The organism is Janthinobacterium sp. 78, from assembly GCF_003096775.1.
Classification (GTDB): domain Bacteria; phylum Pseudomonadota; class Gammaproteobacteria; order Burkholderiales; family Burkholderiaceae_D; genus Janthinobacterium; species Janthinobacterium tructae.
In genome coordinates this window covers 5,269,000-5,325,810 of the sequence record NZ_QENT01000001.1, presented here as the reverse complement: position 1 = coordinate 5,325,810, position 56,811 = coordinate 5,269,000, and the positions used below count along the sequence as shown (strand labels likewise).

49 protein-coding genes and 1 other RNA gene (2 of these 50 cut by a window edge) are annotated in these 56,811 nt (G+C 63.3%); 24 read left to right on the top strand and 26 right to left on the bottom strand.

Annotated elements, in window-relative coordinates:
• The 11 genes from C8C92_RS23480 to C8C92_RS23430 all read right to left on the bottom strand — a co-directional run.
• Positions 1-1,884, bottom strand: the 5' portion of a protein-coding gene (locus tag C8C92_RS23480) for a TonB-dependent receptor (protein WP_116745378.1). Its footprint begins 567 nt before the window's first position; only the first 1,884 of its 2,451 coding nucleotides appear in the window; it begins with the start codon at positions 1,882-1,884; the stop codon falls past the left edge of the window.
• A 79-nt stretch (positions 1,885-1,963) separates the two neighbouring features.
• Positions 1,964-2,947, bottom strand: coding sequence for a FecR domain-containing protein (locus C8C92_RS23475; protein WP_116745377.1), 984 nt, complete (start codon positions 2,945-2,947; stop codon positions 1,964-1,966).
• The gene (locus C8C92_RS23470; RefSeq protein WP_347708478.1) at positions 2,914-3,441 is read right to left on the bottom strand and encodes a sigma-70 family RNA polymerase sigma factor; all 528 of its coding nucleotides are present in this window, start codon (positions 3,439-3,441) and stop codon (positions 2,914-2,916) included. Before C8C92_RS23470 ends, C8C92_RS23475 begins: the two co-directional genes overlap by 34 nt.
• Before the next feature lie 5 nt (positions 3,442-3,446).
• Positions 3,447-3,800 carry a DUF3325 domain-containing protein gene (locus C8C92_RS23465; RefSeq protein ID WP_099762376.1) on the bottom strand — a complete coding sequence of 118 codons (354 nt, stop codon included), beginning with the start codon at positions 3,798-3,800 and terminating at the stop codon, positions 3,447-3,449.
• Complete coding sequence (locus C8C92_RS23460) at positions 3,800-5,422, bottom strand: PepSY-associated TM helix domain-containing protein (RefSeq protein ID WP_116745376.1); 1,623 nt, start codon at positions 5,420-5,422, stop codon at positions 3,800-3,802. The genes C8C92_RS23465 and C8C92_RS23460 overlap by 1 nt, the downstream gene beginning before the upstream one ends.
• Positions 5,419-5,754, bottom strand: a complete 336-nt coding sequence (locus C8C92_RS23455; RefSeq protein ID WP_116745375.1) for a DUF3649 domain-containing protein — start codon at positions 5,752-5,754, stop codon at positions 5,419-5,421. Before C8C92_RS23455 ends, C8C92_RS23460 begins: the two co-directional genes overlap by 4 nt.
• Positions 5,755-5,756: 2 nt before the next feature.
• The gene (locus C8C92_RS23450) at positions 5,757-6,503 is read right to left on the bottom strand and encodes a DUF4198 domain-containing protein (protein ID WP_243420335.1); all 747 of its coding nucleotides are present in this window, start codon (positions 6,501-6,503) and stop codon (positions 5,757-5,759) included.
• Between the two features lie 72 nt (positions 6,504-6,575).
• Positions 6,576-8,837, bottom strand: coding sequence for a TonB-dependent siderophore receptor (locus C8C92_RS23445; protein ID WP_116745374.1), 2,262 nt, complete (start codon positions 8,835-8,837; stop codon positions 6,576-6,578).
• A gap of 272 nt (positions 8,838-9,109) precedes the next feature.
• Complete coding sequence (locus tag C8C92_RS23440; protein WP_116745373.1) at positions 9,110-11,506, bottom strand: TonB-dependent receptor; 2,397 nt, start codon at positions 11,504-11,506, stop codon at positions 9,110-9,112.
• A 91-nt stretch (positions 11,507-11,597) separates the two neighbouring features.
• Positions 11,598-12,677 carry a FecR domain-containing protein gene (locus tag C8C92_RS23435; protein ID WP_243420334.1) on the bottom strand — a complete coding sequence of 360 codons (1,080 nt, stop codon included), beginning with the start codon at positions 12,675-12,677 and terminating at the stop codon, positions 11,598-11,600.
• Positions 12,678-12,685: 8 nt separating this feature from the next.
• Positions 12,686-13,171 (bottom strand): sigma-70 family RNA polymerase sigma factor, encoded by a 486-nt coding sequence (locus C8C92_RS23430; protein ID WP_207781038.1) that lies wholly within the window; start codon positions 13,169-13,171, stop codon positions 12,686-12,688.
• Positions 13,172-13,339: 168 nt separating this feature from the next.
• Between C8C92_RS23430 and C8C92_RS23425 the strand changes: the two genes are divergently transcribed.
• Positions 13,340-14,971 carry an alpha-D-glucose phosphate-specific phosphoglucomutase gene (locus tag C8C92_RS23425; protein WP_116745371.1) on the top strand — a complete coding sequence of 544 codons (1,632 nt, stop codon included), beginning with the start codon at positions 13,340-13,342 and terminating at the stop codon, positions 14,969-14,971.
• Positions 14,972-15,022: 51 nt separating this feature from the next.
• Here C8C92_RS23425 and C8C92_RS23420 read toward each other — a convergent pair whose 3' ends face one another.
• Complete coding sequence (locus C8C92_RS23420) at positions 15,023-16,561, bottom strand: oligopeptide:H+ symporter (protein WP_165829528.1); 1,539 nt, start codon at positions 16,559-16,561, stop codon at positions 15,023-15,025.
• A gap of 118 nt (positions 16,562-16,679) precedes the next feature.
• Complete coding sequence (locus C8C92_RS23415; RefSeq protein ID WP_116745370.1) at positions 16,680-17,261, bottom strand: GNAT family N-acetyltransferase; 582 nt, start codon at positions 17,259-17,261, stop codon at positions 16,680-16,682.
• A 74-nt stretch (positions 17,262-17,335) separates the two neighbouring features.
• Here C8C92_RS23415 and C8C92_RS23410 point away from each other — a divergent pair, with 74 nt between their 5' ends.
• Positions 17,336-18,586: an MFS transporter gene (locus C8C92_RS23410; RefSeq protein WP_243420333.1), complete on the top strand. Its 1,251-nt coding sequence runs from the start codon at positions 17,336-17,338 to the stop codon at positions 18,584-18,586.
• A gap of 4 nt (positions 18,587-18,590) precedes the next feature.
• Here C8C92_RS23410 and C8C92_RS23405 read toward each other — a convergent pair whose 3' ends face one another.
• The 3 genes from C8C92_RS23405 to groES all read right to left on the bottom strand — a co-directional run bounded on the left by C8C92_RS23405 (position 18,591) and on the right by groES (position 21,315).
• Positions 18,591-19,100, bottom strand: coding sequence for a hypothetical protein (locus tag C8C92_RS23405; RefSeq protein WP_116745368.1), 510 nt, complete (start codon positions 19,098-19,100; stop codon positions 18,591-18,593).
• Between the two features lie 224 nt (positions 19,101-19,324).
• A complete protein-coding gene (gene groL / locus C8C92_RS23400; protein WP_010400981.1) occupies positions 19,325-20,974 on the bottom strand; it encodes a chaperonin GroEL in 1,650 nt (549 codons plus the stop codon).
• A 50-nt stretch (positions 20,975-21,024) separates the two neighbouring features.
• Positions 21,025-21,315, bottom strand: a complete 291-nt coding sequence (gene groES / locus C8C92_RS23395) for a co-chaperone GroES (RefSeq protein WP_010400979.1) — start codon at positions 21,313-21,315, stop codon at positions 21,025-21,027.
• A 526-nt stretch (positions 21,316-21,841) separates the two neighbouring features.
• On the opposite strand from groES, the gene C8C92_RS23390 reads away from it, so the two are divergent.
• The 5 genes from C8C92_RS23390 (at position 21,842) to C8C92_RS23370 (ending at position 24,241) form a co-directional block, all read left to right on the top strand.
• Positions 21,842-22,588 carry a hypothetical protein gene (locus tag C8C92_RS23390; protein ID WP_116745367.1) on the top strand — a complete coding sequence of 249 codons (747 nt, stop codon included), beginning with the start codon at positions 21,842-21,844 and terminating at the stop codon, positions 22,586-22,588.
• Between the two features lie 129 nt (positions 22,589-22,717).
• The gene (locus C8C92_RS23385) at positions 22,718-23,008 is read left to right on the top strand and encodes a DUF904 domain-containing protein (RefSeq protein WP_306594795.1); all 291 of its coding nucleotides are present in this window, start codon (positions 22,718-22,720) and stop codon (positions 23,006-23,008) included.
• Positions 23,008-23,319: a cell division protein ZapA gene (locus C8C92_RS23380; RefSeq protein ID WP_034747344.1), complete on the top strand. Its 312-nt coding sequence runs from the start codon at positions 23,008-23,010 to the stop codon at positions 23,317-23,319. The genes C8C92_RS23385 and C8C92_RS23380 overlap by 1 nt, the downstream gene beginning before the upstream one ends.
• A 189-nt stretch (positions 23,320-23,508) precedes the next feature.
• A non-coding RNA gene (gene ssrS, locus C8C92_RS23375) (6S RNA) lies at positions 23,509-23,686 on the top strand.
• A gap of 90 nt (positions 23,687-23,776) precedes the next feature.
• Positions 23,777-24,241: an EVE domain-containing protein gene (locus C8C92_RS23370; RefSeq protein ID WP_116745366.1), complete on the top strand. Its 465-nt coding sequence runs from the start codon at positions 23,777-23,779 to the stop codon at positions 24,239-24,241.
• Positions 24,242-24,250: 9 nt separating this feature from the next.
• On the opposite strand, the gene lgt is transcribed toward C8C92_RS23370, so the two are convergent.
• Together lgt and C8C92_RS23360 are read right to left on the bottom strand one after the other, a co-directional pair.
• Complete coding sequence (lgt, locus tag C8C92_RS23365) at positions 24,251-25,081, bottom strand: prolipoprotein diacylglyceryl transferase (RefSeq protein WP_116745365.1); 831 nt, start codon at positions 25,079-25,081, stop codon at positions 24,251-24,253.
• Between the two features lie 79 nt (positions 25,082-25,160).
• Positions 25,161-26,072: a LysR family transcriptional regulator gene (locus C8C92_RS23360; protein ID WP_116745364.1), complete on the bottom strand. Its 912-nt coding sequence runs from the start codon at positions 26,070-26,072 to the stop codon at positions 25,161-25,163.
• 173 nt (positions 26,073-26,245) lie between these two features.
• Between C8C92_RS23360 and ilvD the strand changes: the two genes are divergently transcribed.
• Both ilvD and C8C92_RS23350 read left to right on the top strand, forming a co-directional pair.
• A complete protein-coding gene (gene ilvD / locus C8C92_RS23355) occupies positions 26,246-28,117 on the top strand; it encodes a dihydroxy-acid dehydratase (protein WP_116745363.1) in 1,872 nt (623 codons plus the stop codon).
• 224 nt (positions 28,118-28,341) lie between these two features.
• Complete coding sequence (locus C8C92_RS23350) at positions 28,342-28,653, top strand: c-type cytochrome (protein ID WP_099762392.1); 312 nt, start codon at positions 28,342-28,344, stop codon at positions 28,651-28,653.
• A gap of 21 nt (positions 28,654-28,674) precedes the next feature.
• Here C8C92_RS23350 and C8C92_RS23345 read toward each other — a convergent pair whose 3' ends face one another.
• Positions 28,675-29,676, bottom strand: a complete 1,002-nt coding sequence (locus C8C92_RS23345) for an NAD(P)H-binding protein (RefSeq protein WP_116745362.1) — start codon at positions 29,674-29,676, stop codon at positions 28,675-28,677.
• Between the two features lie 91 nt (positions 29,677-29,767).
• On the opposite strand from C8C92_RS23345, the gene C8C92_RS23340 reads away from it, so the two are divergent.
• Complete coding sequence (locus C8C92_RS23340; protein ID WP_116745361.1) at positions 29,768-30,670, top strand: LysR family transcriptional regulator; 903 nt, start codon at positions 29,768-29,770, stop codon at positions 30,668-30,670.
• Here the strand turns inward: C8C92_RS23340 and C8C92_RS23335 are convergent.
• The 5 genes from C8C92_RS23335 to folD form a co-directional block, all read right to left on the bottom strand.
• Positions 30,663-31,805 (bottom strand): branched-chain amino acid ABC transporter substrate-binding protein, encoded by a 1,143-nt coding sequence (locus C8C92_RS23335; RefSeq protein WP_116745360.1) that lies wholly within the window; start codon positions 31,803-31,805, stop codon positions 30,663-30,665. The genes C8C92_RS23340 and C8C92_RS23335 overlap by 8 nt on opposite strands.
• Before the next feature lie 330 nt (positions 31,806-32,135).
• Positions 32,136-32,522 (bottom strand): hypothetical protein, encoded by a 387-nt coding sequence (locus C8C92_RS23330; protein WP_116745359.1) that lies wholly within the window; start codon positions 32,520-32,522, stop codon positions 32,136-32,138.
• Positions 32,519-32,956, bottom strand: a complete 438-nt coding sequence (locus C8C92_RS23325) for a DNA polymerase III subunit chi (protein WP_116746099.1) — start codon at positions 32,954-32,956, stop codon at positions 32,519-32,521. The genes C8C92_RS23330 and C8C92_RS23325 overlap by 4 nt, the downstream gene beginning before the upstream one ends.
• Before the next feature lie 20 nt (positions 32,957-32,976).
• Positions 32,977-35,046 carry a M3 family metallopeptidase gene (locus C8C92_RS23320; RefSeq protein ID WP_116745358.1) on the bottom strand — a complete coding sequence of 690 codons (2,070 nt, stop codon included), beginning with the start codon at positions 35,044-35,046 and terminating at the stop codon, positions 32,977-32,979.
• Positions 35,047-35,093: 47 nt separating this feature from the next.
• Positions 35,094-35,939, bottom strand: a complete 846-nt coding sequence (gene folD, locus C8C92_RS23315) for a bifunctional methylenetetrahydrofolate dehydrogenase/methenyltetrahydrofolate cyclohydrolase FolD (RefSeq protein WP_116745357.1) — start codon at positions 35,937-35,939, stop codon at positions 35,094-35,096.
• A gap of 573 nt (positions 35,940-36,512) precedes the next feature.
• Here folD and aceE point away from each other — a divergent pair.
• The 5 genes from aceE to C8C92_RS23290 all read left to right on the top strand — a co-directional run bounded on the left by aceE (position 36,513) and on the right by C8C92_RS23290 (position 44,481).
• Entirely contained in the window at positions 36,513-39,209 is a 2,697-nt protein-coding gene (gene aceE / locus C8C92_RS23310; protein ID WP_071075750.1) for a pyruvate dehydrogenase (acetyl-transferring), homodimeric type, read from the top strand.
• A 94-nt stretch (positions 39,210-39,303) separates the two neighbouring features.
• Positions 39,304-40,980 (top strand): dihydrolipoyllysine-residue acetyltransferase, encoded by a 1,677-nt coding sequence (gene aceF / locus C8C92_RS23305; protein ID WP_116745356.1) that lies wholly within the window; start codon positions 39,304-39,306, stop codon positions 40,978-40,980.
• 10 nt (positions 40,981-40,990) lie between these two features.
• Complete coding sequence (lpdA, locus tag C8C92_RS23300; RefSeq protein ID WP_116745355.1) at positions 40,991-42,769, top strand: dihydrolipoyl dehydrogenase; 1,779 nt, start codon at positions 40,991-40,993, stop codon at positions 42,767-42,769.
• 158 nt (positions 42,770-42,927) lie between these two features.
• Positions 42,928-43,056: a hypothetical protein gene (locus C8C92_RS28010; RefSeq protein WP_261980892.1), complete on the top strand. Its 129-nt coding sequence runs from the start codon at positions 42,928-42,930 to the stop codon at positions 43,054-43,056.
• A gap of 318 nt (positions 43,057-43,374) precedes the next feature.
• Positions 43,375-44,481 carry a hypothetical protein gene (locus tag C8C92_RS23290; RefSeq protein ID WP_133250818.1) on the top strand — a complete coding sequence of 369 codons (1,107 nt, stop codon included), beginning with the start codon at positions 43,375-43,377 and terminating at the stop codon, positions 44,479-44,481.
• A 23-nt stretch (positions 44,482-44,504) separates the two neighbouring features.
• On the opposite strand, the gene C8C92_RS23285 is transcribed toward C8C92_RS23290, so the two are convergent.
• Complete coding sequence (locus C8C92_RS23285) at positions 44,505-45,221, bottom strand: TetR/AcrR family transcriptional regulator (protein WP_099762403.1); 717 nt, start codon at positions 45,219-45,221, stop codon at positions 44,505-44,507.
• A gap of 144 nt (positions 45,222-45,365) precedes the next feature.
• Between C8C92_RS23285 and C8C92_RS23280 the strand changes: the two genes are divergently transcribed.
• Genes C8C92_RS23280 through C8C92_RS23270 form a run of 3 tightly spaced genes read left to right on the top strand, consistent with a single transcriptional unit; the run spans position 45,366 to position 49,704 of the window.
• Entirely contained in the window at positions 45,366-46,568 is a 1,203-nt protein-coding gene (locus C8C92_RS23280) for an HlyD family secretion protein (RefSeq protein WP_099762404.1), read from the top strand.
• A gap of 6 nt (positions 46,569-46,574) precedes the next feature.
• A complete protein-coding gene (locus C8C92_RS23275) occupies positions 46,575-48,173 on the top strand; it encodes a DHA2 family efflux MFS transporter permease subunit (protein ID WP_116745353.1) in 1,599 nt (532 codons plus the stop codon).
• A gap of 52 nt (positions 48,174-48,225) precedes the next feature.
• A complete protein-coding gene (locus C8C92_RS23270; RefSeq protein ID WP_243420332.1) occupies positions 48,226-49,704 on the top strand; it encodes an efflux transporter outer membrane subunit in 1,479 nt (492 codons plus the stop codon).
• 10 nt (positions 49,705-49,714) lie between these two features.
• Here the strand turns inward: C8C92_RS23270 and C8C92_RS23265 are convergent, their stop codons facing one another.
• Positions 49,715-50,632 carry a LysR family transcriptional regulator gene (locus C8C92_RS23265; protein ID WP_116745352.1) on the bottom strand — a complete coding sequence of 306 codons (918 nt, stop codon included), beginning with the start codon at positions 50,630-50,632 and terminating at the stop codon, positions 49,715-49,717.
• 111 nt (positions 50,633-50,743) lie between these two features.
• On the opposite strand from C8C92_RS23265, the gene C8C92_RS23260 reads away from it, so the two are divergent.
• The 6 genes from C8C92_RS23260 to C8C92_RS23235 form a co-directional block, all read left to right on the top strand.
• Positions 50,744-51,343, top strand: a complete 600-nt coding sequence (locus tag C8C92_RS23260; RefSeq protein ID WP_116745351.1) for a short chain dehydrogenase — start codon at positions 50,744-50,746, stop codon at positions 51,341-51,343.
• Between the two features lie 132 nt (positions 51,344-51,475).
• A complete protein-coding gene (locus C8C92_RS23255; RefSeq protein WP_306594799.1) occupies positions 51,476-53,164 on the top strand; it encodes a methyl-accepting chemotaxis protein in 1,689 nt (562 codons plus the stop codon).
• Between the two features lie 48 nt (positions 53,165-53,212).
• The gene (locus C8C92_RS23250; protein WP_116745350.1) at positions 53,213-54,949 is read left to right on the top strand and encodes a hypothetical protein; all 1,737 of its coding nucleotides are present in this window, start codon (positions 53,213-53,215) and stop codon (positions 54,947-54,949) included.
• A gap of 152 nt (positions 54,950-55,101) precedes the next feature.
• Entirely contained in the window at positions 55,102-55,794 is a 693-nt protein-coding gene (locus tag C8C92_RS23245; protein WP_116745349.1) for a hypothetical protein, read from the top strand.
• A gap of 104 nt (positions 55,795-55,898) precedes the next feature.
• Positions 55,899-56,630 carry a BON domain-containing protein gene (locus C8C92_RS23240; RefSeq protein WP_116745348.1) on the top strand — a complete coding sequence of 244 codons (732 nt, stop codon included), beginning with the start codon at positions 55,899-55,901 and terminating at the stop codon, positions 56,628-56,630.
• Positions 56,631-56,785: 155 nt separating this feature from the next.
• Positions 56,786-56,811 carry the beginning of an MFS transporter gene (locus C8C92_RS23235; protein WP_116745347.1) on the top strand. The gene runs 1,267 nt beyond the window's last position, so the window shows 26 of its 1,293 coding nt (coding positions 1-26); its start codon is at positions 56,786-56,788; its stop codon lies off the right edge, out of view.

Sequence of the window (56,811 nt, the reverse complement as noted above, 5' to 3'; positions counted from 1 at the left end):
GCCCTTGGCGCCCACTTCATAGTTCTTGCCTTCGAGCGGCGCCAGGAAGCGGCTGTTGACGTCGCGCTGGCTTTGCGGCGTGAAGATGCTGGTGTAGCTGGCGTAGGCCGACCAGTGCCGGCCCAGGTCGTAGACGAGGCCCGCATACGGCGTGATCTTGCCGTTTTCTCGCATCGCGTCGTACAGGTCCGCGTCATTGACATAGTCGCTGCGGATGTCGCGCTTCCAGTACGACAGGCGCGCGCCAATAATCACCGACAGCGCATCCGTCGGGCGCAGGCGCAGGGTCGAATACAGGCCGCTTTCCCGTTCCTTGTCGTATGAACTGCCCAGGCGCGTGCCGCTGTAGTCGGGCACCGGCATAGCGCCATTCCAGGCGTGGATATTTGGTACCGTGTAGTCATAGCCATCGAGGCGCCAGCTCGGATAGATGGGGCTGTTCGTCTTGAGTTCCGAGGCGCTCACGCCCAGCACCAGTTCATGCTGGCGGCCAAAGGCCTGGAACGGGCCGCTGACATAGGCGTCGAGCGAGGTCTGTTGCGGCTTGCTGTGCCAGTTGGCCAGCCACAGCCGCATGCCGCCGCCCGTCACGCGGTCAGGGTAGCCATTGCCGGAAAAGCCCTGCAAGGCGTCGTACTGGTTGCTGCTGCGGCTGACGGCCAGCTTGGCGATCCAGTCGTTGTCGAAATAGTGGTCGAGCGTGGCGAACAGCATGCTCTGTTCGCGCTCGTACGTGCTCCACGCGGCCGTGCCGTTCATCGAGCGGGGGAAGCGCGTCTGCGAGCCGTCGGCATAAAACATGGGGAAGTCGCGTCCTGCACCCTTGAGCTTTTCCTTCTGGTAGTTGATGCCGGCGCTGAGCACCGTCGATGGCGTCAGGTCCGCTTCGACGATGGCGTACAGCACGTCCTTTTTTTGCTGGTAGCGGTCGATGAACGAGCGCTGGTCTTCATGCGCGGCGACGACGCGCGCGCGCACCTTGCCGTCCGCCGTCAAGGGCGTCGAGACGTCGCCTTCGATGCGGTAGCGGTCCCATGATCCCAGTTGCGCGCCGGCCGTGGCGGCAAAGCTGCGACCCGGGCGCTTGCGCACCAGGTTGACGGCCGCCGACGGGCTGCCCGTGCCGCTGATCAGACCCGTCGCGCCGCGGATGATTTCGACCCTGTCATAGATGGCCATGTCGTAGGTGCGCGCTTCCAGGTTCTTGCTGGTCGGGATGCCGTCGAACATGTACGACGTCACTTCAAATCCCCGTGAAAACACCTGGTCGTATTCGCGCGTGCTCGACGAATGGTCGACCGTGATGCCGGGCGCCTGGACCAGCACGTCTTGCAAGGTACGCAAACCCTGGTCGTCGATCTGCTGGCGCGTGATGACGCTGACCGCCTGCGGCGTTTCCCGCAGCGACAGGTTCAAACGCGTGGCGCTGGTCAGGCCTGCGTAGCCGCGCTTGCCCTCCGTGGTGCCGTCGCGCAGGGCGCTGGAGCTGACGGCGACTTCACCCAGCGTGGCGGCGATCGGCGCGCCGGGCGATGCAGTGCCAGCCTTGCGCAGCACGTAGCTGCGCTCTCCGCTGGGCTGCGCTTCCAGGCCCGTGCCGGCCAGCAGGCGGGCCAGTGCTTGCTGCACCGTGTAGTTGCCGCTCAAGCCTGGCGTGCGCACGCCTTGCAGCAGTTCGGCAGCCGCGCCCACGCTCACTTTTGCTTCGATGGCAAAGCTGGCGATGGCGGCCGATAGCTCGCCCGGCGGCACGCTGAAACTGATTTGCGTGCTGGCTGGGGCGGTGGCGGAAGCTGCCGCCAGGGCCGGCGCTTGCGCCAGCGACAGCAGGATCACGGCGCTGCCGATGGCGCGCGCGAGGGGAGTCAAACGGGGTGGGTGCATGGTGTGGCCTTTCTGGTGGAGTGTCGTTGTCGTACTTACAGGACAGGCCATGCCGAAAAAAAGGGCCAACTTTTATAAACTATTTTTTGCGGGCCACGAGAGTGACCCAGTATTGGGTGCGGTACAGCACGTCGACGGGCAGCATGCGCGCCAGGCTGTCCAGCACGGCGTCCGTGTCGTCGAGCTGGAAGGCGCCTGACAGGCGCAAGCCCGCCACCTGCGGTTCCACGCGCAGCAGGCCGGGGCGGTAGCGTGACAGCTCCAAGGCGAAGGCGTCGAGGCGCATGTCCTGCGCCACCAGCATGCCGCGCGCCCAGGCATCGGCTTGCAGCGGCGCCGGCGCGGGCAGGCCAGCGTGGCTGGCGTCGAAGCGGCTTTGTTGTCCCGCCATGAGCGTGCGCACGGTGGCCGAGGGCGCGCGCGGCGTGATTTCCACCGCGTGTTCGAGCACTGTCACGCGGCTGCTATCGTCGTCGACGCGCACGCTGAAGCGCGTGCCCAGCGCGCGGATGCGGCCATGGCCGGTGGCGACGATGAAGGGGCGGCTGCCTGCGTGGTCGGGGTGCGTCTGTATCAGTACCTCGCCGCGGCGCAGCGTCAGCAAACGTTCATCGGCGCCATACGCCAGGTCGACGGCGCTGTCCGTGTTGAGCACCAGGGTGCCGCCATCGGGCAAGGACACCTCGCGCCGTTCGCCCACGCCGCTGCGGTAGTCGGCCAGCAGTTCATGGCGCACCAGCAGCCAGGCGGCGGGCGCCGCCATCAGCGCCAGCAGTACCTGCACTGCCACGCGGCGCTGCGGCCGGCGCAGCACGGGCGCGGCCAGCTCCGGCGGCAGCCGGCTGGCCGTTTGGCCAACCTGCTGCACCCTGCTCCAGGCGCGTGCATGTTCCGGGTCGCGCGCGCGCCATTGCGCCGACGCCGCCAAATCATCCTGTGTGGCCTGGCCCGATTGCTCCAGCAAATACCATTCGACGGCCTGGCGCGCCACCTTGCGTGACAGCGGAGGATATGGCGAAGCGGCCGCGCTCATGCCGGCAAGTCCGGCGCCAGCAGCACGCATTCGGTCAGCGCCTCGGCCATGTAGCGTTTCACGGAGCGTTCGCCGATGCCCAGCTGCGCGGCGATTTCCGCATACGTATAGCCTTCGATCTGCGCCAGGATGAAGACGGCGCGCACCTTCGGTTTCAAGCCATCAAGCATGGCATCGACCGCTTGCAGCGCCTGCAGGATTTGCGCGCGCTGCTCGACGGAGGGCTGGTACTGCTCTGGCTGCGCGGCCAGCGCATCGGCCCACGCGCGTTCCAGCGACTGGCGGCGTAAATGATTGATCAGCAAATGCTTGGCGACGGTGGCCAGGTAAGCCTTCGGCGCGCGCAGGGCCGGCGTTTGCGGCTGTGCGGGGACACTGACCAGCAGGCGGATGAAAGTGTCCTGCATCAGGTCGGCGGCATCAAAAGCATTGCCCAGGCGCCGCTGCAGCCAGTGCACCAGCCAGCCGTGGTGCGCGCGGTAGTGGCTTTCCAGCTGCGTGTGCAGCAGGGGTGGCATGGCCATGATCGTTACAGCACTGCCAGCGCGACGGCGGCCAGCATGGCCGCGCCGCCGATGACGCGCGCCAGGCGCATGGCCTGGTGCGGTGCATAGGGCAGCAGCCAGATCAGCAGCAAGCCGCAGCCCGTCAGGCTGCCGACCCAGTAGACGAGGCCATAGCCGCCGCCGGCGATGTGCATGGCCCAGGCCAGTCCGGCTGCCAGCGCCAGCCAGCCGGCCCACTGCAAACGACGGCGCAGCGGCGCCGGCGGTTCGGCGCCACGTCCGTGCAGGTCGGCGTAGTGGCGGTCCATGGCCAGGCACAGCGAAGACAGGCCCGCATAGCACAGGGCGAAGACGAGGAAATTGGCCAGCAGCTCCATTACGCGGCCTCCATCGTCGTTGCCGGCTTGGCGGCGGGTGTGGTTTTGGCCGCCTTCACGGGCAGCGGTTTTAACTTGTACGCCGCATACGCGAGGCTCAGGCCCAGCACCAGCACCACCAGGTCGAAGGCGGCCACCGCCACGGGGCCGCGGCCCAGGAACAGGGTCACGCCCAGGTGCGAATTGGTGGTGAAGACGTTCAGCACGGGCAATGACGCCAGCAGGAAGGCGCCCACGGCCAGCTGCATGCGCCACATGGCGCGCGAGGGGCGCAGCTGGGCGATGATGGCGGCCAGGGCCCAGGCGCCGAAGAAGCAGGCGATTTCTTCCTTCGAGCGCTCTTCCATCGTCACCGGCAGCAGGCGGTTGGCCCAGAAGTAGGCGCCGAAGGCGATCGGGATGCCGGCGATGGCGCCGATGTTGAGCGCTTCGACCAGGCGCAGGCCGAAGCTGGCGCGCTTGCCGGCGGCCAGTGCCTTGGCTTGCTTCTGGCGCGTCTTGACGGCCCACAGCAGGGCGCCCGTGGCGACCATGGCGCAGCCGGCCAGGCCGGAGAGGAAGAACAGCGCGCGCAGCAGCGGTCCGCCGAAATGCGCGACGTGCAGTCCGACCATCACGCCGTGCGTGGCGGCGGCGCCGGGCTGCGCGTCGCCATCGGTCGACAGCAGCTTGCCGCTGACGCCATCGAATTCCATCGACGGCTGCTTCGACGACATGTCGCGTCCGCCGGCGCGCGTGAGCGAAATGGTGGCGTTGACGTCGCCCGGGTGATTCACGGAGATGCGTTCGACCTTGCCGCCCCAGTGTTGTTCCGCCTGGCGCACGAGCGGTGCGATCGGCGTCAGCGGCGCGGCCACGCCGGCCGGCTTGCTGTCGCCCGAGCGGCCGGGAAACGCCTCGGCGAAGAAGGCATCCTGGTCGCCCTTGTAGGCGGCCGTGGCGCCGGACGGCATGTACAGGAACATCAGGGTGACCAGGCCCGTGTAGGTGATCATGATGTGGTAGGGCAGTGCCAGCACGGCCGTCACGTTGTGCGCGTCGAGCCACGAGCGCTGGCCCTTCTTCGGACGGAAGGTAAACAGGTCCTTGAAGATGCGCTTGTGCGTGACGATGCCGCTGATGATGGAGATGAACATGAACATGGCGCAGAAACCCACGATCCAGCGGCCCCAGATGGCCGACATGTAGTGCAGGTCGAAGTGCAGGCGGTAGAGGAATTCGCCGCCGCGCGTCTCGCGCGGCTTCGACAGTACCTCGCCCGTGGCCGGGTCGGCTTTTTCGCTATGAAAATTGCCGCGCCGTCCGCGTTTCTTTTCGCCGGGCTTCGATGGCTTGCTCCAGCCCAGTTGCGTGGACGGGCTGCGCTCGCCGGGCAGGCTGATGAACCAGCGCGTGGCGCCGTCTGCCCGTTCCTGCATCGCTTGTTGCGCGACCTTGGCCGCTTCCTCGGTGCTGACCTGGCTGGCGGCGGCGCCATGCAGTTCCGGCTGCATCCACAGCGTGATTTCATTGCGGTAGTAGCTGGCCGTGCCGGCGCAAAACACCAGCAGCAAGATCCAGCAGACGAGCAGGCCGGACCAGGTGTGCAGCCATGCCATCGACTGGCGGAAACCTTCTTTCATGCGAGACTCCAGGATAGTGCGTCCATCGACTGCAGGATGGCGGCGATGATGGCGGCCGGGATCGCGAGGCCCAGCCAGGCGCGCAGGGCGCTGCGCGTGGCGAAGACCCACAGCACGGCGCAGGTGTAGATGGCAAACGACAGCAGGGTGGCCGTCATGACGGCTTCGGAGCGGGCCATGGGCAGGCTCACCGACAGCAGCATGGTGACCAGCGCTGCCAGCACGTAGCCGCCGACGATGGCGGCCACGCTGCGCGAGGCCACGCCGAGGCGGTAGATCGCGCCGGCGGACAGGCGCAGGCGCGCGATTTTAATGATGGCTGGCGCTTGCATGCTCAGTCGTGATCCTTGCTGGGCGGCACGGCAGGGCCGGCCGGCAGCGGCGTCACGCCGTGCGGCTGCACCAGGCTCAGGGTGGTCACGAACATGGCCTTGTCATAGGCTTGCGCGCCGCGCTGGCCGGCCGTCTTGTCCGTGTGCTGCACTTCCAGCACATAGCTGCCCTTCCATGGCAGCGGGAAGCTGACCAGGCCTTGCGCATCGCTCCACGCTTCCTTGCCCCAGCCCGACTGCACCACGGCGTTGACCTTGGCCTGCGCCAGCGGCTTGCCCTGGTAGCTGACCTGGAACTGGCCTGGTTGGCCGGTTGGCACCAGGTCCAGGGTCAGCGCGGGCGCTTGCGCCTTGCCGTCGGCGACCAGGCGCGCGGCGGGAATCCACACGGTCCGCGTGCTCTTGCCATCCTTTTTCTCTTCCCAGGACGGGTAGTTGTCTTCCTCGACGATGATGCTTTCGCCGGCGCCCACCTTGCCATTCAGGATGAACGCGCCGGCCGTCTTGCTCGCCTGCAGTGGCTGCGCGCCCTTGGCCGAGATCCACGTCACCTTCTTGATGCTGAACTTGTCCAGCAAGCCGGGCGACGCTTCGCGCAGGTTGTCGCCAAATTCACCGAAGTACACGCTGGCTGCCTTGCCGTCCTGCTGCAGCCAGATCTGGTGCGCGCTGGCCGTGCCGGAAGCGAGGGCCGCGCCCAGCAGGGCGGTGGCGAGGACGCCGAGGCGCGCGATGGAAGTGAGGTGCATGGTGTATCCCTTATCTTTTTATGTGAATGGAAAAAGCGGCCGCGTTCCCTGGGGACTGTGGCCTGCGATGCATCAGTACTGGTAGCGCAGGTTCAGCGCCACGTTGCGCGGTTCGCCGTAATAGCCGCCGTTATAGAAACCCACGCGGCGGAAATACGTCTTGTCGAACAGGTTGTTGACATTCAGGCTGGCCGAGAGTTTCGGGCTGATCTGGTAGCGCGCCATCAGGTTGGCCAGCACGTAGCTGCCCTGGCTGACCCGGATTTTGCTTTTGTTCGGCAGGGTGGCCATCGTCCAGATTTCGTTCTGCCAGTTCAAGCCGCCGCCGATGGTGAGATTTTGCAGCTCGCCCGGCAGGCGGTAGGTGGTCGAGACGCGCAGCATGTTGGTCGGCTGGATGGTGTTGGTCACCACGCCCTTGCCCGTCTTTGATTTGCTGTGCGTGTAGCCGGCGAACAGCTGCCAGCCGCTCAAGGGACTGCCCGACACTTCCGCCTCGTAGCCGCGGCTTTTCGTGCCCTTGCCCGTCGAGACATAGGGGCGGCTGCCGTCCGGCAGCAGAAAGGTCAGCGGCACCGATCTGTCTTCCTCGCCCAGGTTGTCCTGCTTGGCTTCATACACGGCGAACGAGGCGTTCACGGCGCCGTCGAAGAAGTCGCTCTTCACGCCCGCTTCCACGTTGCTGCCCGTGATCGGGTCGAGGAAGGCGTTGTTCTTGTCCTTCAGGTTTTGCGGCTTGAACAGGTCCGTATAGCTGGCGTACAGCGACGTGCTCTTGCTCACATCGAGCACCATGCCCGCATATGGCGTGACGACATCGTCCGTCTTGTAGGCGGAACTGCGTTTCACAAAACGGCCCTGGGTATCGTAGCGGTCGTTATAGGTTTCCCACCTGGAAACGCGCGCGCCGGCCAGCACCTTGAAGCTGTCCGTGACATTGATGCGCGTGGCGATGAAGGCACCCGACTGTTTGGTGGTGGCGACGTCGCGCGCACCCGTGCGCGTGAGCGCCGGCTCGGGTACGTCGCCCGTCCAGTTGCGGAAGTCGGGGATGGTGGTGGCAAATGGTAGCGGATCGGGCAGCAAGGTTTCATTCGTCGTGCCGACGCGCTTCCAGCCGTTCACGCCCAGCACCAGGTCGTGCTGGCGGCCGAACAGGGGGAAGGTGCCGTTGGCCGACAGGTCGAAGTTGTCCTGCTTTTCATCGTAGGGGAAGGCGCCGCTCCAGACTTCCAGGCCGCTGCCATCGCGTTTCGGATAGCCGCTGCCGCCGTAAAACAGCTTGCCGTTCGAGGAGCTGTCCAGGCGCCCGTAGGCGGCCTTGATCTTCCAGTCGTTGGCGAAGCGGTGTTCGAGATAGACATAGCTGTTCTGGAACTCGCGCTCCCAACTGCTCCACTTGGCCGCCATGTTGAACGAGCGGGGCATGTTGGCGGGCGTGCCATCAGAGAAGAACAGGGGCGTGGTGCCCCAGCTCGTGCCTTTCGGTGTGTTTTTCTGGTAGTCGATACCGGCCGTCAGCAACGTTGCAGGCGTCAGATCCGCCTCGACGATGACGGCGCCCACCAGCTTGCGTTCCTTGTACAGGTCCATGTAGGAATGGCGGTTCTGGCCTGCCACCACGACGCGCCCGCGGATGCTGCCGTCCGCATTCAATGGCGAGCTGATGTCGCCCTCCAGACGGACCTTGTTCCAGGAACCCACGGTCAGGCCGGCCGAGGCGGCGAACTCCTTGCCGGGGCGTTTGTGCAGCATGTTGATGGTAGCCGACGGATCGCCATTGCCGCTGACCAGGCCCGTGGCGCCGCGCACTATTTCGATGCGGTCATAGATGGCCGTGTCGAACAGCGCATTGGAGCCGGAATTGACGGCCACGCCATCGATCTGGTAATTGCCGATGGAAAAGCCGCGCGCCGAAAAGTTCGTGCGTTCGCTGTCGTTTTCCTGGACCGTCACGCCCGTCGACTGCACCAGCACCTCGGCCAGGCTGTTCAAGCCCATGTCGTCCATGCGCTGGCGCGTCACCACCGAGATCGATTGCGGCGTTTCGCGGATCGACAGGCCCATGCGCGTGGCCGTGGCCATCTGCTTTGTCGTGTAGGAACCCGTGTGCTCGGTCGATGCCTGGTCTTGCTGGCCCACTACCTTGATCTCGCTCAAGGTGGCTTCATCGGGCTTGGCCGGCGCCTCGGCAGCCAGGGCCGCGCCGGCGCCCAGCGCTGCCGTCAGCAAGGCGGAATGCACGGCAACGGCCAGCGGACGCAGGGCGATGTGGCCAACGGGTGGGGAAAACGGGCCGGTAGCGATACCGGCCAGCGAACGTGCTCGCGCCATGAAACATCCTTCTTCTCGTGTGCCACCGTCGAGCGGCTGGCGTTGTTGGTATGGGAGGCTTGCTTGGCGGTGGTGCCTGGCTGGCGCAGTCTGTCATCCAGCCGCGCATCAGTCAGGCGACTGTGTGCAGGCTCCGGTGGGAGTCGTAAATGTGAATGAGAACTATTCTTATTATAGTGTGGGGTTGCGAGACATGCAAGAGTACGATGTGGTAAACGAGCACGGCCGCCCCATTGCTGGCGGCGGCCGTGTATGCGCAGGAGCGCGGGCGTTTACAGCTGGCCGCGCAGGGTCAGCATGGCATTGCGTGGTTCGCCGTAAAAGTTGGAACCGTAGGCGGCCCACACGCGCGTGTAGTATTTCTTGTCGAACAGGTTGTTCACCGTCAGCGACAGCTCCAGCTTGGGACTGAGGCGGTAGCCAGCCTGCAAGCCCACCGTGGTGACGGGCCCCTGCGCAAATTTCACAGGGCCGTTCAGGCGGTACATGCTGCTGACGCTGCGCAAGCCGCCGCCCACGCTGATCTTGTCGAGCGCGCCGGCCAGCCGGTAGTTGGTCCACAGATTGACATTGTGGCGCGGCGCGATGAAGGTGTACAGCTGCGCCTTCTGGTCGTCGCTGCCTTCGAGGGTGCGCGTGCTGGTGTAGGAATAGCCGCTCGTGATGTTCCAGCCCGGCAGGGGGCTGCCGCTCAGTTCGGCTTCCATGCCCTGGCTGCGCATCTTGCCGGCGCCGATGGAAAACAGCGGATTGGCCGGATCGGGCATGACGCGGTTTTCATCTTCCATGCGGAACAGGGCCGCATGCGCATTGACGTTCTTGTCGAACAGCTCCGCCTTCAGTCCCAGTTCGAATTGCTGGCCCGTGCGCGGTTTCAGGGTCTGGCCGGCAGCGTCCGTGGTGCTCTGGGGCGAGAAGATGCGCGTGTAGCTGGCGTAGGCCGAGACCTGCTTGTCGAGCTCGTAGACCAGGCCCGCATACGGCGTGAATTTCGCATTGATGGTGTTGCTGACATCGGTGAACTGGTTGAAATACGCATTGCGGTTGACGGTGTGGTTGTCCCAGTGCGTCAGGCGCCCGCCCAGGTTGACGGCCAGCCGGTCCGCCACCTGCAGGCGGGTGCGCGCGTACAGGCCGAACTGCTTCGTGCGGTTGTCATTGCCGTTGGAAAAGGTGTAGCTGGGCCGGGCTATATTGTTATCAGGATGGACAATATTGATCGGTGCATTGTCTCCGCCGCCATACTGGAAATTCTTGTGCACCTGGCGGTAGTCGGCGCCCACGATCAGGTCATGGCTGCGGCCAAACGCCTGGAACGGCGTAGCCAGGTAAGCATCCAGGCCCTGCGTCTTCCAGTGGCTGCGGTAGTTCCAGCTGATCAGGCAGCTGTTGCCCGTGACGGGGTCGGCCGAGCAGTCGGACCAGCCGAAATTGCGCGACGGTTCATCCTGCTCACGGTACAGGGCGGTGACCTTGAACTGGCCGCCGTTGTCCAGTTTATGGTCGAGTTCGGCAAAATACTCGGTGACCTTTTCCGTGATGTGGTTCCAGGCGGGGTCCAGGTAGGTGGAGCGGGGCACGTCGAGCAGGCGCCCGTCTTCATACGCGGGCAGGCCGAAGGCGGGACGGCCCTTGTATTCCTGCCAGGTGACGCCGCCCGTCAGCACGGTGCCCGGCGCCACATCGACGGCAACGGTGCCGTACAGCAGCGGTTTTTTCGCATACACGTGGTCGACGAAGGAGCGCCGGTGTTCATACGCGGCCACCAGGCGGCCGCGCACCTTGCCATCCGCGCTCAGGGGGCCCGTGACGTCCGCTTCCGCGTAGTAGCGGTCCCAGGAACCTGCGCTGAGCACGCCGCTGGCGGTGTAGGTGTCGCGCGCCCGCTTGCGCACCAGGTTGATGGTGCCGCCCGGGTCGCCCGCGCCCTGGAACAGGCCGGCGGGGCCGCGCAGCACTTCCACGCGGTCATAGATGGCCAGGCCGAAGCCGGCCGACAGGTCATTGCCCGTGCTGGCCGGCGTCATCACGCCATCGACCTGCACCGCATCGAGCGCATAGCCGCGCGAGTAAAAATTGCCGTGGTTGCCGCCCGTGCTGCTCGCTTCGACGGTGATGCCCGTCACGCCGCGCATGGCGTCGTCCAGGCTCAGCAAATTCTGGTCGTTCAATTGCTGGCGCGTCAGCACGGAGACGGACTGGGGAATCTCGCGCAGGCTTTGCCGGCCCTTGCCGATGCTCACCGCCTGCGCCGCATACGACTTGGTCAGCTCGGTATCCGTCGTCGCCTCCTGGCGCGCGCTGACGGTGATTTCCGCCAGGGTCGCCACCTTGCCCGTGGCGGCGGGCACCGGACGGATGATGACGCTGTTGCCGTCGATGCTGGCGGCCAGGCCGCTGCCGGCCAGCAGGCGTTCCAGGCTGTCGGTCACGCTCAGCGTGCCGCTGACGGCCGGTGCCGTCTTGCCGGCCACCAGTTCGGGCGCGAACAGCAGTTGCAGATTGGCTTGCCGCGCCAGTTCATTCAGTGCCTGGCCCAGCGGCTGGGCGGCGATGGCCAGCTTGACGGTGGGCGCCGTTTGCGCCTGTGCCAGGGGGATGCTGCCCAGGGCCAGCATGGCGGCCAGGGCGAGGGGAGCGGGTGTCAGATTGAGGCGGGGGGACCACATGTTGCATTTCTCCAGGTTAATTTGTTGTCGATTAACTTGGTAGACGCGGCAGTGCGCCAAATCCTCACCTGCGAATGCGAACTATTTGCATTTATTTTTCAGGCCGCCGCATCGCAGGGGCTTGCGCCGGCATTTTTGCCGCCATGCGGATCTCGCTGACGGCACCATCGCGTACGACGTGGACGGGCAGCAGCTGCGGCAAGGCAGCGGCGAAGCGGTCGAGCTGGGCCAGGCTGAAACTGCCGCCGATGCGCAGCTTGGCCACAGCGGGATCGCGCACGACCAGGCCCGTGTCGCCATAGCGCTCGAATTCGGCCAGCGCCGCGCCCAGCGGCACGTTGTCGAAGGTGATTCTGCCGCTGCGCCAGGGCGCCACGCTGCCTGGGGCCAGGCTGGCGATGGCCGACAGGCGACCACCGGCATCGCTGCTGACGCCCTGGCCGGCCCGCAGGTCGACCAGGTCTTGCCGCGCGCCCGCCACGCGCACCTGGCCATGTTGCACGGCCACGCGCAGCTGGCCGTCGTGGGCCACGGTGTTGCGCACGGAAAACTGCGTGCCCACCACCGTCACTGTCAAGGGGCCGCTGAGCACGTTGAACGGTTGTCCTTGCTTCGCTTGCACCTGGAACAGCGCTTCGCCGTGTGCCAGACGCACTTCGCGGCGCTTGCGGTACACGGTGACGTGCAACTGCGTGGCCGTATCGAGCTGCATGCTGCTGCCGTCGGGCAGGGCAACGGCCAGGTGCTGGCCGCGCGCGGTGGCATACGCCTGGCTGAACGTGGGTTGCTGTTGCCACCACTGGTAGCCGCCCGCGCCCACGCTGAGCAGCAGCATGGCGGCGGCCGCATACGGCAGCACGCGCAGCGAGCGCAGAAGCGGGCGGCGGGGGGATGGCGCTGGCACGGTCCAGCGGGCGGCCATGTGCGCGGGAACCCGGCGCGCCGCGCGATAGCTGTCTTGCAACTGGGCATACGCGTGCGCGTGCTGCGCATCGGCCGCCAGCCAGGCGGCAAACTCGGCCTGCGCATCAAGGCTGCCGCGCCGGCTGAACCAGGTGGCGGCCGCCAGCGCCACGCCATCTTGTGTGGCGGCAAAGTCGGCGTACTCGCGCAAGTCCGCCTGCTCCTGGGCGGAGGGACCGAAAGCATGGCGGGGCGGGTGGGCGGTCATGGGCGCCATTATGTGGCTTCCCGCAAAGAATGCAACTGCGCCTGGCAACTGAGCATGCCGCGCGCGATATGTTTTTCCACCATGCTCACGGAAATGCCCATGCGCGCGGCGATTTGCGCGTGCGGCAATTCCTCGAAGATGTGCAGCACGAAGGCGTCGCGGCAGCGGGGCGGCAAGGCGTCGATGGCGGCCACGCAGGCTTGCCAGTCCTGGCTGCTTTCCAGCGCCTGCTCCGGCTGCAAATGGCGCGGTGCGGCCGGATGCGCGGTTTCCGGCAGGGCGTCGAGTTCCTCGTGCTGGCGCAAGGCGGCGCGCCGGTGCTGGTCGATCAGCAGGTTGCGCGCCGTGTGATACAGCAGCGCGCGCGGTTCGCGCACGGCCGCTTCGCCCAGCACGCGCGCGTAGCTTTCCTGCACCAGGTCGGCAGCGGCTTCGCGGTTGCGCAAGCTGCGCCAGCAAAAGTTCAACAGTTCTTGGTAATAGCGTGCAACCACGGCGTCCGATGTATGAGTCCGCAGCCAGGAATGCCGCATATGAGAATGATTCTCATTATATTGCATGCCGCGATGTCGCGCTAAGCGGCTTGCCGCACCGTGGCAGGCGTACAACGCTTTGCCCCGCGGCCAGCATCGGTTAACATGGGAAGTTAATAAGGAGGCAAGATGGCTATTCAAATTATCAATACGGCGCCGGTGGCTGGCCAGCGGCCCGGCACCTCGGGCTTGCGCAAGAAGGTGGCGGTCTTCAGCGCACCGCAATACCTGGAAAACTTCGTGCAAAGCGTGTTCGACACGCTCGGCGACTGCCATGGCCAGACGCTGGTGCTGGGCGGCGACGGGCGTTACTACAACCGCGCGGCCATCCAGACGGTGCTGCGCATGGCGGCCGCGCACGGCTACGCGCGCGTGCTGCTGGGGCAGGGCGGCATTTTGTCGACGCCGGCCGTCAGCTGCGTGATCCGCAAGCATGGCGCCAGTGGTGGCCTCATCCTGTCGGCCAGCCATAATCCGGGCGGTCCCGATGGCGATTTCGGCATCAAATACAACATCGCCAATGGCGGCCCGGCACCGGAAAAGGTCACCGAAGCCATGTTTGCGCGCACGCAAACCATCACCGAGTACCGCATCAGCGATGCGGCCGACATCGACCTCGATGCGCCGGGATTGACGCGCATCGAGCAGATGACGGTTGAAGTGATCGACCCGGTTCTCGATTACGCGGAACTGATGCAGCAACTGTTCGACTTCGACGCCATCCGCGCCCTGTTCGCGGGCGGCCTGCGCATCTGTTTTGACGGCATGCACGCCGTTTCCGGCCCGTATGCGACGGCCATCCTGGAAGGCATGCTGGGCGCGCCCAAGGGCAGTGTCATCAATGGCGTGCCCCTGGAAGACTTCGGCGGCGGCCACCCGGACCCGAATCCCGTCAACGCGCAGGAGCTGATTGCGCGCATGGCCAGCGACGATGCGCCCGACTTCGGCGCCGCCTCGGACGGCGATGGCGACCGCAACATGATCGTCGGCCGGCGCTTCGACGTGACGCCCTCGGACAGCCTGGCCATCCTGGCCGCCAACGCCACAGTGGCGCCCGGCTACCGTGCCGGCTTGAAGGGCATCGCCCGCTCCATGCCCACGTCGGGCGCGGCCGACCGGGTCGCTAGCGCGCTGGGCATTCCGTGCTACGAGACGCCGACGGGCTGGAAATTCTTCGGCACCCTGCTCGACGCCGGCATGGCCACCCTGTGCGGCGAGGAAAGCTATGGCACGGGATCGAACCACGTGCGCGAAAAGGATGGCCTGTGGGCCGTGCTGTTCTGGCTCAACCTGCTGGCAGAGAAAAAACAATCGGTGGAAGACATCGTGCGCGCGCACTGGGCCACGTATGGCCGCAATTACTACTCGCGCCACGATTATGAAGACATCGACAGCGCCGGTGCGCAGCAGCTGATGGACGCCGTGCGCGGCCAGCTGGCCGCCTTGCCGGGCCAGGTGCTGGGTGGCTACACGGTGGCGCTGGCCGACGATTTCAGCTACACCGACCCGGTCGACGGCTCGGTGGCGACGCAGCAGGGCATCCGCATCATCATGACGGATGGCGCGCGCATCGTGCTGCGCCTGTCCGGCACGGGCACCGAGGGCGCCACCCTGCGCCTGTACCTGGAGCGCTACGAAGCCGATGTCGCGCAACATGGCATCCCGACCCAGGCGGCGCTGGCGGGACTGATCGCCGTGGCCGAGCAGCTGGCGCAGATCCGCGCCCGCACGGGGCGCGACGCACCGACGGTGACGACGTAAAAAAAGGGCGCCCTCGGGCGCCCTTCTTGATTGCGGCAAATCAAACCGGCATCATGCTTTCGCCGGCACGGCCGCCTGGCGGTAGTTGTCGACCATCTTGTAGTTGCGTGCATACAGGCCGAAGGCCAGCATGGCCACCGCTGCAAAGGCGGCGAAGAAGAACATCTGGAAGGCCGTCACGCTGATGCCGCTTTCGGCGATCTTGCCGATCACGCCTTCGTTCATGACGCTGCGGTTGACGATCAGCACCCACAGGTTGCCCACCGTGGTCGACAGATTCCAGAAGCTCATGATGGCGCCCTTCATGGAGACGGGCGCCTGGCTGTAGGCGAACTCCAGCCCTGTCGCCGAGACCAGTACTTCGCCGAACGTCAGCAAGGCATACGGCAGGATCTGCCACATGATGGAGACGGCGTTGCCGCTGTCGAGGGCCAGCTGCAGCAAGCCGATGACGATCCATGCCAGCGAGGAAAAGCCGATACCGGCCGTCATGCGGCGCAGGGCCGTCGCTTCCAGGCCGAAGCGGTTCAGCATCGGGTACAGCACCAGGTTGTTGAACGGGATCAGCAGCATTACCAGCATCGGGTTCAGCGCCTGCATCTGCGCCGGCAGGAACCAGCTTGGTTTTTCCATGGTGTTCGCCTGCACGATCCACGTCGAAGCCTTCTGGTCGAACAGCGAGAAGAACGGCGTGACGAGGGCGAAGATGACGAGGATGCGCAGCACGGCGCGCACGCCTTCGACGGCTTCGTCGGGGTGGATGCCGCGCGCGCGTTCCAGCTGCATGGCCGTGCCGATGCTGCCGAAGGCCAGCAGCAAGACCAGCGCCGTACATGCGGAAATGACGAAGCCCCATTCTGGAATGCTGTAGAACGCGTACAGGGCGCCGATCACGCCCACGTAGGCGACGTACAGGCCAGGACGCGAACCGCCATCGACGCGCGCCAGCAGGGCCGTGCGGGCCACGCGGGTGAACGAGTCGGGATTCGGCGGCGCCGGCGGCACGTGCACGTATTTCTTGGCGCCCATCCAGAAGACGAGGGTGGCGGCCAGCATCATCAGGCCCGGGATGCCGAAGGCGATCGAGGGACCGAAGTCGCGCAGGAACATCGGCATCAGCAAGGACGCGAAGAAGGAGCCGAAGTTGATGATCCAGTAAAACAGGTCGAAGACCAGCTTGGCCTTGTGCTTGTTGGTCTGGTCGAACTGGTCGCCGACAAACGAGGCCACCAGCGGCTTGATGCCGCCGGAACCGAAGGCGATCAGGAACAGGCCGAAATAGAAGCCGTTGACGCTGTTTTCAAACAGGGCCAGGCAGGCATGGCCGGCGCAATACACGAGGCTGAGCCAGAAGATGGTGTTGTACTTGCCGAAGAAGCGGTCGGCCAGCCAGCCGCCCAGCAGCGGGAAGAAATACACGCCGATGACGAAGGTGTGGAACACGTGCTTGGCTTCGCCCGTGCGTTGGTCGATCGGGATCATCAGCAGCAAGGTGCTGATGAGGAACGGCGTCAGGATATTGCGCATGCCGTAAAAGCTGAAGCGTTCACAGCCTTCGTTGGCGATGATGTACGGTATTTGCCGCGGCATTTTGCCCGTGGCGGTTTGTGTCTCGGCCGATGACATTGGCTCTCCCCCAAGTTTTTTTTGTAAGCCGCGATGCTAAGGCCTGCCGCGTTTGCTTGCAACAGAAAAAACGGCCTGTCCGCTATTTCGCAGGGATTTGTAAGGTATTGATTTTCATAAAGACATTACTTTCGGCACTTGGGCTTGCACTTGCACTGGCACTGGCACGAGCGGGGCGGGGCAGCAACAGCTGCAGTGGCAGCATGCCCTCCGCTGCGGGACCGTCCGCCAGGGTAAAACCGCAGCCCAGGTACAGGCTCAACGCCGCGTGGTTGTCCTGCGCCACGGCCAGGCGAACGTGGGCCAGCTCGGGAATGGCGCAGGCATGGTCGATGGCGGCCTGCACCAGTTGCCGTCCCGCGCCGCGTCCACGCGCCTGCGGCGCCACATACACGCCCCACAGACTGGCCTTGTCATGCACGACGGCGATCGGTTCGCGGCGCAGGCCGGCAATGGCGATCAATTGTTCTTCGTTGAAAGCGCCAAATATAATTTGGTGCGAGGTGGCGCGCAAGCGCTGGGCGATCTGTGCCAGCGGCAAACCGCTTTCCGCTGCGTGCGTGGTGCAGAAGGCGGCGGGCAGTTCGGCGATGCCGGCCAGGCGCAGCGCGCGGTAGGCGCTGGCGTCGTCTGGTGCAAGGGGGCGGACAGAGGTGGCGGGCATGTGGACGAGTATCGCGCTTCGATGCCAGAAAGTAAACCTTGCCGTCCACCGCCGCCATCCTTAAGATCTGCCGCATGAAACCTGTACCGAACCCTTCCCCTGATATGTCCGCTGGCGCGGCCCTGACGCCGGCGCGCGAACGCGCGATGCTGTGGCTGCTGGCGCTGACGCAATTTACCGTCATCATGGATTTCATGGTGATGATGCCGCTGGCGCCCCAGCTGATGCAGGCGTTCCACATCGGTCCGGCGGCCGTCTCGGGCGCCGTGTCCGCGTATGCCTGGTGCGCGGGCCTGTCCGGCTTGCTGGCGGCCACGTATATCGACCGCTTCGACCGCAAGCAGCTGCTGTTGACCATGTTTTGCCTGTTTACCGTGTCGAACCTGGCTTGCGCGCTGGCGCCGAATTTTCATGTGCTGCTGTGGTCGCGCGCGTTTGCGGGGCTGACGGGCGGCGTGCTGGGCGCCATCGTCATGGCCATCATCGGCGACGTGATCCCCGCCGAGCGGCGCGGCGCGGCCACGGGCATCGTCATGACCTCGTTTGCCATGGCGGCCGTGGGCGGCGTGCCCATCGGCGTGGTGCTGGCCGCACACTTTGGCTGGGCCTCGCCGTTTTTCCTGCTGGTCGTGCTGTCGCTGCTGATCTGGCTGGGCGCGGCGCGCGTGCTGCCCTCGCTGACGGCGCACATGGGAGCGGCGCCCACGCCGCTGCGCCAGGTGCTGCCGAAGTTGCTGGCGCTGTTCCGGGAACGGCGCCACCTGGAAGCGTTTGCCTTGTCCATCGTTAACATGACGGCCGGCATGCTGGTCATTCCCTTCATCTCGCCTGTGCTGGTGGGCAATCTGGGGCTGGCGCCGGCCGACGTCACCTGGGTGTATCTGGCGGGCGGCTGCGCCACGATCTTTACGGCGCGCCTGATCGGCCGCTGGGCGGACCGGGTCGGCAAGCAGCAGGTGTACCGCTGGGTCTCCCTGATGTCGATCGCGCCGCTGCTGCTCATGACCCACTTGCCCCAGTTGCCGCTGCTGGCGCTGATGCTGGTGTTTCCGTTTTTTATGGCTCTCGTCTCGGGACGCACGATACCGCTGCAGGCGCTGCTGACGACGATCCCGGAGCCGCACAAGCGCGGCGCGTTTCTGAGTGCCAATTCGGCCTTGCAAAGCCTGGGCAGTGGCCTCGGTGCCTGGCTGGGCGGCCTGACCCTGCAGACGGACGCGGCCGGCCATATCAGCGGCTATGGCATCAATGGCTGGCTGGCGGCGGGTTTGTCGCTGTGGACGGTGTGGTGGGTGGCGCGCGTGCGCGGCGCGGCGCCGGCCTAGGGCGTTATTGTATGGCGATGCGCTGCATGGGCGCGCTGTCCTTGCGCCATTGTTCCAGGCTGATCAGGTCACCTGTGACGATGTCGTCGACGAGGATGCGCTTGCCATCGGGCGTGACGACAAAGCTTTCCCAGCGGTGGGCTGCGTCCGGCGTGCTTTCGAAAAAGCTCAGCTGATAGCTGGCGACGCCATCGACGAGGCGCGTCTCGGGCGACGTTTCCATTACGGCGCCATGCGCGCGGCCGCCCGATGCCTTTTCGATATGCGCCGACCACGCCTTGATTTCCGGCAACGCCAGCAGCGCATCGACGGCGCGCGCGTTCTGCTCCTGCGCCGCCTGGCTGTTCGCGGCCGGGGCATTGCTTGCGTGCGGCGCGCCCTGCTGGTGCACGTAGAAAGCGACTAGCCCGGCGGCCAGCAAGCCGGCCAGGATGCCGGCAATGATGGTGGTTTTGGAAGAAGAGGCGCGTGGCGGCATGATGGTGGCATGGGAAAGAAGGACGATGGCGGCCATGCTAAAGCAAAAAGTGCAGGCGGGCAATCGCCGGGCTTGCTAAATGGTATGGCCAAACGGGTTTGCCAAACGGGTTTGCCAAATACATCGGCGAAAAAAAAGCTACCTTCCGTAGAAGATAGCTTTCGGGGCTGCCGGGCAGGCGCTGGCAGCTTTTGGTCTGCCTGTCCTGTCCCGGCGATGCATCCCCGCGTGCCGTCGCCTGCGCGCGGGGATGCCGGACATTACATCATGCCGTCCATGCCGCCCATGCCGCCCATACCACCCATGCCGCCGCCCATGCCGCCGCCTGCTTTGTCGTCAGCGATTTCGCAGACCATGCAGTCGGTTGTCAGCATCAGCGAAGCGATCGAAGCGGCGTTTTGCAGCGCCGAACGGGTCACTTTGGCTGGATCCAGAACACCCATTTCCACCATGTCGCCATACGTGCCGTTGGCAGCGTTGTAGCCGTAGTTGCCCGTGCCAGCCAGTACGGCTGCCACGACGACCGAAGCTTCTTCGCCAGCGTTTTGCACGATCATGCGCAGTGGCTCTTCCATTGCGCGCAGGACGATCTTGATACCGGCATCTTGATCAGGATTGTCGCCCTTGACCGTGATGTTGGCGCGTGCGCGCAGCAGGGCTACGCCGCCGCCTGGCACGATGCCTTCTTCCACGGCAGCGCGGGTCGCGTGCAGTGCATCTTCAACGCGGGCTTTCTTTTCTTTCATTTCGACTTCGGTGGCTGCGCCAACCTTGATCACGGCAACGCCGCCAGCCAGTTTGGCGACGCGCTCTTGCAGTTTTTCACGGTCGTAGTCCGAGGTCGCTTCTTCGATCTGTACACGCACTTGTTTTACGCGTGCTTCGATCGATGCTGCTTCGCCGGCGCCATCGATGACGATGGTGTTTTCCTTGCCCACTTCGATGCGTTTCGCCTGGCCCAGTTCGGCCAGGGTCACTTTTTCCAGGGTCAGGCCGACTTCTTCAGCGATCACCTGGCCGCCGGTCAGGACAGCGATGTCTTCCAGCATGGCTTTGCGGCGGTCGCCGAAGCCAGGTGCTTTCACTGCGCACGTTTTCAGGATGCCGCGGATGTTGTTCACAACCAGGGTGGCCAGCGCTTCGCCTTCGATGTCTTCTGCGATGATCAGCAGTGGACGGCCAGCTTTGGCGACTTGTTCCAGTACCGGCAGCAGGTCACGGATGTTCGAGATTTTCTTGTCGCACAGCAGGACGAATGGGCTGTCCAGTACGGCAACTTGTTTCTCTGGGTTGTTGATGAAGTATGGCGACAGGTAGCCGCGGTCGAACTGCATGCCTTCAACGATGTCCAGCTCGTCGTTCAGCGACTTGCCGTCTTCCACGGTGATGACGCCTTCTTTGCCGACTTTTTCCATCGCTTCAGCGATACGCTCGCCGATCGAGTAGTCCGAGTTCGCCGAGATCGCGCCAACTTGGGCGATTTCTTTGGTCGTGGTGCAAGGACGGGCGATTTTCGCCAGTTCTTCGACGGTCGCAGCAACTGCTTTGTCGATACCGCGCTTCAGGTCCATCGGGTTCATGCCGGCGGCAACGAACTTCATGCCTTCGCGCACGATGGCTTGTGCCAGCACGGTGGCGGTGGTGGTGCCGTCGCCGGCGTTGTCGCTGGTGCGGGAAGCAACTTCCTTGACCATTTGCGCGCCCATGTTCATGAGCTTGTCTTTGAGTTCAACTTCTTTCGCTACCGACACACCATCCTTGGTGACGGTAGGGGCGCCGAACGAGCGCTCCAGTACGACGTTGCGGCCTTTCGGGCCCAGCGTTACTTTGACTGCGTTGGCGAGGATATTGACGCCTTCGACCATCTTGGCGCGCGCTGCGTCGCCGAATACTACTTCTTTAGCTGCCATGTTCAATTCTCCTGAGTTTCGGGATGTATCTGTCTACAACGTGGAAACAATTACTTGACGACGATCGCCATGATGTCTTCTTCGCGCATGACCAGCAGCTCATCGCCGTCAACTTTGACGGTTTGGCCGGCGTACTTGCCGAACAGGACGCGGTCGCCCACTTTGACATCCAGAGGACGGACTTTGCCGTCGTCGAGAATCTTGCCATTGCCTACGGCAAGGACTTCGCCTTGATCCGGTTTTTCAGCAGCTGCATCAGGAATGATGAGGCCGGACGCAGTTTTGGTTTCCTGGTCGAGGCGTTTGACGATGACGCGATCGTTCAATGGGCGCAGATTCATACAAAACTCCTTAAAGTTCAATGGATAAGTGTTGCTAAATGAATACATGTCCGGCACAGCGCCAGACCTGCTTTCAGTGACCGCCGTTGAAAGCAGCCCGCAACGGTCAAGCAAACCCCATGGCATCGGTGCGTGTCGGCTTGAGCAGTGGTGCATCGCGGCGTCGCCCGCCGCGTAGCGTTCCCTGCTGTTGTCCGGCATGCACCATCAGTCCTGAGGATTGCTACGAAAGAGTTTGTTAGCACTCTCTACTAACGAGTGCTAATTATAGGGACGGTAGGGGGCTTATTCAAGGGCTTATTCTCCGGGAAGATAAGCTTAGACGTTCCGCGCAGCCTGCATTTACGCAGGGTTTGCGCAAACGCAAGCCTCGCTCCCGGGCGTCAGCAACATCAGCGACTCTAGCATGCCCTCCGGGCGGACGGCGTTCCTGTACGCACAGGAAACAGAGTTTTACTATGGACTTTGATAAGATGATTAGAATTGCATATCAATATCGCCATTCGCACCTGAAAGCTCACTCACCATGCCATCGACTCTTTCCCGTCCCGCCCTGCGCCTACTGGGCGCCGCCGTCCTCGGTTTTGCCTGCCTGGGCAATGCCGCCGCGCACACGCCCAGCATCGCCGACGAGATCACCGTGGCCACCCTGACGCCGCAGGAAAAAGAGAGGCTGCTGGGCGATTTGTTCAACGACCTCAACAAGGACGACGACGACCAGGAAGCGCATGTGTGGGACAACGGCGGCGACAGTGGCGTGCTGGTGAAAGTCACGTATAACTTCAGCAACTCCGGCATGACGGAACACAGCCTGAAGGCACACATCTGCCGCGACCTGAAATTCGTCGTCACGGCGGGCGGCAAGTCGCAAGACCTGAGCCGGCGCACCTGTTCGCAAAACAGCGGCAAGTGGGACGTGCAGGGCAAGGACCCGGCGCCCGCCGTGTATCCGCCTTTCCTGTCCGACGTCACCATCGCCAAGCTGAATGCCAAGGAACAGCAAGCCTTGCTGACGGCCGCCGTGCGCACTTTGAAAGATGAAGAGGATGGCAAGACGCGCCAGTGGAGCAACAAGGGGTTGGGCAATGCAGTACCGCTGGCAGTGCGCCTGACGCCCTCGGGCACGGACGCCAAACCTGGCAGCTACCGCCGTACTTGCCGCGATTTGACGATGGTGCTTGACGGCAAGGGCGGACAACAGACGCTGGTGCGCCGCTCGTGCGAAAACCGCTATGGCGGACTCGATATCGAAGCCGATTACGTCGACGAGTAAAACGCTGCCATCGCGGCGCCGGCAGATGCGCGCACTTGGCGAAAAGCGCCGGAAAAAGCCTGTATTGTCCGCCAACTGCCCTGCATTGATGTAAATATGTGTGACAGCGGCGTGATTCGATTGACGCCCATGGAGCGTCCGCCCTATAGTGGCGGGATGATTTCCGAATTCAACGAATTATCCGACAAAATAGGCCTGCTGGCCGAAATGACCCATGCGCTGCGCCGTGAAAACGCGCAACTGCGCAAGGACAATGCCGCGCTGGCCGCCGAGAACGCCCTGTATGTGCAGCGCATGCGCGAGGCGCAGGAGCGGGTGGAAGCGTTGCTGGAAAAAATTCCCGAACTGGTGCAAGCTGGCCTGGAGCAAGCCGCTTCGGAAGCGGGTGCCTATATTGCCGAGAACGAGAAGGAAGCGTAATGCCGCGTGTCGATGTCAATATCATGGGCCAGTCCTACAGCATGGTGTGCCGCGACGGTGAAGAGCGCGCACTGCGCGAAGCGGCAATCTATCTCGATAGTAAAATGAAAGCCATCCGCGACGCGGGCAAGGTCAAGGGCAATGACCGCATCGCCGTGCTGGCCGCCCTAGGCGTAGCCGCCGAATTCCTCTCCGTGAAGTCGCCGCAAGGTCCGCTGTCGGAGTTGACGATCCTCGAAGTGAAGCAGAAAATCTCGGCCATGCACACGGTATTGGATAGCGCATTGACGCCCCAGGAAAACCTTTTTTAAACACCGAACCAAACCTGCTGCGCGTCGCGACTTGCGGCCTGCGATGCTCTCTGTGCATTCGCACAGTTGCGCTTCTCGACCACAATTCACTTCCGCTCGCTACGGTTTTGTTCGGTGTTATTAATTGGATTTTAAGCGGACACAGTACGATTTGTCTTTGCGATGCGCGAGCAAAGGAGTAAACTTGGGTCTACCCTGCGGTGTTCGCGATTGCCATATATTCCTTGAACCATTTATGCGCATCGGTTGCGAATTTTGTTTGATGGGAGTGAGCGTCGCTCGTTCGACGAACCCGAAATTGAACTAACGTGACCACCTTGAACCGTTTGGTTCGGGATGCCGGCATAGCGGCACAGGCGGGGCCTAATTTGCATTGCATTTGTAAGTACAACTGAAAACGGTTGCCGCATCATGCGCAACCGTTTTTTTACGTCTGTCGCTTTCACACGGAGTCTAGATGAAACAATATTGGCTGATGAAATCCGAACCCGATGAAGTAAGCATCGACGACCTGATGGCCGCGCCGCAGCACACCATGCCGTGGTTCGGCGTGCGCAACTACCAGGCGCGCAACTTCATGCGCGATGGCATGCGGCCGGGCGATGGCGTGCTGTTTTATCATTCCAGCTGCCCGCAACCGGGCGTGGCGGGCGTGGCCGAAGTGGCCAGCGGCGCGTATCCCGATCACAGCCAGTTTGAAGAGGGGGGCAAGTATTTCGACCCGAAGGCGACGCTTGAACAGCCGCGCTGGATCAGCGTCGACGTGCGCGGCGTGAAGAAGACGGCGCTGCTGCCCCTGTCCGAGATGCGCCAGATGCCGGAGCTGGAAGACATGCTGCTGTTGAAGAAGGGCAGCCGTTTGTCCATCACGCCGGTGACGCCGGCGCAATGGACGGTGATTACCAGCAGGTTGAAGGCCTAGGGCAGCCGATCAGGCGTCCGCCACGCGCGACTTGGTGGGCGGGGTGCCCATCACCTGGCTTTTGTATGCCCATACCAGCAGCGCGATGGCGCCGACGATCATCGGCAGCGACAGCATCTGGCCCGAGGTGATCGGCACGCCCAGCCACACGACTTCCCAGTCCGGCGTGCGGAAGTATTCCGTGAAGAAGCGCGCGCAGCCGTACAGCAGGGTGAACATGGCGCCCACGGCCATGCGCGGGCGCTGCTTGCGCGCATACAGCCACAGGATGATGAACACCAAAATGCCGTCGACCAGCATCTGGTAGAGGGGCGACGGGTGCACGGGATACGGAATGCCCGGCCACTGCATGGCCCACGGCAGGGTGTCCGGCGCAATGCGGCCCGGCAGTTCTGCATTGATGAAGTTGCCCAGGCGGCCGGCCGCATAACCGAGCGGCACCAGCGGGGCGATGAAGTCGAGCACGTCGAACAGGTTACGTCCCGCCTTGCGGCTCCACAGATACATGGCCAGGATGACGCCGAGGAAGCCGCCATGGAAGGACATGCCGCCATGCCAGACCATGAAGATCTCGAGCGGATTGTGCATGAAGTATGCGGGGCGGTAGAACAGCACTTCGCCCAGACGCCCGCCGATCACCACGCCCAGCATGCCGTAGAACAGCATGTCATCGAGGTCTTCCTTCTTCCAGCCCAGCACGGCGATGTGCGGCTGCTTGATGCGCACTCTGCCCAGGATAATGAACAGGGCGAAGGCCAGCACGTACATCAGGCCGTACCAGTGCACGGCGAGCGGGCCGATTTGTATGGCGATCGGGTCGGGCATCGGGTGGATCAGCATGGGGTTTCTTTCTTTGTTTAAAGCCAAGGTTGCGTAGTATGGGGGCGCTTGCGGTTTTTTGCCTTAGCGGCCACTTAATTTAATCGGCAGTCGCGCTGATCTGCTTGCGCAGCAGCGCCAGGAAACCTTGCAGCACGGCGGACGGATTGTCGCGGCGCCAGGCCAGGCCCGTTTCCACCAGCGGCGTGGCGTCCTGCAGCGGCCTGTATTCTACGCCCGGGCGCATCAGATTCGATACCGATTGTGGCACAAGCGCGATGCCCATGCCAGCCGAGACGAGGCTGACGATGGTTTGCATCTGGATCGCTTCCTGGCCGATCTGCGGCGTGATGCCGGCCGCGCGGAACACGCCGAGGATGGCGTCGTGCAGGGCGGGCGATATCGCGCGCGGGAAAATGATCAAAGGCAGGGGCGGCAAGTCGCGCAGGCGCACGGGGCCGGGCGTAGTCAATATGGCGAGGCCGGACGGCGCGGCCAGCACCAGCGCTTCGGCCAGTACGGGCAGGTAATCGAGCTCTCCCTTCGCCTTCTCGGGCAGGGGCGGGATCAACAGGCCTGCATCCGTGCGCCCGGCCAGCAATTCGTCAAGCTGCAAGTCGGAGGTGGCTTCCTGCAGCGCGATCTGCACTTGCGGATAGGCCGTCTGGTAGGCGCGCAGCAATGGCGGCAGCACGCTGTAGTCGGCCGAGGAAACGAAAGCCAGGCTCAGACGCCCCGCCTCGCCCCGCGCGGCCCGCCGTACCAGCGCGGGCAAATCGAGCGCCTGCGCCAGCAAGCGGCGTGCCTCGGGCAGCAGGGCCGTGCCTGCCGGCGTCAGCTGCACCTCGCGCCGGGTGCGCACGAACAGGGGCGCCCCCAGCAGCTCTTCCAGCGCCATGATGGTTTGCGACAGGGGCGGCTGCGTCATGTGCAGGCGCGCGGCGGCGCGGCCGAAGTGCAATTCCTCGGCAACGGTGACAAAATAGCGCAGCTGGCGCAGCTCAAGATTCATATGTGTTTCCATGCGGATTGATTGCTGTGATATGCCAAACGACTCACAGACATGTGCATCATATATTTGACAGTGGCGCGCGCACAAGGCAATCTGACGTACCCCCACTGCATGCAGGGTTTTGTAGACAATCCGCGCAGTCAGGCATCAATCATCCTTGGAAGGACCCCATCATGCCGCAATACCGCTCCCGCACCACCACCCACGGCCGCAACATGGCTGGCGCCCGCGCCCTGTGGCGCGCCACAGGCATGAAGGACGGCGACTTCGACAAGCCGATCATCGCCGTCGTCAATTCGTTCACCCAATTCGTGCCCGGCCACGTGCACCTGAAAGACCTGGGGCAGATGGTCGCGCGCGAGATCGAGGCGGCCGGCGGCGTGGCCAAGGAATTCAACACCATCGCCGTCGATGACGGCATCGCCATGGGTCACGGCGGCATGCTGTATTCGCTGCCCTCGCGCGACCTGATCGCCGACTCCGTCGAATACATGGTCAATGCCCACTGCGCCGATGCCATGGTGTGCATCTCGAACTGCGACAAGATCACGCCGGGCATGCTGATGGCCGCCATGCGCATCAACATCCCCGTCGTGTTTATTTCCGGCGGGCCGATGGAAGCGGGCAAGGTCGTCAAGGTGGTCAACGGCACGCAGAAGATCATCAAGCTCGATCTGGTCGACGCCATGATCAAGGCGGGCGACAGCAGCGTGTCCGACGCCGACGTGGCGGAAATCGAACGTTCGGCCTGCCCGACTTGCGGTTCCTGCTCCGGCATGTTTACGGCCAACTCGATGAATTGCCTGACCGAAGCGCTGGGCCTGGCCCTGCCCGGCAACGGCACGATTCTGGCCACGCACTCGGACCGCCAGCAACTGTTCCTGCGCGCAGGTCGTTTGATCGTCGAACTGGCCAAGCGCCACTACGAGCAGGATGACTACTCGGTGCTGCCCCGTTCGATCGCCACCAAGGCCGCGTTCGAGAACGCCATGGCGCTTGACGTCTCCATGGGCGGCTCGACCAACACCGTGCTGCACTTGCTGGCCGCCGCGCACGAGGCGGAAGTGGAATTCACGATGGCCGACATCGACCGCATCTCGCGCAAGGTACCGTGCCTGTGCAAGGTGGCGCCGATGACGGACAAATACCATATCGAAGACGTGCACCGCGCCGGCGGCATCGTGGGGATTCTGGGCGAACTGGCGCGCGCCGGTCTGCTCAACACCACTTTGCCGACCATCCACGCGCCGACGCTGGCCGACGCCATCGCGCAAAACGACATCATGTGCACGGATAACCCGGCCGTGCATGAACTGTTCCGCGCCGCCCCGGGCGGCGTGCCGACGCAGACGGCATTCTCGCAATCGGAGCGTTTTGCGGCCGTCGACATGGACCGCGCCACCGGCTGCATCCGCGACAAGGCGCATGCGTATTCGCAGGATGGCGGCTTGGCCGTCCTGTACGGCAACCTGGCCGAAAAGGGCTGCATCGTCAAGACGGCCGGCGTCGATGAAAGCATCTTGAAATTCTCGGGCAAGGCGCGCGTGTTCGAAAGCCAGGATACCGCTGTTGAAGCGATTCTGGCCGATACCGTGCATGAGGGCGACGTCGTCATCATCCGCTACGAAGGCCCGAAAGGCGGTCCCGGCATGCAGGAAATGCTGTATCCGACCTCGTACATCAAATCCAAGGGCCTGGGCAAGGCGTGCGCGCTGTTCACGGACGGGCGCTTCTCGGGCGGCTCCTCGGGCCTGGTGATCGGCCACGCTTCGCCGGAAGCGGCCGAAGGCGGCGCCATCGGCCTGGTGGAAGAGGGCGACTTCATCGACATCAATATCCCCGAGCGCAGCATCAACCTGCGCGTCACCGATACCGAGCTGGCCGCGCGCCGCGCCGCCATGGAAGCGAAGGGCGACGATGCCTGGCTGCCCGTCAAGCGCGAGCGCTACGTGTCGCAGGCGCTGCAAGCGTATGCGGCGCTGACGACGTCGGCCGACCGCGGCGCCGTGCGTGACCTGTCGCAGCTGAAAAAGCAGAAACGCTGATTTGTTGTATATGTGCGACGGCCGGCCCCGTTTGACTGTGCGGGGCCGTCTGTCGTTACATCGCCTTACAAACAACATGGTCATGCGTGCGCAGATGGGGCAGAATATGAGTGCCTAATCGCTACTACATTGCGTTACTACATTGAAACGCTTGATCTGGGCTCGTGGTGCATCTGCGGAAACACAGTAAAATGCCGCAGGAAGTAACTTTGGAGAAAAGACAAATGAAACGTTTTATGTTGGTGAGTGTATTGACCGTATCGGCTCTGGCATCGCAAGCAGCGTTGGCCAATCCGGACCTGGCAAAAGCAAAAAACTGCATGGCTTGCCATGCGGTGAGCACGAAACTGGTGGGTCCTGCGTATAAAGACGTGGCGGCCAAATATGCCGGTCAAAAAGACGCGGAAGCCAAGCTCGTGGCGAAAGTCATGAAGGGCGGTTCCGGCACCTGGGGCGCGATCCCGATGCCAGCCAATCCGCAAGTGAGCGATGCGGAAGCCCGCACCCTGGTTAAATGGGTACTGGCACAGAAATAATCTGTGCCGCAGTACCTGCAATTAGCGCGCCGGCAATCCCGGCGCATTTTTTTTGCCTGCCGTCTTGTGCAGATTACCCATGCTCGCCAATGTCGTTCGCACCGCCTCGTCGAGCGGCGTATGCGGCTCCTGGCCCAGCACGGCCAGCAGTTGCGCGTTGTCCATCTGTAGCGGGGTTTGCCACAGATAGCGCATCTCGCGCATTTCGCGCAGAGTCGCCACGAATGGCGACGCCAATGCCACCAGCCACCACGGAAAGCGCCGGATGGCGGGCGTGGCTCCCGTGGCCTGTTTCACCACGCGGGCAATCGCCCCCGTCATTTGCCGGCCGTCGTGGTCCCATTGGCCGGCCATGTGAAAGCGCGCAAACGCGGGCAAGGTAGCGCGTACGGCCAGCAATTGCAGCATCGTGCGCGCCACGTCGGGCAGGTAGGACCATTGATGGCCCACGCCGGGCGCACCCGGATACAGCACGCTGCGCACGCTCTGGCCAGGCTTGACGAGGCCCTGCGAAAACCAGTTATTGCCGGCGCGGGGACCGAAGAAGTCGCCCGCGCGCACGATCAGGACCCTGGCGCCCTGGGTACTGGCCCGTTCCAGCCGTGCTTCCAGTTCCACGCGGATGGCGCCCTTGCGCGTCTGCGGGTGCTGCGGCGCGTCCTCTGCCAGCACGGGAAACGCGTCGGGGCCAAAGTTGTACACGGTGCCGGGTAGCACGATGGTGGCGCCTTCGGCAATCGCCGCGGCGATGGTGTTGTCGAGCATGGGCAGCACCAGCCGGCCCCAGTGGCGGTAGCCGGGCGGGTTGACGGCGTGCACGATGACGGCGCAGCCTTTGGCGGCCGCCAGCACGTCCGCGCGCGACAGCGCATCGCCGCGCAGCCATGCAACACGGTCGCAATGCTCCGGCTGCGTTTCTCTCCGCGTCAAGGCGCGTACCTGCCAGCCCGCCGCCAGGAGCTGGCGCAGCATCTCGCCGCCGATGCCGCCCGTGGCGCCCAGTACCAATACTGTTTTGTCCATATTGTCCTCCGTGTGGTTGATGGCGCCAGTATCTGCCGCGCAAAGCTAATTGAGAATTGACGAACATCGAGCAGAGGCTATACATTTATGTATGACTACCACCATTGCCTGGGAATACTATCGTTCGCTGCTGGCCGTGCTGCAGCACGGCTCACTGTCTGGCGCGGCCCGCGCACTGGGCATCACGCAGCCCACCGTCGGCCGGCACATCGCCGCGCTCGAGCAGGCGCTGGGCGCGACCCTGTTTACGCGTTCCCAGCAGGGCTTGCTGCCCACGGAAGTGGCGCTGGCGCTGCGGCCCCATGCGGAAACGATGGAGCACACGGCCGCCCTGATGCAGCGCGCCGCCAGTAGCCAGGGGCAGGGCGTGGCCGGCGTCGTGCGCATCGCGGCCAGCGAAGTGGTGGGCGTGGAAGTGCTGCCGCCCATCCTGGCGCGCCTGCGCGAACGCCATCCGGAACTGGTCATTGAACTGGTGCTGAGCAACAAGGTGCAGGATTTGCTGCGCCGCGAGGCAGATATCGCCGTGCGCATGCTGCGCCCGCGCCAGGAACAACTGGTGGCGCGCAAGGTGGGCGATATCGAACTGGGCCTGTACGCGCACGCGGATTACTTGGCGCGCCATGGCGTGCCGGCGGGTTTGCCGGATCTGGCGCAACACGCCGTCATCGGCTACGACGAGGCGAGTCCCTTCGTGCGCAATGCGGGCGCTGCCTTTGAGGATTTTTCGCGGGAAAACTTTGCCTGGCGCAGCGACAGCGACCTGGCGCAACTGGCCCTGATACGCGCGGGCGCCGGCATCGGCGTGTGCCAGGCGGGGCTGGCGGCGCGTGATCCGGCCTTGCGGCGCGTGTTGCCGCAAGCGTTTGCGCTACCGATGGAAACCTGGGTCACCATGCATACAGACTTGCGCGGCAGCCTGCGCTGCCGCGCCACCTTCGACGCGCTGGCCGAAGGATTACGCGATTACGTTGCCAGCCAAGCGCTTACTTGATGACTTCCATCTTGGTTTTCTTGCCATCGCGGTACGTAAAGAGCGTCAGCGCGCCATCCTTGATGTCGCCGTTGGCATCGAACGAGATCGGGCCCGTCACGCCCTGGTAGTGCACCTTGGCCAGGAATGGCAGGTAGACGGACGGTTTCGACGATTTGGCGTCGGCCATGGCGGTGGCCATGGTCATCACGGCATCGTAGACGTACGGCGCGTACAGCTGCACTTCCATATTGTATTTCTGCTTGTAGCGGGCGCGGAAATCGTCCATGCCTTTTTGCTGCGTGCCCGTCACGCCGCCCGCTTCCGCGCAGGTGACCATGTCTTCGCCCACGGCGTCGCCGGCCAGCTTGCCCAGCGGTTCCGTGCACAAGCCATCGCCACCCATGAACTTGGCCTTGATGCCCAGTGCCTTCATCTGGCGCAGCATGGGGCCGCCCACGGAATCCATGCCGCCAAAGAAGATCAGGTCGGGACTCTTCGACTTGATGCTGGTCAGGATGGCATTGAAGTCGGTCGCGTTGGCATTCGTAAATTCCTTGCCGACGATTTGCACGCCAGGTGCCGCCTTCTTGGCGCCCTTGACGAACTGTTCCGCCACGCCCTGGCCATAAGCCGTGCGGTCATCGATGACGGCGATTTTCTTTGCCTGCAGCTTGCCCACGGCATACGCGCCCAGCGTTCCGCCCAGCTTGTTGTCATTGGCCACGACGCGGAAGGCCGTGTTGAATTTCTGCTGCGTGTACGTCGGGTTGGTGGCGGCCGGAGAAATCTGCGGAATGCCGGCATTGAAGTAAATGCGCGAGGCGGGAATCGTCGTGCCCGAGTTCAGGTGGCCGACGACGCCGTTGACCTTGGCATCGACGAGCTTTTGCGCCACGGCCGTGCCCTGCTTGGGATCGGCTGCGTCATCTTCGGGCACCAGCACGAATTTGACGGCTTTGCCGTCGATCTTGAAGCCTTTGGTGTTCAAATCCTCGATGGCCATCTTGGCCGCGTTCTCGTTATCCTTGCCCAGGTGGGAGCTGGCGCCAGAGACCGGGGCGACGTGGCCTATCTTGATGATTTCCTGCGCGCCCGCATGGCCGGCAAAAGCGAGGGCGAGGGCGAGAGGAAGGACTTTGGTCTTGAGCAGCATAAACATTCTCCAATGGATAAAGATACGGCGGCGTCTCGTGAAACCGCTACGACTGGCGGTACGTGTGAAGAAAGGTACAACAAAAAACAGGCGGCGCAAAGCCGCATTTGGGGCTTTTTGCATTTTGTCGTCACAATCACCAAACTGAGGCGCGATGCACCGGTTTTGCAGGCGCGAGCGCACCAAAGAATGGCGTTGGAGGAAAGAATAGGATAGGTCGGGTAGGTCGGGTTAGCGCGCAGCGCGTAACCCGACATTGCGCGGCATGCTCATAACCCAACGGCAAGGACTGGGGTCGGACCCTCAGGGTCCGACCCCGGCAATTCGCTGTCAGGGGTAAAAGTGGCTTGATTGCTGTGCAGGCGGGTGCAGGTGTCCCAGCTCATGGCTGACGGCATGCGCCACGATCTGTTCCAGCGACTGCTGCAAGTCTGCGCGCAAAGCGCCGCGCATGCCGATCAGGGCGTTTTGCAGGGCCGTCTGCAGGACGTGGGCGATGCGTTCTTCCAGCAGATGGTCGATCTTGCCCTGCACCTGGTGCAGGATGCGCTGCGTCAGCCGCTGTTCGATGGCATCCCAGTCCGGCTGCACGACGCTTGGTGGCAACGCCGACGCTTCCTCGACAGCCGCCGCGACGGGCGCCACCTCAGCCACCTCCGGCCCCAGCAGCACCTCCGTTAGCAGGGGAATGCCCTGGTCGAATGGCTGCTGGCTCATTGTTTGTCCGCTGAGTTACCCGCCACGAAGTGCGTCAGCTGCACGTCTTGCTGGCGGTAGTGCAGGAAACGCTGGCGGCCAGCCTGCGCATCTTGCTCATCCATGGAGACGATTTCAAAGACGCGCTGGAATTGCGCGTAATTGGCGGGCGGCAACTGCGACAGGTTGACGAGGATGTCGTGGTGTGGCAAGTCCACCGCTTCGTCATCGGTCAATATGATGGGCGTTTGCGCCGCCAGCGGGTCGCCGGCCAGCACATGCGGCAGGAAATCCGTGGCGGAAATGCTCCACATGGCGCTGTTCAAGGCGTCGAGCTGGGCGCTGTCGGCTGTCAGCACGACGACCTTGTTGCCAGCCATATACGCCTTGCGTGCCAGGCGGCAGGCGTAAGCCAGCTTGTCCGGCACGTTGCTGTGAAAATCGACGCGGCTCATGGTGTTGCTCATATCACCCTTCAGGCGGCCATGCCGCTGTGGCGCAGCAGGGCGTCGATCGACGGTTCGCGGCCACGGAAGGCCGTGAACGATTCCAGCGCCGGGCGCGAGCCGCCGACGGACAGGATTTCTTGCAGGTAACGCTTGCCCGCTGCCGTGGTGGCGGCCGGTCCCAGCGCGCGGGCTTCCTCGAAGGCCGCATAGGCGTCGGCGGACAGCACCTCGGCCCACTTGTAGCTGTAGTAGCCGGCCGCGTAGCCGCCAGCGAAGATATGCCCGAAGGCATTCTGGAAGCGGTTGAACGGGGACGGGATGATCAGCGCGAACTTGGCGCGCACGCCGTCGATCAGCTGCTGCACGCTCTGGCCCGTGCTGGCATCGTAGTCATAGTGCAAATGCATGTCGAGCAAGGAAAATTCCACCTGGCGCAGGGTTTGCAAGCCGGACTGGAAATTCTTGGCCGCCAGCATCTTGTCGTACAGCGCGCGCGGCAGCGGCTCGCCCGTGACGGCATGCGCCGTCATGTGTTCGAGCACTTCCCATTCCCAGCAGAAGTTTTCCATGAATTGCGATGGCAGTTCCACGGCATCCCATTCGACGCCGGCAATGCCCGACACGCCCAGCTCGTCGACCACCGTCAGCATATGGTGCAAGCCGTGGCCGAATTCGTGGAACAGGGTGATCACTTCATCGTGCGTAAACAGCGCTGGCTGCACCTGGCCATCGACCACGGCCGGCTGCGTGAAATTGCAGGTCAGGTAGGCGATCGGCGTTTGCACGTGCTGTGCATCGGCACGGCGGCCGCGCGCGTCATCCATCCAAGCGCCGCCGCTCTTGCCCGCGCGCGCATACAGGTCCAGGTAGAACTGGCCGATCAACGTGCCGTCGCGCTCGATGCGGTAAAAGCGCACGTCCGGGTGCCAGACGGGCGCCGTATCGAGTTTGATCTCGACCGTGAACAGGTTCTGGATCTGGCGGAACAAGCCATCGGTCACCTTGTGTTCAGGGAAATACTGTTTGACTTCCTGCGCCGAGAACGCGTAGCGGCGTTCCTGCAGCTTTTCGGAAGCATACGGCACGTCCCACGCCTGCAGTTCGGCGATGCCCAGTTCTTCGCGGGCGAATTGTTTGAGTTCAGCCAGGTCCTTCTCGGCGAACGGACGCGCGCGCTTGGCCAGGTCTTCCAGGAAAGCGATCACTTGCGCGGGCGAGGTGGCCATTTTGGAGACCAGCGACACTTCGGCGAAATTGGCGTAGCCGAGCAGTTGTGCCTCTTCGTTGCGCAGGCGCAACAAGGTGACGATGTTGTGCGTGTTGTCCCAGTCCTCTTTCTTGCTGAAGACCTCGCCCTGATCCGATGCCTTGGTGGCGTTGGCGCGGTAGATGGTTTCGCGCAGCGCGCGATTGTCGGCAAATTGCAGGATCGGGTAATACGACGGGAAGTGCAGCGAGAATTCGTACCCTTGCTTGCCCGCTTTTTCGGCGGCGGCGCGCGCGGCGGCCTTCACGTCGTCGGGCAAGCCGGCCAGATCGCTTTCGTTCTCGACCAGCAACTTGTAGTCATTCGTGGCGTCGAGCACGTTTTCGGAAAAACGCGTACCGACGGCCGCATGTTCTTCCTGGATGGCGCCAAAGCGCTCTTTCTTGTCCTCGGGCAACTCGGCGCCGCCCAGGCGGAAGTCGCGCACGGCATTCTCGACGATGCGCCGGCGCGCCGGCGACAGACTGGCGAAATCGGCGCGGGCCTGCAATTGCTTGTATTTAGCGAAGAGGATTTCGTTCTGGCCCAGTTCGGTCAAGAACTCCGTCACCTTGGGCAGGTTCGCATTGTAGGCGGCGCGCAGTTCCGGCGTATCGATCACGCTATTCAAGTGGTTGACGATGCTCCAGGCGCGGCCCAGGGTTTCGGCGATCTGGTCCTGGGGCGCGACGAAGTTGTCCCAGCTCACTTCTTCCATGGGCGCTTCCAGCTGCGCCACCGTGGCGCGTGCCTGGGCCAAGAGGGTATCGATGGCAGGCGTGACATGCTCGTGCGTGATCGCGTCGAAGCGTGGCAGGCCGGAAAAATCAAGCAGGGGGTTGGTATTCATCGTCGGTTCCATATATATAGAAGGGCGGTCATGCCGCCCCGGTGTTTTTATACGCGCTCGGCGGCTTCGACCGTGTTCATTAATAACATGGTGATCGTCATCGGGCCAACACCACCCGGCACGGGCGTGATGTGGGAGGCGACTTCTTTCACGCCTGCAAAATCCACGTCACCGCACAGCTTGCCGTCATTGTCGCGGTTCATGCCCACGTCGATGACGATGGCGCCCGGCTTGACCATGTCTGCCGTCAGGGTGTTGCGGCGGCCGACGGCGGCCACGACCACGTCCGCCTGGCGCGTGTACAGGCCCAGGTCCGGGGTCGCACTATGGCAGATGGTGACGGTAGCGTTCGCTTGCAAGAGCAGCAGGGCCATCGGTTTGCCGACGGTGTTGCTGCGGCCGATGACGACGGCGTGCTTGCCGCGCAGGTCGACGCCCGTGCTTTCGATCAATTTCATGCAACCATACGGCGTGCACGGACGAAAGCCGGGCAAGCCCGTCATCAGTTCGCCGGCGCTCAGCACGGAATAGCCATCCACGTCTTTCGTCGTGGAGATCGCTTCGATGACCTTGTGCGGGTTGATATGCTTGGGCAAGGGCATTTGCACGAGGATGCCGTGGATGGCGGGATCCGCGTTCAGGCTGGCGATGCGTGCCAGCAAGTCCGCTTCGGACAGGTCCGCTTCATATTTTTCCAGCACCGAGTGGAAACCCACGTCGCCGCACGCCTTGACCTTGTTGCGGACATACACCTGGCTGGCCGGGTCTTCGCCGACGAGTATCACGGCCAGGCCGGGCTGGGTGCCCTTGGCCGTGAGGGCGGCGGCGCGCGTGGCGATCTCGCTGCGCAGTTTTTGGGAGAGGGCGATTCCGTCGATCAGTTGTGCTGGCATGGTAGGGAGGCTGTTGGGAGGGAAAGGACAGATTATAAAGCCGGGCGGCGCAAAGGGGCGGTTTTGGCGCCTAGCCTTTACGTTAAGTAGTGCCATGCGTTTAAAAGCGCAAGGCTTAACAACGGCGGGCCGGAGACGCGGGCCTGAGAAAATGCCGATGGCGGCGTTGCAGCTCCTTGCCGTACTGGCGTACTGTCTGTGTCGCCGCGCCTTGCCCTCGACGTTTTTCAGGCCCGCTTGGCCCGGTATGCCTGTGCGGGCGACTGGGGTATTAATTCGTTTTGCTGGTGCGCTGGTGTGCTGGTGGCCCAGGGAGCGCAAGGGCCTGCGGTTTTTTTGGCGCCGTTTTTGGCACTTTGATCACCCTAATTTCCGGGCAGAATTTGCGGCAGTGCAGCATAAATTTCATAGGGTAATTTCATAATATGAAATGCTATATCGTAATTTGAAAAATAGTAAATACGCTGTTAGAATCCCCACACTAAACCGACTTAATAGTAAATAATCAGCGAAATACCGTCCGACAGCGATCCGGAAAATCGGGGTGGGGCGTTCACAAAGGAGACTCAACAGATGTCAGCTCAACTGAACCAGGTAACGACACAGATCGGCACCGACCCGGATATGCAGGAAACCAAGGAGTGGCTGGACGCGCTCGAAGCCGTTCTGGAAAATGAAGGTCCGGAACGCGCGCATTACCTGATGGAGCGCATGGTCGACCTGGCCCGCCGCCGTGGCGCCCAGATCCCGTTCTCCAGCACCACCGCCTACGTCAATACCATCCCCACCAAGCAAGAAGCACACTGCCCAGGCAACCTGGAATACGAAGAGCGCCTGCGCTCGTGGATGCGCTGGAACGCCATGGCCATGGTGGTCAAGGCGAATCGCGCCGACGGCGACCTGGGTGGCCACTTGTCCTCGTTCGCTTCGCTGGCGAACATGCTGGGCATCGGTTTCAACCACTTCTGGCACGCGCCAACGGCCGACCACGGCGGCGATCTGCTGTACATCCAGGGCCACTCCTCGCCCGGCGTCTACGCGCGCGCCTTCCTCGAAGGCCGTTTGACGGAAGAGCAAATGCTGAACTTCCGCAAGGAAGTCGACGGCAAGGGCCTGTCGTCGTACCCGCATCCTAAACTGATGCCGGACTTCTGGCAGTTCCCGACCGTGTCGATGGGCCTGGGCCCGCACATGGCGATCTACCAGGCGCGCTTCCTGAAATACCTGCACGCACGCGGCATCGCCAAGACCGACAACCGCAAGATCTGGGCCTTCTGTGGCGATGGCGAGATGGACGAGCCGGAATCCCTGGGCGCGATCGGCCTGGCCGCACGCGACATGCTCGACAACCTGGTCATCGTGGTCAACTGCAACCTGCAGCGCCTGGACGGCCCCGTGCGCGGCAACACCAAGATCATCCAGGAACTCGAAGGCGAATTCCGTGGCGCCGGCTGGAACGTCGTCAAGGTCATCTGGGGTCCGGGCTGGGATGCCCTGCTGGCGCAAGACAAGGAAGGCATCTTGCAGCGCGTGATGATGGAAACCGTCGACGGCGAATACCAGAACTACAAGGCGAAAGACGGCGCCTACGTGCGCAAGCACTTCTTCGGCAAGCATCCGAAGCTGCTGGAAATGGTTGCCAACATGACGGACGACGATATCTGGCGCCTGACTCGTGGCGGCCACGATCCGCACAAGATCTACGCGGCTTTCAAGATCGCCCAGGAACACAAGGGCCAGCCAACCGTCCTGCTGGTGAAAACCGTCAAGGGCTACGGCATGGGCAAGTCCGGCGAAGCGCGCAACACGGCGCACCAGACGAAAAAACTCGACGACGAAGCCATCCGCGAAATGCGCGACCGCTTCTCGCTGCCTATCCCTGACGACAAGCTGGCCGATATTCCGTTCTTCAAGCCAGCCGACGACGCGCCGGAAATGGTCTACCTGCACGAGCGCCGCAAGGCCCTCGGCGGCTACCTGCCGCAGCGCCGCCAGAAGTCGGAAGAAACCCTGCCCGTGCCTGGCCTGGACGTCTTCAAGAACGTGCTGGAAGCGACGCCGGAAGGCCGTGAAATCTCGACCACGCAAGCGTTCGTGCGTGTCATTTCGACCCTGCTGAAAGACCCGAACCTGGGCCAGCGCGTGGTGCCTATCCTGGTCGATGAATCGCGTACCTTCGGCATGGAAGGCCTGTTCCGCCAGATCGGCATCTACAACCCGAAAGGCCAGTTGTACGAGCCAGTCGACAAAGACCAGGTCATGTACTACCGTGAAGACAAGGCCGGCCAGATCCTGCAAGAGGGTATCAACGAAGCGGGCGGCATGAGCTCGTGGATCGCCGCGGCGACGTCGTACTCGACCAACGACCGCATCATGATCCCGTTCTACACGTTCTATTCGATGTTCGGCTTCCAGCGCATCGGCGACCAGGTGTGGGCTTCGGCCGACATGCGCGCCCGCGGCTTCCTGATGGGCGGCACGGCCGGCCGTACGACCCTGAACGGCGAAGGCTTGCAGCACGAAGATGGCCACAGCCATATCTTCGCCGCGACCATCCCGACCTGCATGCCGTACGACCCGACCTTCAGCCATGAAGTCGCCGTCATCATCCAGGACGGCCTGCGCCGCATGATCGCCAACCAGGAAGATGTGTTCTACTACATCACGATCATGAACGAGAACTATGCCCAGCCAGGCATCAAGCCAGGCCAGGAAGAAGGCATCCTGAAAGGCATGTACAAGCTGCAGGAAGGCCAGGCGGACGCCAAGCTGCGCGTACAGCTGATCGGTTGCGGCACCATCCTGCGCGAATCGATCTTCGCCGCCGAACTGTTGCAAAACGACTGGGGCGTGGCTGCCGACGTGTGGTCGGCGCCGTCGCTGACCCTGGTGGCCCGCGATGGCCAGGATGCGGAACGCTGGAACATGGTCAACCCGTCGAAACAGCAGCGCGTGCCTTACGTGACGTCGCTGATGCAGGACACGGACGGCCCGATTGTCGCCACGACCGATTACATGCGCGCGTTTGCAGAACAGATCCGCGCCTTCATGCCGAAGGGCCGCACCTACAAAGTGTTGGGCACCGATGGCTTTGGCCGCTCGGACAGCCGCGCCAAGCTGCGCGAGTTCTTCGAAGTGAACCGTTATTATGTCACCGTGGCCGCGCTCAAATCGCTGGCTGACGAAGGCAAGATCGACGTGTCGGTGGTGGAGCAGGCGATCGCCAAGTACGGCATCGACGCGAACAAACCGAATCCGGTGACCCAGTAATCGTTGTGCGGACCCGATGATGCCAGGGCGGTGCGAAAGTGCCGCCCTGGCGTGTGTGCGGGTCCATCTGACAAATAAAATAACGGAGCAAGCTATGAGCATTGTGGAAGTCAAAGTCCCGGATATCGGCGATTTCAAGGAAGTCGAGATCATTGAACTGATGGTCAAGCCGGGCGACACGGTCAAGGTTGACCAGTCCCTGATCACGGTCGAATCGGACAAGGCCAGCATGGAAATTCCATCGAGCCACGCCGGTGTCGTCAAGGAATTGAAAGTCAACGTGGGCGACAAGATCGCTGAAGGTTCGCTGCTGCTGCTGCTGGAAGTGGCGGATGACGCCTCGGCGCTTGCGCCTGCCGCCGCCGCACCAGTTGCCGCACCTGCCGCTGAAGCCGCCCCCGCCGCTGCCGCGCCAGCTGCCGCCGCCCCTGCCGGCGCGCCGGCTCTGGTGGAAGTGACCGTGCCCGATATCGGCGACTTCAAGGAAGTCGAAGTCATCGAACTGATGGTCAAGGTCGGCGACAGCATCAAGGTCGACCAGTCGCTGCTGACGGTCGAATCGGACAAGGCCAGCATGGAAATTCCATCGAGCCACGCCGGTATCGTCAAGGAATTGAAGGTCAAGGTTGGCGACAAGGTCGCCAAGGGTAGTCTGGTACTGGTGGTGGAAACGACCGGCGCCGCTGCCGCTCCTGCCGCTCCTGCCGCTGCTGCCCCAGCCGCCGCGCCAGCGCAAGCTGCCGCTGCACCAGCCGCCGCCGTCGCTTCGGCGCCGGTCGCCGCCGCTGCACCAGCGCCTGCCGCCGCGCCTGCCGTCAACGGCAAGCTGGCGCACGCGTCGCCATCGATCCGCAAGTTCGCGCGCGAACTGGGCGTGGACCTGGCCAGCGTGGGCGGTTCCGGTCCGAAGGGCCGCATCACCCAGGAAGACGTGCAGAACTTCGTCAAGGGCGTGATGTCGGGCGCTGTTGCCGCGCCAGGTGCTGCCAATGCGGCGCCGGTCGCCAAAGGCGGTTCGGGCGTGGGCCTGGATCTGCTGCCATGGCCGTCGCTCGATTTTGCCAAATTCGGCACGACCGAACTGCTGCCGCTGTCGCGCATCAAGAAAATCTCGGGTCCGAATTTGCACCGCAACTGGGTCATGATCCCGCACGTCACGCAGTTCGACGAAGCGGATGTGACGGACCTGGAAGCGTTCCGCGTCGACACCAACGCCGCCAATGCGAAGAACAAGGATGCGGCCAAGCTGACCATGCTGGCCTTCGTCATCAAGGCGTCCGTTGCCGCGCTGAAGAAATTCCCCGCGTTTAACGCCTCGCTCGACGCCAAGGGCGAAAACCTGATCCTCAAGCAGTACTACAACATCGGCTTCGCGGCCGACACGCCGAATGGCCTGGTGGTACCCGTGATCAAGGGTGCGGACCAGAAGTCGGTCTCGCAGATCGCCCGCGAAATGACGGAACTGTCCTTGCAGGCGCGCGAAGGCAAGCTGAAACCGGCCGACATGCAGGGCGCCAGCTTCACGATTTCGTCCCTGGGCGGCATCGGCGGCACGCACTTCACGCCTATCGTGAATGCGCCGGAAGTGGCGATTCTCGGTCTGTCGAAAGCCTCGATCAAGCCGGTATGGGATGGCAAGGCCTTCCAGCCACGCCTGATGATGGGCACTTCGCTGTCGTACGACCACCGTGTGGTCGATGGCGCGATGGGCGCGCGATTCTCCGTGTACCTCGGCGAAGTCCTGGCCGACATGCGCAAAATTCTGCTGTAAGGAGCGATTGATGAGCACAGTAGAGGTAAAAGTACCGAATATCGGCGACTTCAAGGAAGTCGAAGTCATCGAACTGATGGTCAAGGTGGGCGACACCATCAAGGTGGACCAGTCGCTGATCACGGTCGAATCGGACAAGGCCAGCATGGAGATTCCGTCGACCCACGCGGGCGTGGTCAAGGAAATCAAGGTCAAGGTCGGCGACAAGATCGCCGAAGGCAGCGCGCTGCTGGTGCTGGAAGCGGCTGAAGGCGCCGCTGCTCCCGCAGCAGCCCCAGTAGCGGCAGCTGCGCCTGCCGCAGCCGCTCCGGCAGCTGCTGCAGCCCCTGTCGCCGCCATCCCGGCCGGCAGTTACAGCGGCCAGGTCGACATCGACGTCGACATGATGGTACTGGGCGGCGGTCCTGGCGGTTACTCGGCAGCGTTCCGCGCGGCCGATCTGGGCCTGAGCACCGTCATCGTCGAGCGCTACGCCACCCTGGGTGGCGTGTGCCTGAACGTGGGCTGCATCCCGTCGAAGGCGCTGCTGCACGTCGCTTCCGTCATCGATGAAACGGCGCACATGGGCAATACCGGCGTGACGTTTGCCAAACCGACGATCGACATCGACCAGGTACGCAAGTACAAGGAAGGCGTGATCTCGAACATGACGGGCGGTCTGGCCGGCATGGCCAAGGCGCGCAAGACGCAAGTGGTGACGGGCGTAGGCCAGTTCCTGTCCGCGAATCACATTGAAGTGACGGCAGGCGACGGCTCGAAAAAAGTCGTGCAGTTCAAGCAAGCCATCATCGCGGCCGGTTCGTCCGTGGTGAAACTGCCCTTCGTGCCGGAAGACCCGCGCATCGTCGATTCAACGGGCGCGCTGGAATTGCGCCAGATCCCGAAACGCATGCTGGTCATCGGCGGCGGCATCATCGGCCTGGAAATGGCGACCGTGTATTCCACGTTCGGTGCGCGCATCGACGTGGTCGAAATGATGGATGGCCTGATGCAGGGCGCGGACCGCGATGCGGTCAAGGTGTGGCAGAAGTTCAATGAAAAACGCTTCGACAACATCATGACCAAGACCAAGACGGTCGCGGTGGAAGCGCTGCCGGAAGGCATCAAGGTCACGTTCGAAGCAGCTGAAGCGGGTGCCACGGCGCCGGCGCCGCAAATCTACGACCTGGTGCTGGTCGCCGTGGGCCGCAGCCCGAACGGCAAGAAGCTCGCTGCCGACAAGGCCGGCGTGCAGGTGACGGACCGTGGCTTCATCAACGTCGACAGCCAGATGCGCACCAATGTGCCGAACATCTTCGCCATCGGCGATCTGGTGGGCCAGCCGATGCTGGCGCACAAGGCCGTGCATGAAGCCCACGTGGCAGCGGAAGCCGCCGCCGGCCAGAAGTCGCACTTCGACGTCAAGGTGATTCCATCGGTCGCCTACACGGACCCGGAAGTGGCATGGGCCGGCATCACGGAAGACGAAGCGAAAGCCAAGGGCATCAAGGTCGAGAAGGGCCACTTCCCGTGGGCCGCCTCGGGCCGCGCCGTGGCCAACGGCCGCGCCGAAGGCTTCACCAAGCTGCTGTTCGATGCGGAAACGCACCGCATCATCGGCGGCACCATCGTCGGCACGCATGCGGGCGACATGATTGGTGAAATCGCGCTGGCCATCGAAATGGGCTGCGACGGCACCGACATCGGCAAGACCATCCACCCGCACCCGACGCTGGGCGAGTCGATCGGGATGGCTGCTGAAGTGTACGAAGGCGTGTGCACGGACTTGCCGCCGCCGCGCAAGCGCTGATGTTGTAGCGCTGTGTCGTAGCACTAAAAACCCCGCAAGCGATTGCGGGGTTTTTTATTGTCCAACGACCATTAAATACCTCACCGGCGGCACCATCGTCGGCACGCATGCGGGCGACAGGTGAACGATGAAGCGGTGAAATCGCGCTGGCCATCGAAATGGGCTGCGACGGCACCGACATCGGCAAGACCATCCACCCGCACCCGACGCTGGGCGAGTCGATCGGGATGGCCGCCGAAGTGTACGAAGGCGTGTGCACGGACTTGCCGCCACCGCGCAAGCGCTGATAAAGAGTTAACTTTCAGTACAAGAAACCGGGACATGTTCCCGGTTTTTTTATTTCCATTGACCTGCGGCATAGTAAAACGTGGCGCGGCGGCGTCTTGTGAAAATTGGTGAGTATTGCCGTGTGGAAAAAGTGGCAGAATGGAGGTCTGTCACCATGTTCTGCTTCAATTGAAACGCGTGATTTTTCCAGGAATGTTGCCAGCGTGGGGTTCGGTCAAATTCCGCTGTACTGAAAGAGTTTTGCAACGATGAAAAAATTTACCGCCCTTCATATTGCCGATGTCCGTTTGCGTCGGGCTGATGAGCAAGAACAAGCCGTGATGCTGCATGCCTTGTGCCAGGATGTGGCCGCTATCCTGGCGGCGGGCAAGCAGATCGATGCGATTTTCTTCACGGGCCAGCTGGTGGCGCCCGACGCCTGTGCCGGCACGACACCCGTGTATGTCTACGAATACTTCCTGCGCCCCCTGCTGCAGGCGGCCAGTTTGCCCGGTGCGCGTTACTACCTGGTGCCGGGCAGCCGACAGCAGGGTGTCGCGGCGGCGGCGCTGGGCAATGCGGGCTTCAGTTTTTTCTCCGCCGATGAGCACGCCAGCGCCGAGCAGCGCGCGCACTACAAGAATATCCACGCCGTGTTCCATGGCCACCAGCATACGGGTGATGCCAGTTCACTGATGAAGTCGCTGGGCATCCTGTTCAAGAGCAATCCCGGTAGCCTGTACGGTGCGCATGGCCAGATGGCGGCGTTTTCCGTGCTCGAGTTCGGTACAAGCGAGGCTGCGGCCGATGGCGGCGCGGCAGGCACGCAGTGGACGGTGTCGCTGCGCGAGTTCGACGACGTGAGCAAGAACTTCGCTCTGTCGGTGTTGTACACGCCGAATGGCCAGGAAACGGGGCAGATGGATGCCGAGCATGTGTTTGCCACCTTGCTGCCGCAGCTGGCAGGCGAACGCGCTTATCTCGATGGTTTGCTGGGTCAGGCGGGCGTGCAGCAGCGCGCGGCTGCCGGCGCGGCGGCCGATGCGCGCGAATTCCTGATCGAGCTGGCGTTCGTGATGTTCGAAGCCAAGAGCGTATTCCTCGGCGAAGCGGAACTGCAGCGTTTTGCCAGCGACTATTGTGCTGTGAAGGGCTGGAACATAGCCGCCGGGGACTGGCTGGCACCGCTGTATGCGCAGGGCTTGCTGCTGCGGACCGATGGCCAGGTGGCGTTTTCCTTCGATTATTTCCGCACCTATTTCCTTGCGCAGCGCTTTGAAACCTCGTTCGACCTGATGCGTTATGGCCCGGAACGGCATGATGGAAGTGAGTCTTCACTTGGCTTGGATGCCGCGTCGGCAGCTCAGCCTTTCCTTCGTGCGCTGGGCTTGAACGAGGAGCATGCCGCAGCGGCGATGCAGGAAGAGGGCGGCCGCCCTGGCTGACCTTCGCGGCCAGCCTTCCCGCGTCAGTTCGCCAGCGGCTGGCGCAAGGTGCCGCGCAAGAACAGGTCCAGGCTGAGCGCTACCTTGGCGCGCAATTGCGCCACGTCCGGTTGGGCTTGCGGCGGAAACAGCAGGCGCGACATCTGATCTCCCAGCAGGCAATTGAGCAGGTGCAGCGTCAGGATGGAGGGCGTCAATTCCGCGCGAAACAGCGGCGCGATGTCGGGACGGCTGAAAAACCTGGTCAGCATCTCGCGCGTCTGTCCCGGTCCCACCTTGTAAAACGTTTCCGCCAGTTCCGGGTGCGTGGCCGCTTCGGCCACCACCATGCGATTCAGGCGGATGGCCGCCGGCATGGTAACGAGCTGCACGAACAGCAGGCCGAATTCGCCCAGGATGGTGGGCAGGGGCCGCATATCCGTTTCCAGCGCCGGCATGGTCGAGAAGTAGGCGGCACGGCGCAATTCCACCACGGCATTGAACAAGCCAGCCTTGCCGCCAAACTTCACGTAAATCGTGCGCACGGCCACATGGGCTTCGCGGGCGATCATTTCCAGGCTCACCTTCCCATACCCTTTTTCCAGAAACAGGCAGCCGGCCGTGTGCAGCAGGTTTTCCATGCGCGCCTCCATGTCGGCCGCGCGCGGCCGGCCGGCCGGCTTGCCGCAGCAGGAAAGCTCCTGGGCGGCGTCGGATTCTGTCGTGGTGGGCAAGGTATCGCTGAGGCCGGGATCGGACATGGTCTGGGTCTCTTTATAAGGTGGAAGGTAAGTGATGGCTCACACTGTAGTGCAAATTAAAATGAAATGCAATCGTTTCATTTCTTGACTTTGGTTTTTCTTTGCCCAATAATGAACCTATATCATTTCATTTTCGGAGCGAGTATGTCCAACCAGCCAGGCCAGGCAGAGCACAAGGTGCTGAGCGCCGTCCCACCCGCGGCCCCTGCCGCACCTTCCACGCCCGCTGCTTCCGCCAGCTCCGCCCCACCCAACAACCGCGTCAAAATCATCGCCGGCCTGATTGTCCTCGTCGCGCTGGGCGCCGGCGCGCGCATGTGGTACCGCAGCCACTATTTCGTGGAAACGGAAAACGCCTATGTGTCCGGCCACGTGCACCCTGTCTCGGCGCGCATTTCCGGCGTCGTCACCAAGGTCTTCATCGACGACAATCAAATGGTGAAAGAGGGCGACGTGATCGCTGAACTCGATCCATTCGACCAGCGCGTGAAAACCGAGCAGATCGCCGCGCAGATCGCCAGCGCCGAGCAGCAAGTGCTGCAAGCGGACGCGCAGATCGCGCAAGTGCAGGCGCAGGCCAGCGCCGCCCAGGCGCAAGTGGCGCAAGCCGATGCGCAATTGCTGCGCGCGAAACAGGATGCGGAGCGTTATGGTCAGCTGTACACGAGCCAGATGAAAGCCGTCTCGAAAGCGGAACTGGACGGCGCCAACGCGGCCCGCTCGAGCGCCGTGGCCGACCTGGCCGCCCGCCGCGACAGCGCTTCCGCCGCCAAGGCGCAGATCGGTGCGGCGCAAGCTGCGCGCGACGTGGCCAAGGCACAAGTGGCCGTGCTGCGCGTGCAATTGAAAGACGCGGAACAGCAGCTGCAATACAACCGCATCCTGGCGCCTGTCGCCGGCCGCATCGGCAAGCGCAACGTGGAAACGGGTATGCGCGTGCAGCCTGGCCAGCAACTGACGGCCATCGTGCAGGATAACGTCTGGGTTACCGCCAACTTCAAGGAAACCCAATTGGCCGATCTGCACCGCGGCCAGAGCGTGCACGTGACGATCGACGCCATGCCGGGCAAGAAACTGCTGGGTACCGTGGATAGCTTCGCGCCTGCCTCGGGTGCGCAATTCGCGCTGCTGCCGGCCGATAACGCCACCGGCAATTTCACCAAGATCGTCCAGCGCGTGCCCGTGAAAATCGTCTTCCAGCCGCAAGACATCAAGGCCATGAATGGCCGCCTGGTGCCGGGCATGTCGGTGATCGCCGAAGTGGAAGTCAATCAGCCTGAAACGCAGCCGGCTGCGCGCCACGCCGCAGCTCCTGCCGCTCCTGCCGCCCAGACCACCGCCCGCTAAGCTTCCATGAGCAGCCCCTCCACCACGCTGGCGAAGCCGCCAGCGTTTCCCGTGATCGACGAGCACGTCTCCGGGCGCACCTGGCTGGCGGTCGCCGCCGGCATGCTGGGCGCCTTCATGGCGGTGCTCGACATTCAGATCACCAACTCCTCGCTCAAGGATATCCTTGGCTCGCTGTCGGCCACCCAGGAAGAGGGTTCGTGGATTTCCACGGCCTACCTGGTGGCGGAAATTATCGTCATCCCGCTCACCGCGCTGCTGGCGCGCGTGTTCGGCTTGCGCACCTACATGATCGGCACCACCGCCTTCTTCCTGCTGTTCTCCACCCTGTGCGGGGCGGCCTGGAACCTGGAAAGCATGATCGTCTTCCGCATGCTGCAGGGTTTTACGGGCGGTGCCCTGATCCCCATGGCGTTCACGCTGGTGATGCTCAAGCTGCCGCCATCGAAGCGCGCCGTCGGCATGGCCATCTTCGGCTTGACGGCCACGCTGGCGCCGGCCATGGGCCCGACCCTGGGCGGGTATCTGAGCGAGCTGTATGGCTGGCCTTCGATCTTCTACATCAACTGGGTGCCGGGCGTGCTGCTGATCGCCGGCATGATCTATGGCCTGGACAAGGAGCCGATGAAGCTGTCGATGTTCTGGAAAGCCGACTGGCTGGGCATCTTCTTCATGGCCCTGGGCCTGGGCTGCCTGACCATCTTCCTGGAAGAGGGCAATTCGAAGGACTGGTTCGACTCGGGTTTCATCATCGCCTTTGCCGCGCTGGCCCTGACGGGCATCCTGGGCTGGGTCGTCACCAGCGCCACGCGCGCCGAGCCGTTCGTCAACCTGGCCCTGTACGGTCAGCGCAATTTTCTGGTCGCCACCGTGCTGTCGGCCGTGACGGGCATGGGCCTGTATGGCTCGGCCTTTTTGCTGCCGCTGTTCCTGGGCCAGATCGCCGGCTATTCGCCGATGCAGATCGGTGAAGTCATCATGTGGGTGGGCTTGCCGCAGCTGTTCATCATGCCCTTCGTCGCCAAGCTGTCGTCCGTGGTGGACAACCGCATCCTGTGTTCGATCGGCCTCTTGCTGTTCGGCGGCTCGTGCATGATGAATGCCTACATGGACGCGTCCACCGGCTACGACCAGCTGCTATGGTCGCAGGTGGTGCGCGCGCTGGGCCAGCCCTTCGTCATGCTGACGCTGTCGAACTTCGCCATGAAGGGCATTGCGCCGAAGGACATGCCGTCCGCATCGAGCCTGTTCAACATGACGCGCAACCTGGGCGGCTCCATCGGCATCGCCCTGCTGGCCACGGCCCTGAGCACCCGCGAGCACTTTCATTCGCAGCGCCTGGGTGAAGCGATCAATGCGTATTCCAGCGCCACGCAGCTGCGCATCGACCAGCTGACGTCGTCGTTCATGGCCAAGGGCTATGACGCCGTCACGGCCGGCAACCAGGCCTTGCAGGCGATCGACGGCATCGTGCGCCGCGAAGCGTATGTGATGGCCTACAACGATGGCTTCTTCCTGATCGGCGCCATTCTGCTGGCCTGCATCGTGCCCCTGTGGCTGGCCGACAAACTCAAAGCTCCCGGTGGCGGTGGCGGCGGTCATTGACCGCGCACAGCAGCCCCTCAAGAACAAGAAGGTAATCATCATGCAAACCATCATGCAAACAGTATTGACGAAAATCGCGCTGGCCGCTTCCCTTGCCGTGGCGCTGTCCGCTTGCGGCACCGTGGGCCAGGATTTCACGGCCCCGGCAAACGTGGCCGGCGTCGACAACGGCGTCTTTCGCCACGGCGCGGCCGCAGCCGATGCCGCGCAGCTGCCCAAAGAGTGGTGGCGCATCTACGGCGACGCCACCCTGGATCGCCTCGAGCACAGCGCGCTGCAGGACAATCCCGGCGTGAAGGCGGCCGGCGAGCGCTTGCTGCAGGCGCTGGCGCAAAGCGGTACGGCGCGCGCCAACCAGGGCCCGAGCGTGAACGTCAGCACGGGTATTTCGAACTCGCGCACCTCGGCCAACACTTCGCAGGGCCTGGCCCTGGGCAACCGCTCCATCAGCGGTAATAACTTTTCCGTGGGCGGTTCGCTGTCGTATGAAGTCGACTTGCTGGGGCGTGTAAAACGCATGGTCGAAGCGGCGGACTCGCAGGCGCTGGCGGCGCAGGCCGACCGCGACGGGGTGCTGCTGATGCTGTCGGCGCAAGTGGCCAGCAATTACTGGCAGCTGCGCGGACTCGATGCGGAAATGGCGATTTTGAATGGCGCCCTGGACACGCGCCGCGAGTCGGCCGACCTGGTCGAGGCGCGCTTCAATGCGGGCTTGACGAATGAGCTGGACCTGGCGCGCGCGAAAGTCGAACTGTCGAACGCCCAGGCTGACCTGCATGAAGTCAAGCGCCAGCGCAACCAGCTGGAAAACAGCCTGGCCACGCTGACGGGCAAGCCGCCGTCGGCGCTGCAATTGCCGGTGGCCGCCGAGCCATCGAGCCTGCCGCTGCCGCCCGCCATTCCCGTCGGCTTGCCGGCCAGCTTGCTGGCGCACCGTCCTGACCTGGTTTCCAGCGTGGCGGGCCTGCGCGCGGCGAACGCGCAAGTGGGCGTGGCCGAAGGCGCGTTTTATCCGTCGCTGCAATTGACGGGCAATTTCGGCTACGCGTCCGAAAAACTGCGCGACCTGGCGCAGGGCGGTTCGCGCCAGTTCAGCTTTGGCCCGCTGGCCCTGTCCCTGCCGGTCTTCGACGCTGGCCGCAACCAGGCGAATCTGGACTTGTCCAAGGCGCGCTATGCGGAAGCCGTGGCGAATCACGAAACCAAGCTGCTGACGGCCTTGCGCGAAGTGGAAGATGCGCTGTCCGACGTGGAGCAGCGCCAGTTGCAGGGCGACGCCCAGGCCCTGTCGCAGGCAGCCGCCGCGCGCGCCTATCTGGTGGCGCGCACGCGCTATGAGCGCGGTATCTCGACCTATCTGGACGTCACCGATGCCCAGCGCAGTTCGCTGACGGCGGACCGCGCCGCCGCGCAGATCAAGACCCAGCGTCTGCTGGCAACGGTCGCCGTAGCGAGGTCTCTCGGCGCAGGCTGGCAGCCGGACGGCGAGCTGGCGAAGCTGGCGTCGGCGCCCGCCGCAAAAGCCAACTAAGCTCCCCAAGTTACGTGAGCGTGGCCGGTGGCGGTGTCGCCGCCGGCCCGTAGCGTTGCAGCAGAAAATCGATGAAGGTCGTCAGCTTGGGTGTGGGCTGGCGGTCGCGCGCATACACGAGGTGCATGGGGCGCGGCGCCGGCACGTAGCTGGCCAGCAGTGGCACCAGGCGGCCCGCCGCGATATCGTCGGCCAGCAGGATCTCCGCCTGCATGACGATGCCGAAGCCGTGCAGGGCTGCCATGCGCAGCGCTTGCCCATTGTTCGAGCGGAAGCGGCTCTCGGCCGCCGCGCCATCGTGGCGCGCTGCCTTGCCGCTCAGGCGCCAGCGCATGTGGCGCGACCACTGCATGAAATCCACGCATTCGTGCCGCGCCAGGTCGTCCGGCGTGCGCGGCGTGCCATGTTTCGCCAGATAGGCGGGCGCGGCGCAGATCACCATCGCATACGGCCGCAGCACGCGCGCCACCATGGCGGAATCTTCCAGCTTGCCGATGCGGATGGCCGCATCGAATCCTTCTTCCACCAGGTCCACCATCCTGTCGTTCAGATTCAATTCCAGGCTCACGTCCGGGTAGGCCGTCAGGTATTCGGCCATCAGCGGCGCGATGCACTCGCTGCCGAACGATACGGGTGCCGTGATTTTCAGCTTGCCGCGCGGCGTGGCCCGCATCGCTTCCGCGCCCGTTTCGGCCGCGGCGATCTGCGCCAGGATCTGGCGGCACTGCTCCACATACTGCTGGCCGATTTCCGTCAGGCTTTGCCGGCGCGTGGTGCGCACCAGCAAGCGCGTGCCCAGCCGCTCTTCCAACTGTTTGATGTGCTTGCCCACCATCACGGGCGATATCTGGAACGCCTCGGCGGCGGACGTGAAACTGCCCGCATCGACGACGGCGACAAAAATCTCCATGCTGCGCAATTTATCCATACGCCTCGATTGCAAATTGTGGGTTAGTAATCTTGTAAATTCTAGCGTATTTATTCCTTTTTGGAAGCGGCGCATACTGGCTGCATCGTTCAACCCACACAAGGAAGCAGCATGAAAATCGTCATCATCGGCGCCAGCGGCACCATCGGCACGGCCGTCGCGGCGCAACTGGCGCAACGCCATGAAATCATCGAAGTGGGCAGCCGCAGCGGCACGCATCAGGCCGACATGGGCGACATCGCGCAAGTGCGCGCCCTGTTCAAGCGCCTCGGCAAGGTCGATGCCGTCGTCGTCACGGCGGGCAAGCTGCATTTCGGCCCCCTGGCCGAATTTACCCCTGAGCAATTCCAGCTGGGCCTGGACAGCAAGCTGATGGGCCAGGTCAACGTGGCGCTGGTGGCGCAGGAATACCTGAACGACGGCGGCTCGATCACCCTCACCAGCGGCATCGTGGCCGAGCAGCCGATCCGCTTCGGCGCGGCCGCCAGCATGACCAACGCGGCCGTGGAAGGCTTCGTGCGGGGCGCCGCCATCGAACTGGCGCGCGGCGTGCGCATCAATGTCGTCAGCCCCACGGTGCTGGCCGAATCGCTGGACGCGTATGGCCCGTTCTTCTACGGCTTTGAGCCGGCCGCCGCCAGTCGCGTGGCCCTGGCTTACAGCCGCAGCGTGGATGGGGCGCAGACGGGGCAGGTGTACCGCGTCTGGTAAATCCGGCTGGGCCGGGCGGGCATTTTGAGGGGCCGCCAGCGGCCGTGCAACATTCATGATAAATTGATCTTTATTTCCGTAGCTCAACATATCGATGATGCTGGGGTCAATCACTTTCATGAATGGATGGATATGCAAAGCACCAAAATCAGCACACGGCTTTATACGGGATTTGGCCTGGTCCTGTTGCTGCTGATCATCGTTACCGCACTCGGCATCAACCGGGTGCAAAAGATCGACGCCATCCTCACCAATATCAGCGACGTCAACAACGTCAAGCAGCGCCATGCGATCAATTTCCGAGGCAGCGTGCATGACCGCGCGATCGCCCTGCGCGACGTGGTGCTGGCGGCCGACGCGGCGTCGGCCAAGCCGGAAATCGCGCGCATCGAAACGCTGGCCGCCAATTACGCGCAGGCCGCCGCGCCGCTGGACCAGATCATCGGCAGCGGCAAGGATGTGATCGAAGCGGAACGCACGGCCCTGGCCGGCATCAAGGCCAGTGAAGCCAAGGCCCAGCCGATCATCGCCAAGGTGATTCAATTGCGCCTGGCCGACGATGTGGCCGGCGCCACCGCCTTGCTGCAGCAGCAGGGCGCCGCCGCCTTCACGGGCTGGCTCGCGTCGGTCAACCAACTGATCGACCTCGAAGAAAAGATGAGCCGCGAACAGGCCGACAGCGCCAGCACGGTGGCGCGCAGCTTTTTCTTCTTCATGGTGCTGCTGTGCCTGGGCGCGATTGTGATAGGCACGATGGCGGCCTGGCGCATCAGCCACGGCTTGCTGCGCCAGCTCGGCGGCGAGCCCGGCTACGCGGCCGCCATCGCCGGTGAAATTGCCGCTGGTAACCTGGCAGTGACCATCACTACCGAGCCAAACGACCGCAACAGCTTGCTGTACGCCATGCGCGGCATGCGCGACAGCCTGGTGGCCATCGTCAGCCAGGTGCGCTCCGGCACGCAGACCATCGCCACCAACTCGCGCGAAATCGCGGCCGGCAACCTGGACCTGTCGAACCGCACGGAACAGCAAGCCGGTTCGATCGAGGAAACCGCCACGTCGATGGAGCAATTGACGGGCACCGTCAAGCAGAACGCCGAGCACGCGATCGAAGCGAATCAGCTGGCCGTATCGGCCTCGGGTGTGGCCGTCAAGGGCGGCGCCGTCGTGGCGCAGGTGGTGCAGACCATGGCCGCCATCAACGCATCGTCGAAAAAGATAGTCGACATTATCGGCGTGATCGACGGCATCGCTTTCCAGACGAATATTCTGGCGCTCAATGCCGCCGTGGAAGCGGCGCGCGCCGGTGAACAGGGCCGCGGCTTTGCCGTCGTCGCCACCGAAGTGCGCAGCCTGGCCCAGCGTTCCAGCCAGGCCGCCAAGGAAATCAAGGCGCTGATCGACGACTCGGTCGAGCGCGTCGACGCGGGCGCGCGCCTGGTCGATGAAGCGGGTACGACCATGCAAGATATTGTTGACAGCGTCAAGCGCGTGACCGACATCATGGGCGAAATCAGCGTGGCCACGCGCGAGCAGTCGTCCGGCATCGAACAGGTGAACCAGGCGATCGGCCTGATGGACCAGGTGGTGCAGCAGAACGCGGCGTTGGTCGAACAATCGGCTTCGGCCGCCGCTTCGCTGGAAGAGCAGGCCGGCAGCCTGTCGCAGGTGGTGAGCATCTTCAAGCTCGACAACTCGCAGGTGCCGCCGCCGGCGCGTGCGCGTCCGGCCGCCAGGCCGCTCGTCAAGGCAGCAGCGAAGCCGGCACCGAAAAAGCTGGCCGCCAAGGCGCCCGCCGATGACGCATGGGAAGAATTTTAAGCGGCGCTCGTTTACAATCGGGACCTTACATTGTTTGCTGAGGTCCCCATGAAACGTATCCTGTTCCCTCTGCTGATGGCCGCCGCCGTCGGCAGCGCCTGCGCCGCAACGCCGGGCACCCCGGCAACCCCGGCCACCGCGCAACAACTGACCAGCATGAGCGCCCGCTATGCGCCCGTCGCGCTGACTGCCGATGTCACGCATCTGTCTGCGGGCGACCGCCAGGCCATCGCCAAGCTGGTCGAGGCGGCCAAGCTGGTCGACGTGCTGCAGCTGCGCCAGCGCTGGTCCGGCAATGAAGCGCTGTGGGCAGCGCTGAAGAAGGACAAATCCAAGCTGGGCCAGGCCCGTCTGAACTATTTCTGGATCAACAAGGGGCCTTGGTCGGTGCTCGACGCGCATGCCTCGTTCATGCCCGCCAGCTATGCCGGTATCGCCATTCCCGCGCACAAGCCGGAAGCGGGCAATTTCTATCCGCAGGGCGCCACCAAGGCCAGCCTGGAAACGTGGATGAGTGGCTTGTCGCCGGACGACAAGCAGCAGGCGCAATGGTTCTTCACGACGATTCGCGCGGGCAAGGATGGCAAATACCAGACGGTAAAATATTCGGACGAGTACAAGGTGGAGTTGAAGCAATTGGCCAAGCTGCTCGACGAAGCGGCGGCCGCCACGGACAACGCATCGCTGAAGAAATTTCTGACCCTGCGCGCCAAGGCTTTCCTCGACAACGATTACTTGCCGTCCGACTTCGCCTGGATGGACCTCGATTCGCCCGTCGACATCACCATCGGCCCGTACGAAACATATAACGACGAGTTGTTCGGCTACAAGGCCGCGTTCGAAGCGTACGTGAACATCCGCGACCAGGCCGAGACGCAAAAGCTGAACTTCTTCGCCAAACACATGCAGGAGCTGGAAGACAACCTGCCGCTCGACGCCCGGTACCGCAATCCGAAAGTGGGCGCGCTGGCGCCGATGGTGGTGGTGAATCAGGTATATGGCGCCGGCGATGGCAACATGGCCGTGCAGACGGCCGCCTACAACTTGCCCAATGACGAGCGCATCATCAGCGCGCGCGGCTCGAAGCGCGTGATGCTGAAAAACGTGCAGGAAGCCAAGTTCAAGGCCACCCTGACGCCGATCTCGAAACTGGTGCTGAGCGCCGAAGCGCAGCAGGACGTCGATTTCAATTCCTTCTTCACGCACATCCTCGCGCATGAAATCATGCACGGCCTGGGCCCGCACGCCACCGTCGTCGATGGCAAGCCATCGACGCCACGCCAGGACTTGAAGGAAGCATACTCGACCATCGAAGAAGCCAAGGCCGACATCACGGGCCTGTTCGCGCTGCGCTACATGATGGACAAGGGTCAGCTCAACGATACCCTGGGCCAGGGCGACGTGGCCGAGCGCAAGCTGTACAACACCTTCCTTGCCTCCGGTTTCCGCACCCTGCATTTCGGCCTGACCGATTCGCACGCGCGTGGCATGGCCATTCAGATCAATTACATCCTCGACAAGGGCGGCTTTGTCTCGCTGGGCGATGGCAAGTTCGGCGTCGATTTTGCGAAGATCAAGCAAGCCGTGATCGACCTGGACCGTGAATTTCTGGCCATCGAGGCGACGGGCGACTATGCGCGCGCGCAAGCGATGATGACCAAATACGTGGTCATCCGCCCTGAAGTGCAGGTGGCGCTCGACAAGATGAAGGCCGTGCCCAACGATATCCGTCCGGAATTCGTCACGGCCCGCGCGCTGGACAAAGCAATGACTGCGAAGAAATAATCCCGACCTTGACTATTGTCAGTGTGAAAAGCCGGTGCACTGCACCGGTTTTTTTTCGTCTTTATTTATGAAAAGTTGCCAGTTTTTCCTTGTGGAAATATTTTCACCGCTTACTCTGCAGTGATAAATCCTCCTTTCTTCCTGTCGATTCCATGTTGAAACCGCTCTTGCTGATGAGCTTGCTCATCGCTTTATCCCCTGTGCCCGCCGTGGCTGCCGCCCAGCTTGCCGATCTGGAAAGCCGCTGGCTGCAGGCGGGCCAGCCCGTCATCGCATTCGCGCGCGCGCAAGGTTTGCCCATCGATATCATCGTGCAGCCGCAGGATGCGTCCGGCGCCGTGCCGCTGGCGCTGGGCTACGAAGGGGGGCGCTGCAAGCTGGTGCTGTCCTTGCGCGGCAATGCGCAGGCGGACAGTGTCTTGCAGGGCGTGCCGGCTGCGCGCCAGGGCCTGATGATCGAAGCGATGACGGCGCATGAAATCGGCCATTGCCAGCGCTATGCACAGGGCGACTGGCACGCCTTGCCACGCGGCTTTATCGAGCCGCTCGGCACGCAGCGCGGCAAGTTGACACCGCTGGCGCAGGAGGTGCGCGAGACGCGTCGCGAAGAGGCCTATGCGGATCTGGTAGCCCTGGCCTGGATGCATGCACGCCACCCCGGGCAATACCGGGAGGTGCTGGCCTGGATGGGCGGCGTGCGCGCGGGGGGCGAGGCTGCAGGCGGGTCGCACGCCACGCAGGCATGGCTGGCGCTGGCAGATGGCGCGGGTGTATTTGATGGGGCCGCTTCACCATTTGAACAGGCGCAAGTATTGTGGCGGAAGGGCTTGAGCGGCGACAAATAAACGCTGATTTTTACGCGGATGACCTGTCAGCGTGTGTTGTCGCACGGAGCTTTGCGTGCGGCAGGGGTCTAATCTGGGCATCAACTAACCAGAGAGGAACCATCATGAACAAAATGATCGCACTCATGCTGGCCGCCAGTGCCAGCGCCCTGCTTGCCGCCGCGCCCGCGTATGCGCAGGATGCCTCGTACAAGAGCTTGACGGACAAGGCAACGGCCGACTACAAGCAGGCCAAGGTTGCCTGCGATGCCCACAGCGGCAACGCGAAAAAAGTCTGCGTGGAAGAAGCCAAGGTGGCGCGCGCCAAGGCCGAATCGGACGCCGTGGCGCAATACCGCAACACGCCGCGCGAACTGGGCAAGGCCCGCAAGGATGTTGCCAATGCCGAGTATGACATGGCCAAGGCCAAGTGCGGCGACCGCACGGGCACCGATAAAACCACGTGCATGAACGATGCCAAGGCGGCGAAAACGGCCGCGCTGGCGGACGCCAACACGGGCGCCAGGGCCGGCACCAACGTGGCGCAGAATCCCCCCGCCACGATGAAAGAAAACTGCGACGCCATGGATGCGACGGCCAAGGCCGCCTGCATGACGCGCAATGCGGCCAGCAGCACCAAGGTGGCAGTGGAAGACTCCGTCATCACCACCAAGATCAAGGCAGACCTCGTCAAGGACAATGACTTGAAAGCACTCGACGTGCACGTGGAAACGGTGAATGGCGTCGTCATGCTCAGCGGCTTCGTGCCTTCCCAGGCGCAAGTGAAAAAAGCCGCCGACCTGGCCCGTGGCGTGGAAGGCGTGACGGATGTGAAGAATGGCTTGAAGGTGAAATAAGCGCACTCTGTAATGCGTTAAAGCCGGGACTGGAGCCGCACGCAGCAGTGTGGCTCCAGTTTTTTTTGATTGTATAAATTACGATCATAATATAACATGAGGAAAATCTGACCGGTTGGTGCTGGTCTGCATCCACGTTTACTCATGAGGGCAGCATGCTTTCCTATCCTGTTTCGCAATG

What these genes read in the sequence shown, in the direction of transcription:
- C8C92_RS23440 (WP_116745373.1), bottom strand. Translation starts at nt 11,506, where the DNA reads ATGTGGTCCCCCCGCCTCAATCTGACACCCGCTCCCCTCGCCCTGGCC.
- C8C92_RS23240 (WP_116745348.1), top strand. Translation starts at nt 55,899, where the DNA reads ATGAACAAAATGATCGCACTCATGCTGGCCGCCAGTGCCAGCGCCCTG.
- C8C92_RS23265 (WP_116745352.1), bottom strand. Translation starts at nt 50,632, where the DNA reads ATGGATAAATTGCGCAGCATGGAGATTTTTGTCGCCGTCGTCGATGCG.
- groES (WP_010400979.1), bottom strand. Translation starts at nt 21,315, where the DNA reads ATGAATCTGCGCCCATTGAACGATCGCGTCATCGTCAAACGCCTCGAC.
- C8C92_RS23435 (WP_243420334.1), bottom strand. Translation starts at nt 12,677, where the DNA reads ATGACCGCCCACCCGCCCCGCCATGCTTTCGGTCCCTCCGCCCAGGAG.
- C8C92_RS23255 (WP_306594799.1), top strand. Translation starts at nt 51,476, where the DNA reads ATGCAAAGCACCAAAATCAGCACACGGCTTTATACGGGATTTGGCCTG.
- C8C92_RS23410 (WP_243420333.1), top strand. Translation starts at nt 17,336, where the DNA reads ATGAAACCTGTACCGAACCCTTCCCCTGATATGTCCGCTGGCGCGGCC.
- C8C92_RS23445 (WP_116745374.1), bottom strand. Translation starts at nt 8,837, where the DNA reads ATGGCGCGAGCACGTTCGCTGGCCGGTATCGCTACCGGCCCGTTTTCC.
- C8C92_RS23450 (WP_243420335.1), bottom strand. Translation starts at nt 6,503, where the DNA reads ATGCACCTCACTTCCATCGCGCGCCTCGGCGTCCTCGCCACCGCCCTG.
- C8C92_RS23380 (WP_034747344.1), top strand. Translation starts at nt 23,008, where the DNA reads ATGCCGCGTGTCGATGTCAATATCATGGGCCAGTCCTACAGCATGGTG.
- aceF (WP_116745356.1), top strand. Translation starts at nt 39,304, where the DNA reads ATGAGCATTGTGGAAGTCAAAGTCCCGGATATCGGCGATTTCAAGGAA.
- C8C92_RS23455 (WP_116745375.1), bottom strand. Translation starts at nt 5,754, where the DNA reads ATGCAAGCGCCAGCCATCATTAAAATCGCGCGCCTGCGCCTGTCCGCC.
- C8C92_RS23270 (WP_243420332.1), top strand. Translation starts at nt 48,226, where the DNA reads ATGCAAACAGTATTGACGAAAATCGCGCTGGCCGCTTCCCTTGCCGTG.
- folD (WP_116745357.1), bottom strand. Translation starts at nt 35,939, where the DNA reads ATGCCAGCACAACTGATCGACGGAATCGCCCTCTCCCAAAAACTGCGC.
- C8C92_RS23335 (WP_116745360.1), bottom strand. Translation starts at nt 31,805, where the DNA reads ATGCTGCTCAAGACCAAAGTCCTTCCTCTCGCCCTCGCCCTCGCTTTT.
- groL (WP_010400981.1), bottom strand. Translation starts at nt 20,974, where the DNA reads ATGGCAGCTAAAGAAGTAGTATTCGGCGACGCAGCGCGCGCCAAGATG.
- C8C92_RS23245 (WP_116745349.1), top strand. Translation starts at nt 55,102, where the DNA reads ATGTTGAAACCGCTCTTGCTGATGAGCTTGCTCATCGCTTTATCCCCT.
- C8C92_RS23280 (WP_099762404.1), top strand. Translation starts at nt 45,366, where the DNA reads ATGTCCAACCAGCCAGGCCAGGCAGAGCACAAGGTGCTGAGCGCCGTC.
- C8C92_RS23475 (WP_116745377.1), bottom strand. Translation starts at nt 2,947, where the DNA reads ATGCGTGCTGCTGGCGCCGGACTTGCCGGCATGAGCGCGGCCGCTTCG.
- C8C92_RS23465 (WP_099762376.1), bottom strand. Translation starts at nt 3,800, where the DNA reads ATGGAGCTGCTGGCCAATTTCCTCGTCTTCGCCCTGTGCTATGCGGGC.
- C8C92_RS23460 (WP_116745376.1), bottom strand. Translation starts at nt 5,422, where the DNA reads ATGAAAGAAGGTTTCCGCCAGTCGATGGCATGGCTGCACACCTGGTCC.
- ilvD (WP_116745363.1), top strand. Translation starts at nt 26,246, where the DNA reads ATGCCGCAATACCGCTCCCGCACCACCACCCACGGCCGCAACATGGCT.
- C8C92_RS23285 (WP_099762403.1), bottom strand. Translation starts at nt 45,221, where the DNA reads ATGTCCGATCCCGGCCTCAGCGATACCTTGCCCACCACGACAGAATCC.
- C8C92_RS23425 (WP_116745371.1), top strand. Translation starts at nt 13,340, where the DNA reads ATGGCTATTCAAATTATCAATACGGCGCCGGTGGCTGGCCAGCGGCCC.
- lpdA (WP_116745355.1), top strand. Translation starts at nt 40,991, where the DNA reads ATGAGCACAGTAGAGGTAAAAGTACCGAATATCGGCGACTTCAAGGAA.
- C8C92_RS23360 (WP_116745364.1), bottom strand. Translation starts at nt 26,072, where the DNA reads ATGAATCTTGAGCTGCGCCAGCTGCGCTATTTTGTCACCGTTGCCGAG.
- lgt (WP_116745365.1), bottom strand. Translation starts at nt 25,081, where the DNA reads ATGCTGATCCACCCGATGCCCGACCCGATCGCCATACAAATCGGCCCG.
- C8C92_RS23275 (WP_116745353.1), top strand. Translation starts at nt 46,575, where the DNA reads ATGAGCAGCCCCTCCACCACGCTGGCGAAGCCGCCAGCGTTTCCCGTG.
- C8C92_RS23405 (WP_116745368.1), bottom strand. Translation starts at nt 19,100, where the DNA reads ATGGCCGCCATCGTCCTTCTTTCCCATGCCACCATCATGCCGCCACGC.
- C8C92_RS23325 (WP_116746099.1), bottom strand. Translation starts at nt 32,956, where the DNA reads ATGAGCCGCGTCGATTTTCACAGCAACGTGCCGGACAAGCTGGCTTAC.
- C8C92_RS23340 (WP_116745361.1), top strand. Translation starts at nt 29,768, where the DNA reads ATGACTACCACCATTGCCTGGGAATACTATCGTTCGCTGCTGGCCGTG.
- C8C92_RS23330 (WP_116745359.1), bottom strand. Translation starts at nt 32,522, where the DNA reads ATGAGCCAGCAGCCATTCGACCAGGGCATTCCCCTGCTAACGGAGGTG.
- C8C92_RS23260 (WP_116745351.1), top strand. Translation starts at nt 50,744, where the DNA reads ATGAAAATCGTCATCATCGGCGCCAGCGGCACCATCGGCACGGCCGTC.
- aceE (WP_071075750.1), top strand. Translation starts at nt 36,513, where the DNA reads ATGTCAGCTCAACTGAACCAGGTAACGACACAGATCGGCACCGACCCG.
- C8C92_RS23470 (WP_347708478.1), bottom strand. Translation starts at nt 3,441, where the DNA reads ATGGCCATGCCACCCCTGCTGCACACGCAGCTGGAAAGCCACTACCGC.
- C8C92_RS23385 (WP_306594795.1), top strand. Translation starts at nt 22,718, where the DNA reads ATGGAGCGTCCGCCCTATAGTGGCGGGATGATTTCCGAATTCAACGAA.
- C8C92_RS28010 (WP_261980892.1), top strand. Translation starts at nt 42,928, where the DNA reads ATGGGCTGCGACGGCACCGACATCGGCAAGACCATCCACCCGCACCCG.
- C8C92_RS23420 (WP_165829528.1), bottom strand. Translation starts at nt 16,561, where the DNA reads ATGCCGCGGCAAATACCGTACATCATCGCCAACGAAGGCTGTGAACGC.
- C8C92_RS23370 (WP_116745366.1), top strand. Translation starts at nt 23,777, where the DNA reads ATGAAACAATATTGGCTGATGAAATCCGAACCCGATGAAGTAAGCATC.
- C8C92_RS23320 (WP_116745358.1), bottom strand. Translation starts at nt 35,046, where the DNA reads ATGAATACCAACCCCCTGCTTGATTTTTCCGGCCTGCCACGCTTCGAC.
- C8C92_RS23345 (WP_116745362.1), bottom strand. Translation starts at nt 29,676, where the DNA reads ATGGACAAAACAGTATTGGTACTGGGCGCCACGGGCGGCATCGGCGGC.
- C8C92_RS23415 (WP_116745370.1), bottom strand. Translation starts at nt 17,261, where the DNA reads ATGCCCGCCACCTCTGTCCGCCCCCTTGCACCAGACGACGCCAGCGCC.
- C8C92_RS23390 (WP_116745367.1), top strand. Translation starts at nt 21,842, where the DNA reads ATGCCATCGACTCTTTCCCGTCCCGCCCTGCGCCTACTGGGCGCCGCC.
- C8C92_RS23250 (WP_116745350.1), top strand. Translation starts at nt 53,213, where the DNA reads ATGAAACGTATCCTGTTCCCTCTGCTGATGGCCGCCGCCGTCGGCAGC.
- C8C92_RS23350 (WP_099762392.1), top strand. Translation starts at nt 28,342, where the DNA reads ATGAAACGTTTTATGTTGGTGAGTGTATTGACCGTATCGGCTCTGGCA.